The sequence below is a fragment of the Mesorhizobium sp. L103C119B0 genome (genome assembly GCF_000502235.1).
Taxonomy (GTDB): domain Bacteria; phylum Pseudomonadota; class Alphaproteobacteria; order Rhizobiales; family Rhizobiaceae; genus Mesorhizobium.
Genome location: NZ_AYXE01000013.1, coordinates 163,916 through 213,872, shown reverse-complemented (window position 1 = coordinate 213,872; position 49,957 = coordinate 163,916). Strand labels below are relative to the sequence as shown.

At 60.1% G+C, this 49,957-nt stretch carries 45 protein-coding genes and 7 pseudogenes; 28 read left to right on the top strand and 24 right to left on the bottom strand.

Annotated features, from left to right (window positions below; translation table 11 throughout):
* The 13 genes and pseudogenes from X728_RS145250 to X728_RS145270 all read left to right on the top strand — a co-directional run.
* On the top strand, positions 1-628 hold a 628-nt coding region (locus X728_RS145250; RefSeq protein ID WP_023832352.1), incomplete at its 5' end, for a cbb3-type cytochrome c oxidase subunit I.
* Positions 629-639: 11 nt separating this feature from the next.
* Positions 640-1,242, top strand: a pseudogene (ccoO, locus tag X728_RS0135720) (cytochrome-c oxidase, cbb3-type subunit II); the annotation flags it as partial.
* Between the two features lie 5 nt (positions 1,243-1,247).
* Positions 1,248-1,532 (top strand): annotated as a pseudogene (locus tag X728_RS0135715) (cbb3-type cytochrome c oxidase subunit II); the annotation flags it as partial.
* A gap of 11 nt (positions 1,533-1,543) precedes the next feature.
* A complete protein-coding gene (locus X728_RS0135710; protein WP_023707015.1) occupies positions 1,544-1,693 on the top strand; it encodes a CcoQ/FixQ family Cbb3-type cytochrome c oxidase assembly chaperone in 150 nt (49 codons plus the stop codon).
* Positions 1,694-1,695: 2 nt separating this feature from the next.
* A pseudogene (ccoP, locus tag X728_RS01000000166985) lies at positions 1,696-2,635 on the top strand (cytochrome-c oxidase, cbb3-type subunit III).
* A gap of 128 nt (positions 2,636-2,763) precedes the next feature.
* Positions 2,764-4,491 (top strand): annotated as a pseudogene (locus X728_RS01000000166980) (4Fe-4S dicluster domain-containing protein).
* Positions 4,488-4,985 carry a FixH family protein gene (locus X728_RS145255; RefSeq protein ID WP_023746199.1) on the top strand — a complete coding sequence of 166 codons (498 nt, stop codon included), beginning with the start codon at positions 4,488-4,490 and terminating at the stop codon, positions 4,983-4,985. The pseudogene X728_RS01000000166980 and the gene X728_RS145255 overlap by 4 nt, the downstream one beginning before the upstream one ends.
* Positions 4,982-6,529: pseudogene (locus X728_RS0135695) on the top strand (heavy metal translocating P-type ATPase); the annotation flags it as partial. The gene X728_RS145255 and the pseudogene X728_RS0135695, both read left to right, overlap by 4 nt.
* Positions 6,439-7,563, top strand: a complete 1,125-nt coding sequence (locus tag X728_RS0135690; RefSeq protein ID WP_081732451.1) for an HAD-IC family P-type ATPase — start codon at positions 6,439-6,441, stop codon at positions 7,561-7,563. The pseudogene X728_RS0135695 and the gene X728_RS0135690, both read left to right, overlap by 91 nt.
* Positions 7,560-7,730 carry a cbb3-type cytochrome oxidase assembly protein CcoS gene (gene ccoS / locus X728_RS145260; protein WP_023832351.1) on the top strand — a complete coding sequence of 57 codons (171 nt, stop codon included), beginning with the start codon at positions 7,560-7,562 and terminating at the stop codon, positions 7,728-7,730. Before X728_RS0135690 ends, ccoS begins: the two co-directional genes overlap by 4 nt.
* Before the next feature lie 66 nt (positions 7,731-7,796).
* Positions 7,797-8,600: a CBS domain-containing protein gene (locus X728_RS0135685; RefSeq protein WP_023832350.1), complete on the top strand. Its 804-nt coding sequence runs from the start codon at positions 7,797-7,799 to the stop codon at positions 8,598-8,600.
* A 326-nt stretch (positions 8,601-8,926) separates the two neighbouring features.
* Positions 8,927-10,033 carry a copper-containing nitrite reductase gene (nirK, locus tag X728_RS145265; protein WP_023832349.1) on the top strand — a complete coding sequence of 369 codons (1,107 nt, stop codon included), beginning with the start codon at positions 8,927-8,929 and terminating at the stop codon, positions 10,031-10,033.
* Between the two features lie 52 nt (positions 10,034-10,085).
* Complete coding sequence (locus X728_RS145270) at positions 10,086-10,955, top strand: SUMF1/EgtB/PvdO family nonheme iron enzyme (RefSeq protein ID WP_023832348.1); 870 nt, start codon at positions 10,086-10,088, stop codon at positions 10,953-10,955.
* Between the two features lie 71 nt (positions 10,956-11,026).
* Here X728_RS145270 and X728_RS145275 read toward each other — a convergent pair whose 3' ends face one another.
* From X728_RS145275 to X728_RS145285, 3 genes are all read right to left on the bottom strand, one after another.
* Entirely contained in the window at positions 11,027-11,524 is a 498-nt protein-coding gene (locus X728_RS145275; RefSeq protein WP_023832347.1) for a cytochrome b, read from the bottom strand.
* Between the two features lie 189 nt (positions 11,525-11,713).
* Positions 11,714-12,895: an NnrS family protein gene (locus X728_RS145280; RefSeq protein WP_023832346.1), complete on the bottom strand. Its 1,182-nt coding sequence runs from the start codon at positions 12,893-12,895 to the stop codon at positions 11,714-11,716.
* Between the two features lie 103 nt (positions 12,896-12,998).
* Positions 12,999-13,436, bottom strand: a complete 438-nt coding sequence (locus X728_RS145285) for a pseudoazurin (protein ID WP_023832345.1) — start codon at positions 13,434-13,436, stop codon at positions 12,999-13,001.
* Between the two features lie 149 nt (positions 13,437-13,585).
* Here X728_RS145285 and X728_RS145290 point away from each other — a divergent pair, with 149 nt between their 5' ends.
* Entirely contained in the window at positions 13,586-14,350 is a 765-nt protein-coding gene (locus X728_RS145290) for a Crp/Fnr family transcriptional regulator (RefSeq protein ID WP_023832344.1), read from the top strand.
* Here X728_RS145290 and X728_RS1000000169275 read toward each other — a convergent pair.
* Positions 14,290-14,457, bottom strand: coding sequence for a hypothetical protein (locus tag X728_RS1000000169275; RefSeq protein WP_348625639.1), 168 nt, complete (start codon positions 14,455-14,457; stop codon positions 14,290-14,292). The two genes, X728_RS145290 and X728_RS1000000169275, sit on opposite strands and share 61 nt — an antisense overlap.
* Positions 14,458-14,653: 196 nt before the next feature.
* Between X728_RS1000000169275 and X728_RS01000000166975 the strand changes: the two genes are divergently transcribed.
* Entirely contained in the window at positions 14,654-15,676 is a 1,023-nt protein-coding gene (locus X728_RS01000000166975) for a CBS domain-containing protein (protein ID WP_348625638.1), read from the top strand.
* A gap of 453 nt (positions 15,677-16,129) precedes the next feature.
* On the opposite strand, the gene X728_RS145300 is transcribed toward X728_RS01000000166975, so the two are convergent.
* Both X728_RS145300 and X728_RS145305 read right to left on the bottom strand, forming a co-directional pair.
* A complete protein-coding gene (locus X728_RS145300) occupies positions 16,130-16,399 on the bottom strand; it encodes a DUF6455 family protein (protein WP_023832341.1) in 270 nt (89 codons plus the stop codon).
* Positions 16,400-16,752: 353 nt separating this feature from the next.
* Positions 16,753-17,565, bottom strand: a complete 813-nt coding sequence (locus X728_RS145305; protein WP_023832340.1) for a universal stress protein — start codon at positions 17,563-17,565, stop codon at positions 16,753-16,755.
* A gap of 199 nt (positions 17,566-17,764) precedes the next feature.
* Here X728_RS145305 and X728_RS145310 point away from each other — a divergent pair, with 199 nt between their 5' ends.
* Both X728_RS145310 and fixJ read left to right on the top strand, forming a co-directional pair.
* Positions 17,765-19,318, top strand: coding sequence for a PAS domain S-box protein (locus X728_RS145310; protein WP_023832339.1), 1,554 nt, complete (start codon positions 17,765-17,767; stop codon positions 19,316-19,318).
* Complete coding sequence (fixJ, locus tag X728_RS145315; RefSeq protein WP_023832338.1) at positions 19,308-19,922, top strand: response regulator FixJ; 615 nt, start codon at positions 19,308-19,310, stop codon at positions 19,920-19,922. Before X728_RS145310 ends, fixJ begins: the two co-directional genes overlap by 11 nt.
* Here fixJ and X728_RS08510 read toward each other — a convergent pair.
* Positions 19,919-20,191, bottom strand: coding sequence for a hypothetical protein (locus X728_RS08510; protein ID WP_023673739.1), 273 nt, complete (start codon positions 20,189-20,191; stop codon positions 19,919-19,921). The genes fixJ and X728_RS08510 overlap by 4 nt on opposite strands.
* Positions 20,192-20,326: 135 nt before the next feature.
* On the opposite strand from X728_RS08510, the gene X728_RS145320 reads away from it, so the two are divergent.
* The 3 genes from X728_RS145320 to X728_RS145330 all read left to right on the top strand — a co-directional run bounded on the left by X728_RS145320 (position 20,327) and on the right by X728_RS145330 (position 22,690).
* Positions 20,327-20,773 carry a pyridoxamine 5'-phosphate oxidase family protein gene (locus X728_RS145320; protein WP_023832335.1) on the top strand — a complete coding sequence of 149 codons (447 nt, stop codon included), beginning with the start codon at positions 20,327-20,329 and terminating at the stop codon, positions 20,771-20,773.
* A 148-nt stretch (positions 20,774-20,921) separates the two neighbouring features.
* On the top strand, positions 20,922-21,569 hold the full coding sequence (locus X728_RS145325) for a helix-turn-helix domain-containing protein (RefSeq protein WP_023832334.1): 648 nt from the start codon (positions 20,922-20,924) through the stop codon (positions 21,567-21,569).
* 836 nt (positions 21,570-22,405) lie between these two features.
* Positions 22,406-22,690 carry an Hpt domain-containing protein gene (locus X728_RS145330; RefSeq protein ID WP_023832333.1) on the top strand — a complete coding sequence of 95 codons (285 nt, stop codon included), beginning with the start codon at positions 22,406-22,408 and terminating at the stop codon, positions 22,688-22,690.
* 15 nt (positions 22,691-22,705) lie between these two features.
* Here X728_RS145330 and X728_RS145335 read toward each other — a convergent pair whose 3' ends face one another.
* The 7 genes from X728_RS145335 to X728_RS1000000167925 form a co-directional block, all read right to left on the bottom strand.
* The gene (locus tag X728_RS145335) at positions 22,706-24,130 is read right to left on the bottom strand and encodes a glycosyltransferase family 2 protein (protein WP_023825194.1); all 1,425 of its coding nucleotides are present in this window, start codon (positions 24,128-24,130) and stop codon (positions 22,706-22,708) included.
* Positions 24,130-25,167, bottom strand: coding sequence for a HEAT repeat domain-containing protein (locus X728_RS145340; protein ID WP_023832332.1), 1,038 nt, complete (start codon positions 25,165-25,167; stop codon positions 24,130-24,132). The genes X728_RS145335 and X728_RS145340 overlap by 1 nt, the downstream gene beginning before the upstream one ends.
* A 2-nt stretch (positions 25,168-25,169) precedes the next feature.
* Positions 25,170-26,912, bottom strand: coding sequence for a YaiO family outer membrane beta-barrel protein (locus X728_RS145345; protein WP_023832331.1), 1,743 nt, complete (start codon positions 26,910-26,912; stop codon positions 25,170-25,172).
* Complete coding sequence (locus X728_RS145350) at positions 26,912-27,304, bottom strand: response regulator (protein WP_023832330.1); 393 nt, start codon at positions 27,302-27,304, stop codon at positions 26,912-26,914. The genes X728_RS145345 and X728_RS145350 overlap by 1 nt, the downstream gene beginning before the upstream one ends.
* 256 nt (positions 27,305-27,560) lie before the next feature.
* A complete protein-coding gene (locus X728_RS145355) occupies positions 27,561-27,938 on the bottom strand; it encodes a response regulator (protein WP_023832329.1) in 378 nt (125 codons plus the stop codon).
* Positions 27,939-27,943: 5 nt separating this feature from the next.
* A complete protein-coding gene (locus X728_RS145360) occupies positions 27,944-30,379 on the bottom strand; it encodes an ATP-binding protein (RefSeq protein ID WP_023832328.1) in 2,436 nt (811 codons plus the stop codon).
* 517 nt (positions 30,380-30,896) lie between these two features.
* Positions 30,897-33,473 carry an autotransporter outer membrane beta-barrel domain-containing protein gene (locus X728_RS1000000167925; RefSeq protein ID WP_023832327.1) on the bottom strand — a complete coding sequence of 859 codons (2,577 nt, stop codon included), beginning with the start codon at positions 33,471-33,473 and terminating at the stop codon, positions 30,897-30,899.
* Positions 33,474-33,626: 153 nt separating this feature from the next.
* On the opposite strand from X728_RS1000000167925, the gene X728_RS1000000170455 reads away from it, so the two are divergent.
* Positions 33,627-33,875 (top strand): hypothetical protein, encoded by a 249-nt coding sequence (locus X728_RS1000000170455; RefSeq protein WP_155924010.1) that lies wholly within the window; start codon positions 33,627-33,629, stop codon positions 33,873-33,875.
* 663 nt (positions 33,876-34,538) lie between these two features.
* On the opposite strand, the gene X728_RS145365 is transcribed toward X728_RS1000000170455, so the two are convergent.
* From X728_RS145365 to X728_RS145380, 5 genes are all read right to left on the bottom strand, one after another.
* Positions 34,539-35,792 (bottom strand): sodium:proton antiporter, encoded by a 1,254-nt coding sequence (locus X728_RS145365; RefSeq protein ID WP_023832326.1) that lies wholly within the window; start codon positions 35,790-35,792, stop codon positions 34,539-34,541.
* Between the two features lie 1,290 nt (positions 35,793-37,082).
* Positions 37,083-37,304, bottom strand: coding sequence for a DUF768 domain-containing protein (locus X728_RS145370; protein WP_023737055.1), 222 nt, complete (start codon positions 37,302-37,304; stop codon positions 37,083-37,085).
* A 452-nt stretch (positions 37,305-37,756) separates the two neighbouring features.
* Complete coding sequence (locus tag X728_RS08575; RefSeq protein ID WP_023832324.1) at positions 37,757-37,948, bottom strand: hypothetical protein; 192 nt, start codon at positions 37,946-37,948, stop codon at positions 37,757-37,759.
* A 132-nt stretch (positions 37,949-38,080) separates the two neighbouring features.
* Positions 38,081-38,239, bottom strand: a complete 159-nt coding sequence (locus X728_RS145375; RefSeq protein WP_023737296.1) for a hypothetical protein — start codon at positions 38,237-38,239, stop codon at positions 38,081-38,083.
* 1,993 nt (positions 38,240-40,232) lie between these two features.
* Entirely contained in the window at positions 40,233-41,045 is an 813-nt protein-coding gene (locus X728_RS145380; RefSeq protein WP_023832322.1) for a Crp/Fnr family transcriptional regulator, read from the bottom strand.
* Positions 41,046-41,919: 874 nt separating this feature from the next.
* Between X728_RS145380 and X728_RS145390 the strand changes: the two genes are divergently transcribed.
* Positions 41,920-42,192, top strand: a complete 273-nt coding sequence (locus tag X728_RS145390) for a hypothetical protein (protein ID WP_023832320.1) — start codon at positions 41,920-41,922, stop codon at positions 42,190-42,192.
* A gap of 529 nt (positions 42,193-42,721) precedes the next feature.
* Here the strand turns inward: X728_RS145390 and X728_RS145395 are convergent.
* Positions 42,722-43,069, bottom strand: a complete 348-nt coding sequence (locus tag X728_RS145395) for a hypothetical protein (RefSeq protein WP_023824713.1) — start codon at positions 43,067-43,069, stop codon at positions 42,722-42,724.
* Between the two features lie 739 nt (positions 43,070-43,808).
* Positions 43,809-44,054 carry a hypothetical protein gene (locus X728_RS145400; protein ID WP_023832318.1) on the bottom strand — a complete coding sequence of 82 codons (246 nt, stop codon included), beginning with the start codon at positions 44,052-44,054 and terminating at the stop codon, positions 43,809-43,811.
* 822 nt (positions 44,055-44,876) lie between these two features.
* On the opposite strand from X728_RS145400, the gene X728_RS1000000171735 reads away from it, so the two are divergent.
* The gene (locus X728_RS1000000171735; RefSeq protein WP_245266182.1) at positions 44,877-45,131 is read left to right on the top strand and encodes a nuclear transport factor 2 family protein; all 255 of its coding nucleotides are present in this window, start codon (positions 44,877-44,879) and stop codon (positions 45,129-45,131) included.
* Positions 45,128-45,238, top strand: a complete 111-nt coding sequence (locus X728_RS1000000171730) for a nuclear transport factor 2 family protein (RefSeq protein ID WP_245266181.1) — start codon at positions 45,128-45,130, stop codon at positions 45,236-45,238. The genes X728_RS1000000171735 and X728_RS1000000171730 overlap by 4 nt, the downstream gene beginning before the upstream one ends.
* A 67-nt stretch (positions 45,239-45,305) precedes the next feature.
* On the opposite strand, the gene X728_RS145405 is transcribed toward X728_RS1000000171730, so the two are convergent.
* Complete coding sequence (locus tag X728_RS145405) at positions 45,306-45,515, bottom strand: DUF3072 domain-containing protein (protein ID WP_023834287.1); 210 nt, start codon at positions 45,513-45,515, stop codon at positions 45,306-45,308.
* A gap of 241 nt (positions 45,516-45,756) precedes the next feature.
* Between X728_RS145405 and X728_RS01000000166965 the strand changes: the two are divergent.
* A pseudogene (locus tag X728_RS01000000166965) lies at positions 45,757-46,750 on the top strand (NADP-dependent oxidoreductase).
* 172 nt (positions 46,751-46,922) lie between these two features.
* On the opposite strand, the gene X728_RS145410 reads toward X728_RS01000000166965, so the two are convergent.
* Positions 46,923-47,237, bottom strand: coding sequence for a VOC family protein (locus X728_RS145410; RefSeq protein WP_245266180.1), 315 nt, complete (start codon positions 47,235-47,237; stop codon positions 46,923-46,925).
* 359 nt (positions 47,238-47,596) lie between these two features.
* Here X728_RS145410 and X728_RS145415 point away from each other — a divergent pair, with 359 nt between their 5' ends.
* From X728_RS145415 to X728_RS1000000169255, 3 genes and pseudogenes are all read left to right on the top strand, one after another.
* Positions 47,597-47,827, top strand: coding sequence for a hypothetical protein (locus X728_RS145415; RefSeq protein ID WP_023832316.1), 231 nt, complete (start codon positions 47,597-47,599; stop codon positions 47,825-47,827).
* Positions 47,827-48,069: a DUF982 domain-containing protein gene (locus tag X728_RS145420; protein WP_023669677.1), complete on the top strand. Its 243-nt coding sequence runs from the start codon at positions 47,827-47,829 to the stop codon at positions 48,067-48,069. The genes X728_RS145415 and X728_RS145420 overlap by 1 nt, the downstream gene beginning before the upstream one ends.
* 192 nt (positions 48,070-48,261) lie before the next feature.
* Positions 48,262-48,545 (top strand): annotated as a pseudogene (locus tag X728_RS1000000169255) (PilZ domain-containing protein).
* A 400-nt stretch (positions 48,546-48,945) separates the two neighbouring features.
* Here X728_RS1000000169255 and X728_RS145425 read toward each other — a convergent pair.
* Complete coding sequence (locus X728_RS145425; protein WP_023832314.1) at positions 48,946-49,755, bottom strand: Crp/Fnr family transcriptional regulator; 810 nt, start codon at positions 49,753-49,755, stop codon at positions 48,946-48,948.
* Positions 49,756-49,957: the final 202 nt, after the last annotated feature.

The following is a 49,957-nucleotide window of genomic DNA, read 5'->3' as shown; positions in this document are numbered from 1 at the left end:
CATGGTGTTCTCGATCATGCTGTGGATGCCGTCATGGGGCGGCATGATCAACGGCCTGATGACGCTGTCGGGCGCCTGGGACAAGCTGCGCACCGATCCCATCATCCGCATGATGGTGATGGCCATCGCCTTCTACGGCATGTCGACCTTCGAAGGCCCGATGATGTCGATCAAGACGGTCAACTCGCTGTCGCATTATACCGACTGGACCATTGGCCACGTCCATTCCGGCGCACTCGGCTGGGTCGGCATGATCTCGTTTGGCGCAATCTACTTCATGGTGCCGAGACTCTGGAACCGTGAACGCCTCTATTCGCTCAGGCTCGTCACCTGGCATTTCTGGCTGGCGACGCTCGGCATCGTCGTCTACGCCGCGGTGATGTGGGTGTCCGGCATCATGCAGGGCCTGATGTGGCGCGAATACGACGAGCAGGGCTTCCTGGTCTACTCCTTCGCCGAAACCGTGGCCGCTATGCACCCTTATTACATCATGCGCGCCATCGGTGGGGCCATGTACCTCTCCGGCACCCTGATCATGGCCTGGAACATCGCCATGACCATCCTCGGCTACCGGCGCGAGCAGGATCCGATGCCGCGCTCCACCCCCGCCCTCCAGCTTGCGCGATGATGAGACAGAAAATGAGGTTGATGAACAGACACGCGGTCATCGAGAAGAACGCTACACTTCTCCTCCTCGGGTCGCTGCTGGTCGTGACAATCGGCGGCATCGTCGAGATCGCGCCGCTCTTCTATCTCGATAATACGATCGAGAAGGTGGAAGGCATGCGCCCCTACTCGCCGCTCGAACTTGCCGGGCGAAACATCTATGTCCGCGAGGGCTGCTACCTCTGCCACAGCCAGATGATCAGGCCGTTCCGTGACGAGGTCGAGCGCTACGGCCACTACAGCCTGGCGGCCGAGTCGATATACGACCACCCCTTCCAGTGGGGATCGAAGCGCACCGGACCGGATCTCGCCCGCGTTGGCGACCGGTATTCCAACCTGTGGCACGTGGATCACCTGACAGATCCACGGTCCGTGGTGCCGGAATCGATCATGCCGAGCTATGCCTTCCTGAAGGACAAGCCGATCGCGGTGAAGGACTTCTCGACGCATCTGGTCGCCAACAGGCGCGTCGGCGTCCCCTACTCCGACGACATGATCGCTAACGCCAATGCCGATTTGATGGCGCAGGCTGATCCCAACGCCGACACATCCGGCCTCGAGGCCCGCTACCCCAAGGNAAGCCGATCGCGGTGAAGGACTTCTCGACGCATCTGGTCGCCAACAGGCGCGTCGGCGTCCCTTATTCCGACGACATGATCGCCAACGCCAATGCCGATTTGATGGCGCAGGCTGATCCCAACGCCGACACATCCGGCCTCGAGGCCCGCTACCCCAAGGCCAAGATCGGCGACTTCGACGGCAACCCGCAGCAAGTCACCGAAATGGACGCGCTGGTTTCTTATCTCCAGATGCTGGGCACGCTGGTCGATTTCAAGAACTACGATGAGACCGCCGGCTACCGCTGAGGACAATGGCCATGACGTACAATTTCATGCGGGAAATTGCCGACAGCTGGGGCCTACTTGCCATGGCTCTTTTCTTCATCGGATCTGTTGCCTTTGCAGTTCGTCCCGGAAGCCGCAGGCAAGCCGGCGAAGCAGCTCAAATTCCTCTGAAGGAGGACTGATCATGAGCAGCGATCACATCGACGAGGTTTCCGGCATCTCAACCACCGGTCATGAGTGGGACGGCATCCGGGAGCTCAACAACCCGCTTCCGCGCTGGTGGGTCTGGACGTTCTACATCACCATAGTCTGGGCGATCGGCTACACCATCGCCTATCCGGCATGGCCTCTGCTACACACGACAACCAAGGGTGTGCTCGGCTATTCCAGTCGCAACGATGTCGGGAACGAGTTATCCAAGGCTGAAGCAGCCAAGGGCAAATATGTCGCCGCGATAGAAGCGAAAAGTGTTTCGGAGATCGCGGCGGACGACACGCTGCGCGAATTCGCCGTCGCCGCCGGCGGTGCCGCGTTCAAGCTCAATTGCGTGCAGTGCCATGGTTCCGGCGCCCAGGGCTCCAAGGGCTTCCCCAACCTTANGTGCCGCGTTCAAGCTCAATTGCGTGCAGTGCCATGGTTCCGGCGCCCAGGGCTCCAAGGGCTTCCCCAACCTTAACGACGACGACTGGCTGTGGGGCGGCAAGGCGGACCAGATTCAGCAGACGATCACCCATGGCATTCGCTTCGCCTCCGATCCGGATACGCGCCTGTCGGAAATGCCCGCCTTTGCCGACATCATCACCGCCGACCAGATCAAACAGGTCAGCGCCTACGTCGCCAGTCTGTCGGGGGCCGTCGTCAATCAAGCATTGGTCGCGCCGGGCGCAAAGGTCTTTGCCGAAAACTGCGTGGCCTGTCATGGCGACAATGCAAAAGGCAACAAGGAACTCGGCGCTCCAGATCTGACCGACGCCATCTGGCTCTACGGGTCAGGCGAAGCGGCCATCGCCGCCCAGGTAACCGCACCGAAACACGGCGTGATGCCGGCCTGGGGCGCGCGCCTCGGCGAGATCAAGGTCAAGGAACTGGCGGTCTACATCCATTCGCTTGGCGGCGGAGAATAGGAAAGCAGCCTATTCTCGTCCTCCCCCTCCCGCCAAGCGACGAGGCCCGGCGCAAGCCGGGCCTCGGCATCATCCAGAACCGATGAGTCGGCTTCCGGCGAAATCGTCGCTGGTGACTGGAGCTTCTCGTGCTCGATAACACGCAAATAGAACGGATCGAACCCACGACGTTCAACTCCGCCAAGGTGCGCCAGCCAATGTATGCCGCGCGCAGGAAGATCTTCCCGAAGCGGGCCTCGGGCAGCTTTCGCCGATTCAAATGGATCGTGATGGCGATCACGCTCGGCATCTACTATCTGACGCCGTGGCTGCGCTGGGACCGCGGTCCGTTTGCCCCCGACCAGGCGGTGCTGCTCGATGTCGCCAACCGGCGCTTCTATTTCTTCTTCATCGAGATATGGCCCCAGGAATTCTACTATGTCGCCGGCCTTCTGGTCATGGCCGGCGTCGGTCTTTTCCTGATCACATCGACTGTTGGCCGTGCCTGGTGTGGCTACACATGCCCACAGACCGTATGGGTCGATCTGTTCCTGGTCGTCGAGCGCGCGATCGAGGGCGACCGCAACGCACGCATCAAGCTCGATGCCGGTCCTTGGACCACTCGTAAGCTTGTGCTGCGGGCATCGAAACACGTCATCTGGCTGGTCATAGNGATGCCGGTCCTTGGACCACTCGTAAGCTTGTGCTGCGGGCATCGAAACACGTCATCTGGCTGGTCATAGCCGCAGCGACTGGTGGCGCATGGATCTTCTATTTCGCCGATGCGCCGACGCTGCTCGGCGAACTCTTCACCGGCACGGCAGCGCCTGTCGCCTACATCACCGTCGCGGTCCTGACGGCGACGACCTACACGTTTGGCGGGCTGATGCGCGAACAGGTCTGCACCTATATGTGCCCATGGCCGCGCATCCAGGCAGCCATGCTCGACGAGAGCTCGCTCACCGTCACCTACAATGACTGGCGCGGCGAACCGCGCACGCGTCACGCCAAGAAGGTTCTTGCCGCAGGGCATCCCGNTGCTCGACGAGAGCTCGCTCACCGTCACCTACAATGACTGGCGCGGCGAACCGCGCACGCGTCACGCCAAGAAGGTTCTTGCCGCAGGGCATCCCGTCGGCGATTGCGTCGACTGCAATGCCTGTGTCGCCGTCTGTCCGATGGGGATCGACATACGCGACGGTCAGCAACTCGAATGCATCACCTGCGCGCTCTGCATCGATGCCTGTGACGGCGTCATGGACAAGCTCGGCAAAGCGCGAGGACTGATCTCCTACGCGACGCTCTCCGACTACAACGCCAACATGATGCTGGCCACCGCCGGCGGCGCCAGCTCGGTCGATCCATCACTGGTCAGGACGGATGACGGCCTGTTTTCGGACAGGGTGGCGCATTTCCATATCCGAAAGATCTTCCGGCCACGCACCTATGTCTACATGGCCATGTGGTCGCTGATCGGCCTGGGTCTGCTCTTTTCGCTGCTCACGCGCGACCGGCTCGAGATCAACGTCTTGCACGACCGCAATCCGCAATTCGTGACGCTGTCGGACGGCTCAATCCGCAATGGCTACACCGTCAAGCTTTTGAATATGATCCCCGAGCCAAGAACGATCGTCGTCGCCCTTGGGGGTTTGCCGGGCGCAGAAATGAGCATCGTTGGCGTCGACCTGCCGGCCGCCCGCTCGTTCGCGGTCCAAGTTGAACCGGACCGGCTGAAGATGCTGAAAATTTTCGTGCGCCTGCCTGCAGATCAGATCCACAACGAAGCGCAGACCTTCACATTCCGGGTCGAAGACAAGGTGAGCTTCGAGTCCAACGAATATACAGCCACCTTCAACGCGCCGGAGATCGCCAGATGAGCGCCACCACGCGAAAGCCACGCGAATTCACCGGCAGGCACATGCTGGCCATCATCCTTGCCTTTTTCGGCGTGGTCATCGCGGTCAACCTGACGATGGCGACGCTTGCCAGCACAAGCTGGACCGGCCTTGTCGTCGAAAACACCTATGTGGCCAGCCAGCAATTCAACAAGAAAGCCGAGGAAGGGCGCGCGCAAGCAGCCCTCGGCTGGACCGGCAAGCTGACCATTGCATGGGGCGAAGTCCGCTATGGCCTCACCGACGGCGCAGGCAAGCCGGTTCCCTTGCATGGCGTGAAGGTGCTGTTTCGCCATCCCGCCTACGAGAAGGAGGACGAGTCCGTCACGCTCGCCCCCGCCTCGGGCCAGGAGTTTACAGCACAGCACATGCCAAGGGACGGTGTGTGGATCGTCGAAATCGACGCCGATGCCGGCCTGGCCAGACCGTATCGCGACGTGCGCAGGATCATGATCTCCCATGGAGCGCTGCAATGAGCTGTTGTGCACCCGGTGCTGAAATGGCGTTGGATCTCCACACCGACACATCCGTCCTGCCGTCCAGCCAGGAAATCAGGCTGGCCAGCCGATCGCTTGGCGATGATCTCCATCAAACCGATCTGTCGGTACCGACGGTTCATTGCGGCGCCTGCATCCAGACCATCGAAACGGCGTTGGGAAAACTCGATCACGTCGAGGCCGCTCGCGTCAACCTGTCAACCAAGCGGGTCTCGGTCCGCTGGCGCGGGGATGAAGTCCCGCCTTTTGTCACTGTGCTCGGGCGCCTGGGCTACCAGGCGCATCTGTTCGAAGCCGACACCGATGCGAAGGACAAGACGCTTTCTGAGCTCATCCGCGCCGTCGCCGTCGCCGGTTTCGCGGCGGGCAACATCATGCTGCTTTCGGTATCGGTCTGGTCCGGCGCCGAAGGCGCGACCCGCGACCTGTTCCACTGGGTCTCGGCGTTGATCGCGATTCCTGCGCTGGCTTTCGCCGGCGGCATCTTCTTCAAGTCAGCCTGGAATGCGCTGCGTCACGGCCGCATGAACATGGATGTGCCGATCGCCGTCGGCGTGTCGCTGGCCTACGCCATGAGCCTCTATGAGACGATCACCCATGGCGACCACGCCTATTTCGACGCGTCGGTATCGCTGCTGTTCTTTCTCCTGATCGGTCGCACGCTCGATCACGTGATGCGGGAACGCGCCCGCACCGCCGTCAAAGGCCTGTCACAGCTCGCGGCGCGTGGCGCCATGGTGCTGCGCGGCGATGGCGCTCGGGACTATCTGCCGGTGGCCGAGATCGAACCGGGCATGCTGTTGTTGATCGCCGCCGGCGAAAGAATCCCTGTCGATGGCAAAATTGTGCGCGGGACATCGGACGTCGACTGCTCCCTGGTCTCCGGCGAGAGCACGCCCAGTTGCGTGGCGCCGGAAGACACCGTGCAGGCCGGCGTCCTCAACCTTACCGGTCCGCTGACGATAGAGGCCACAGCCGCCGCGAAGGATTCGTTCCTGGCGGAAATGGTTCGGTTGATGGAGGCCGCCGAAGGTGGTCGCGCCCGGTATCGCCGTATCGCCGACCGCGTGTCGGCACTCTACGCGCCCGTGGTTCATCTCACCGCCTTGGCAACCTTCCTGGGCTGGATGGCGGTGACTGGCGACTGGCACCGGGCGATGACGATCGCAATCGCTGTTCTCATCATCACATGCCCGTGCGCGCTTGGCCTCGCCGTTCCAATCGTTCAGGTGGTGGCCTCGCGGCGCCTGTTCGAAAACGGCATCATGGTCAAGGACGGCTCGGCCATGGAGCGCCTGGCGACGATCGATACAGCCGTGTTCGACAAGACCGGGACGCTCACGCTTGGGAAGCCACGGCTCGTCAACGCAGCTTCGATTGATCCCGCCATGCTGGTAATCGCTGCCGACTTGGCCGCGCATTCGCGTCATCCATATTCAAAGGCCATTGCCAGCTTTTCCGTCAGCAGCAGCCAGCACAAATTCGACGCGGTGACCGAGCACCCGGGTTTCGGGATNCAATCGCTGTTCTCATCATCACATGCCCGTGCGCGCTTGGCCTCGCCGTTCCAATCGTTCAGGTGGTGGCCGCGCGGCGCCTGTTCGAAAACGGCATCATGGTCAAGGACGGCTCGGCCATGGAGCGCCTAGCGACGATCGATACAGCCGTGTTCGACAAGACCGGGACGCTCACGCTTGGGAAGCCACGGCTCGTCAACGCAGCTTCGATTGATCCCGCCATGCTGGCAATCGCTGCCGACTTGGCCGCGCATTCGCGTCATCCATATTCAACGGCCATTGCCAGCTTTTCCGTCAGCAGCAGCCAGCACAAATTCGACGCGGTGACCGAGCACCCGGGTTTCGGGATCGAAGCCACAGCCGCCGGTAGCATCTGGCGGCTGGGTAGACGCGGATGGGCTGGCTGGAAGGCTCGAACCGGCGGCGAAGGCAAACATGGCTACGGCGGAACAGTCCTGACGAAAAACGGCATGATTGTCGCATCCTTCGTTTTCGAGGATGCGCTGCGCCTCGACACCAGGGCAGCGATCGATCAACTGCGCAACGCTGGTATGTGCGTGGAAATGCTGTCGGGCGATACCGCGAANCCGTCCGGCAAGGTTGAACGCATCGAGAGCCTGGCGAGAGACGGGCACAAGGTTCTGATGGTTGGCGACGGGCTCAACGACACACCAGCGCTGAGCGCCGCGCACGTCTCGATCGCACCCGCCACGGCCGCCGACATTGGCCGCAATGCAGCCGACTTCGTTTTTCTGCGCGAAAGCCTCTTGGCGATCCCGCTGGCGCTGGACGTGTCGCGAAAGGCGGGAAGCCTGATCCGACAGAACATAACAATTGCTATCGTTTACAATGCTGTGGCCGTGCCGATCGCCATTCTGGGTCATGTTACGCCTCTGATCGCGGCGGTCGCGATGTCTGCCTCGTCATTGCTTGTGATTGGAAATGCGATGCGTCTGCAAGGCTTCCCAACGGGTGCGTCGTCCGAAACTGCGCGGCAGGACAGGCCCGCGCGGGCCGGCGCCTTGGCCCGATCCTCATGACGACGCTCGCCTATCTCATTCCGGTGGCGCTGTTCCTTGGCGCACTCGGCCTGTCCGGCTTCCTGTGGGCATTGAGAAGCGGCCAATACGACGATCTCGATGGCGCGGCGGAGCGCATTCTTATCGACCGCGACGACGGCGCGGAGAATCCTCTTCGTTCCAAGTGACTTAGATCAAAGCGCCGCGCGTCGGGATGCCCCATCGTCGTCCGGCGTAAGATCAGGAGGGTGAGGATGCAAGCCGAAGCCATCATGACGAAGTCAGTTATCACGACGGATGCGAACGCGACGATCGCCGAAGCGGCCGAGCTCATGCTTTCAAACAAAGTCAGCTGCCTCCCGGTAACGGACAGCGACGGTGCCCTGGTTGGAATTGTAAGCAAAAGCGACTTCTTGCGCCGAGAAGAACTTGGGACCCAGCGTGTGCGTCCGCGCTGGCTGGAGTTTGATCTTGGCCCGGGCACAGTCGCCAATGACTATGCGCGCTCGAACGGACGGATCATNCGAGAAGAACTTGGGACCCAGCGTGTGCGTCCGCGCTGGCTGGAGTTTGATCTTGGCCCGGGCACAGTCGCCGAAGACTATGCGCGCTCGAACGGACGGATCATCCATGAGGTGATGACCACAGCCGTCATTTCGGCGTCTCCAGGCTCCTCAATTGCACAGATTGTCAACTTGATGATGCAACACCGCATCAACAATGTGCCGATTGTCGATCGGGACAGGGTCGTCGGCATCATCACGCGAACTGATTTGCTGCCTGTCCTGATCCGCGCCATGCCGAAACAGGGCACCACGCCACCCGATGACGACCTGATCCGCAAGGCCGTACTTGCCGAGCTGCAGGGACAATCGTGGGGCGGCGGTGACTTGATTGATGTAAGGGTCAGCGACGGCGTCGTCGAACTGACCGGGGCGATTGTCGACGAGCGTCAACGGAAAGCCGCGATCGTTGCGGCGGAGAACGTTGCCGGCGTCGGACAAGTCAAGGACAGCCTCTTCCTCCGTACAGATCCGCTCTCCGTGATGGTTTCATAGCTGCGAAAAAAGCGGGGACGCCAAGCAGCGTCCCTTTGGGTTCTGCTCCCTTCCCACATCACTTGGACAAGAGGCTGTCGGCGAGTTCCTCCAGCGTATAGCGCCCGTTATGGTTGGCGAGCACGCCGTCGGCAGCGAAGACGCCCGTCCATCGCCAAGCTGAAACCGAGCGTGACTTGCTCGACCATTCTTGACGCACAAGATTGCCGCAGTCGAGGCTGTTTGTTGCTCCAACTAACACTCACCAATTTGCGCCAGCGCAAAGAAAATCTGCGTCAGGTGAGTTAGCTTCTGCTCATCCGCAACGGTTGAGATAGGAGATTGATATGATCACGCGACGCGAAGCCCTCTTCGGAGCAGCGATTGGCGCTGCCGCCGTGGCGGCACTGCCCGCACTGTCGGCAACGGTGACGAAAGCCGACATTCGAGGACTTCCCCGCGACAAGGTCAAGCTCGTTGCACCGCCTTTTGTGCATCCGCACGACCAGATCGCTCAAGGCGGTCCGAAGGTCGTCGAATTCACCATGACGATCGAGGAGAAACCGATGGTCATCGACGCCGACGGGACGCAGCTCAATGCAATGACTTATAACGGCTCGATCCCGGGCCCGCTGATGGTCGTCCACCAGGACGATTATGTCGAGCTGACGCTCATCAATCCCGACACCAACTCGCTAGCCCACAACATCGATTTTCACGCAGCGACGGGTGCGCTGGGCGGCGGCGCCCTCACCTTGATCAATCCCGGCGAACAGGTGACGCTGCGCTTCAAGGCAACCCGAACGGGAACTTTCGTCTATCACTGTGCTCCCGGCGGACCGATGATCCCGTGGCATGTCGTCTCCGGCATGAATGGCGCCATCATGGTGCTGCCGCGCGACGGGCTCAGGAACGACAAGGGCGAGCCGGTCAAATACGACAAGATCTTCTATATCGGCGAGAGCGACTTCTATATTCCGCGCGATGAGAAGGGCAATTACAAGAGCTATGAATCGGCAGGCGACGGCTACGACGACATCGTCAAGGTCATGCGCGGGCTGATCCCGACGCATGTGGTGTTCAACGGCACGGCCGGTTCGCTGACCGGCGACAACGCCATGAAGGCGAAGGTCGGCGAGACCGTGTTGATCGTCCATTCGCAGGCCAACCGCGATACGCGGCCGCATCTGATCGGTGGTCACGGCGACTATGTCTGGGAACAGGGCAAATTCGCCAACCCGCCGGCCAAGGATCTGGAAACCTGGTTCATCCGCGGCGGCTCGGCGGGGTCGGCGCTCTATACGTTCCTGCAGCCCGGCGTCTACGCCTACGTCAATCACAATCTCATCGAGGCCGTGGAACTCGGGGCGACCGCTCACTTCATGGTCGAGGGCGAGTGGAATGATGATTTGATGACGCAGGTCGAGGCGCCTAAACCCATCGCCACCAACTAACGGCACTCCAAATTGCCCGGACAGCGTCGCTGTCCGGGCACGGACAACAGACATGTCTCCTTACATCCTGAAAGTTTTCGCGGTCTCCATGGCGGCCACTTCTGTGCCGGTGGGCCTGTCGATAAAGGCAGCCAGTTGGGACCGGCAGCCTCACGCCGTAGCTGCCACGAGGACCTTGCTGTCCGCCTCCATCACCTATCCGATACCCGGCGAGTTCCTGAAGGACGGCCACCCGCAGGCCAATCCCCGTCATAAACACCAGCTCGACCAACCGCTCGAAATCATGACCTATCAGGTCAGTGCGCAAGACTATGCTGACTGCGTTGCTGCGGGCAACTGCCAGCCGGCACAGGAGGCGCGCACGATCCCCGCCAGCGCTCCTGTGACCGGCGTCAGCTATCTCGATGCCAACGCATACGCCCGGTGGTATTCGACAGCGACCGGCGACCAATGGCGGCTGCCATCCGACGAGGAATGGGCATTTGCCGCGGCGGAACGGTTCGCAGGCGAGTTCGAGGGTGTCGAAAACGACGCCAACAACCCCGCCAGACGTTGGCTCACCAGCTACAAGGCCGAGGTGGACCTCAATCGCAAACCGGACCCGCTCCCCAAGAGCCGTGGCTCTTTTGGCTTCAATTCCCTGGGCCTCGCCGACTTTTCCGGCAACGTGTGGGAGTGGACTTCGACCTGTTATGTCCGCACCATGCTGGCTGCGGATGGACGCGGCGTTGCGAGTTCGGTCGACAATTGCGGCGTCCACGTCCTTGAAGGGCTTCACCGAGCCTACATGTCGAACTTCGTCAGCGACGGAAAAAGCGGCGGCTGTGCCGTCGGAACGCCTCCCGACAACCTGGGGTTCAGGCTGGTCCGGGACTCGTCGGGCTGGGCGAACGATGTTCTCACCCATTTGGGCGTAATCTGACGGGAAACTCCCGTCAGATTCTGGCAACCCGATGTGCCTGCCGTTGGCGGCGATTTGTTGACAGGCAAGACCTATCGGCGGGGCGACAGCATCCGCCTAAGTGTGCCATCGCGAAGCCAGTACTGATGGAACAGTGCCGCGAAGGCATGGACGGAAATCAGGACCATAAATACTGGCTTGTTGAGCGAATGGATGTCGCCCCATGGGTCACCAACGTAGAAGGCGAGAAGTCCCACAATGGGCGTTGCGAGCAAGAGCAGATAGAAAAGGCCGTGCGAGATCCGCGCGGCGCCCTGCATCCAGCCAGTGCCGCCTTCCGCAGGCATGGGAGCACCCGTTACCAAGCCCATTATCAGCCGGACCGTGACGAGGGCCAGGATCGAAACCCCAACCCAGTAGTGGGTAGTGCCCAATGTCTGGTCGGCTGGGGAGACGAGGGTTCCATCTTCGGTCGCGTCAACCACGTTCGTCATGCTCTCGCCAAAGAACAGCTGGAATAACACCAGCACTGCTATGATCCAATGAAGCGCAATCTGATAAGCTGAATATCCAAATCTGGTTTCCGCCATTTTGATTCCTCTTGCAATTCGAACAGCCTCGCAGTCGCGATACCGAATAACGAGGGAACCTTGGCGTTATTCGGCTCAAATGCTCCCGGAATTGAGGCCGAAAGCTTAAAGATTTGTAAGGCGCCATGCGATGCGCAGCCGTAAGGGAATGGCGGCGCCATCCCGCCTTCGCTTGGCATGGAGTAGCCGTCAAACGGCATGAGCCTTCGGCGTCGTCAATGCCACGCCGTAGGTCAGAAGGAAGCCGGCGAATGCCAGTACCCATGCAGCACCGGCGAGATGGATGATGGCCTCGTCGGGGACGAAAACCCCAAGGACGCGCGACAAGGCTGCGACCAGAATAGCTGCAAAGATAAAAGTTGTTGGCCGTCCAGCCCGCAATTGCCGGCCGGTATGTCCGAGCGTCGCCCGAGCCATTACGGCGAGCGTCATCGACCCGATCGCGCCGGGGCCTAACGCGTGGAGCCCAGCTGCAACCGGCACGATGCCAGGAAAAAAGAACGACGCCGAAAGCAGAGCAAGACCGAGCGGTACGAAGGCATAAGCCGCGTGAAGGATGAGCACGAGCGGATCCCGCAAGGTGCGCTCACCGGCCCATCGCGACAGACGCCATGCCTGGCCGATTGCGGCGACGGCCATGAGCGCTCCTGAGGCGCTGTTGCCGGGGGCGAACGTCCATGCTCCGAGCGCGATGGCTGAGATGGCTATCGAGGCGACGTCAAAACGGTCGAACGGCGCAGGCAGCCTGCCAGGATTCTCGCGGACGAGCCAGTTGCGGGTGAAACTTGGAATGATGCGCCCTCCGATCAGTGAAATGAGCATGATCGCAGCGGCCATGCCGAGCCTTCGGCTGATATCGGATGTACCGTGAAGGTGGGCCTCGATGTGGAACGCGCCGTTGGCGCCGGCCAGGACGGCGAGCGGCAGCAGCACCTTGAGATTGCGCCAGTTCCGTCCCGCGACGATTTCGCGTGCCGCCGCAGCACTGACCGCAAGCAGAAAGGAACCATCGATCACCGCTGCTGCTCGCCAGCCAATATCGGCCGAAAAGAAGACAGCGGCACGACCGGCGAGCCACAGGACAACCAGCGCCAGCAGCGGCAGGCCTTGCACCGGCAGCCGGCCGGTCCAGTTCGGGATAGCGGTCAGCAAGAACCCGGTAACGATCGCCGGCAGATAGCCGAACAACATTTCATGGATGTGCCAGTCGACCGGGACAAACGCACTATGGGAATCGAGTTCGCCGGCATAGATCGGCAGCCAAAGCAGAACGGAAAGCGCAGCATACAGCGACCCGAGCAAGAAGAAGGGCCTGAACCCATAGGAAAGAAGTGCGGGCCCGGCGTAGGCCCGCAGGCGTGGGATTCCCATGATTTGTATCTCCGAGTGAACAGGGCCGGATGAACCGCCGCCCTCGGTCCGTCCGGCCCGTGCCCGCCCTTTAATGCGTCAGGCATCCCTGTATCGATTGATCTCAGTTGGCGGGAACCTGGGTGAACAGGTCGGCGAACACCGTTTTTGCTTTCCCGGGATGCTTGACCGCCTTGGCGGTATCGAGATTGACCGGCATCCCGACAATGATCAGCGCGACCATCCCCATGCCGTAATGGGGCGCGCATTTGACGCCGTAGACACCCTCCGTTGTCAGCGTGACGGTAATTTCCTCGCTGGGCTTTCCCTTGAAAGGCTCAGCGCCATCGGGAAGCATGCCCTTGATCGACTCGGCGTCGTGGGTCTTGTCGGTCGGCACGAACTTGACGGTGTCGCCGGGCGCCGCCTTGACGAAGGCTGGCTGGAACACCATGGCGCCTTTTTCGCCCTTGTTGAGCATTTGCACCACGTGCTCTTCCGCGCTGGCACCGCCGGCGAGCGCGAGGATCGAGATTGCGGCAGCGAGGATGGAGAGTTTCATCGGTTTGTCCTTGTTTCGTCTTCCCGGCGTTGCGCCGTTCCATGCCATTTAGCCTGATGCGGCCCAGGACAATTTGCGCTGGCGCAAACTCGGGATAAGAAGGTCTTCCGCAAGACTGATGCGGAACCGTAGTGCTTTGAGGGATCCGCTTGGCTGCGCTGGACCGATCGCTGATTTCGCCGCTGCCGCTCTTTCAGGGGCTGGCGCCGGACGAGCAGAGCGAGATCCTGCGAGATGCACGATCGTCTCGTTATGCCAAAGACTCAACGATCTTCGCGCAGGAAGCCGAAGCCCATTCCTTCTTCGTGCTGATCGCCGGGCACATACGGGTGGTCCGCACCACGCCGGACGGACAGCAGGTCATCGCCAGATACATCAGCGAAGGCGAGATCTTTGGCGTCGCCGCAGCCCTTGGCCGGACGACCTATCCCGCAAGTGCCGTCGCGGCTGTCGACTGCGTGGTGCTGGCCTGGCCCAACGCCCTGTGGCCTGATCTGTACCGACGCTTCCCCGTGTTTGGGGCAGCCACCTACAGGACGGTTGGAAGCAGATTGCAGGAGACGCAGACGCGGGTGGTGGAGATGTCCACTGAACAGGTGGAGCAGCGAGTTGCGCATGCGCTGCTGCGACTGGTGAACCAGACCGGCCGAAAAACTGACAGCGGCATCGAAATCGATTTCCCGATTTCCAGGCAGCACATTGCCGAGATGACGGGGACGACGCTGCACACCGTCAGCCGGCTGCTCAGCAAATGGGAAGAGAACGGAATAATTGTCAGCGGGCGCCAGAGAGTCACGGTCAAAGATGCGCATCGCCTTGTGGTTCTGGCCGAGACCGGGAAAAGGACTGACCGTCATCGTTCTCCTCGAATGGCCAATTCGAGCTCGACCAGAAAGTCGCCCTCATCCACTTGATGTTCCCGGCATGCCTCGGTCACCGTATGGAAAGTGCCTATGGGACAGCCGACGCAGAGCATCTTGTGTCTCAGCACCACAGCGACCGTTGCCGGCCATTTCCTCATGATTTCGTCGACGACCATATCGGGGTTGATCGAGCTGCACTGGTTCATGATGACGTCTCTGCGATTCGCGAAGCTCTCTTCATAAATCCGGCTTGGACTGCCTTCGTTGCGCTTACGCAATCTAGAAATGATTCAGATCAAGGCACAGCTCGCGCGGCCTAGATATGGATAGGAGTAACCATCTGAGGAGGTTGGCATGCAAGCCGAAGCCATTATGAGCAAGCCGGTCGTCGGCATAGACCCGACCGCATCGATCGCCGAAGCTGCCGGGTTGATGCTCACCAAAAAGATTAGTGGCTTTCCGGTCATTCGCGGCGACGGCACCCTGGTCGGGATCGTCAGCGAGGGCGATTTCCTGCGTCGCGGGGAACTGGGCACACAGCGCCAGCGCTCACGCTGGCTGGAGTTTCTGGTCAGCCCCGGAAAGGCCGCCGATGAATATGTCCACGCCAATGGGCGTCGGGTTGAGGAGGTGATGTCACAAGATGTCGTCACGGCATTCCCCACCGCATCGCTCGACGAGGTCGTCGAGCTCATGACGCGTCACCATGTCAAACGCATCCCTGTCATTGATGCCGGGAAAGTCGTCGGCATCATCACCCGCTCTGATCTTCTGCGGGCCTTGATTAGCGCCCTTCCGGATGCAGCCGCTGCACCCATCGATGACGAACAGATCCGGCAGAACATCATGGCCGAGCTAGGGACACAGAAATGGGCTGGCAAGGACATGGTCAACGTGACGGTGAACAATGGCATGGTGAAACTGGGCGGCGCCATCTTCGACGAACGCGCGCGCCGGGCAGCCATTGTTGCGGCCGAAACGTCGCCGGCGTCAAAGCTGTCGAGGACGGTCTCTTTTGCGCCGATCCCGTGTCCGTCCTCCTTGTTTCCTAGCGGTGGCCCGACCACCACCGAGTTAGTATCACGGGCCGCCGTACCAGCGGGCTTTCAACGCCGCATCCACGACAGACTCGGTTTTCGCGCAGGGCTTCGCCGCTCTCAGATCGCGACCAGAGGTATCAATGGCCGAAGGAGCAACAGCGCGAATGCAACAAGCGCCGCGCCCGCAACTCGCTCTGCCATTCTTTTGCTTCCGCTGAAGCGCCGACCTAGCAAAAGCCACACCGATCCGGTGGCAGCCGTCATCACCAGGAACGTGATCCAGAAGATCCCCAGCGCGCGCGGTTCGATATCAATCGGCACGATAGCCAGGCAATAAATAAAGGCCTTCGGGTTCAGGGCACTGGTCACCGCAACAGAAATAGCGTCGCCGTTTCGGGACACGTTCATCCGACCACTCGCCGTCAGACGCAGGCCAAGACACACGAGCCATGCTGCTGCAATTAGTCTAAGTACTTGAATTGCATCCGGCGATACAACGGGACGCAGCGAAAACCAGCATGCGGATGCGATCCCGTATCCGCATGCTTGTGCGGCCAAAAGCTTGACCGCTTTCTCTTGCTTGACCGCTTTCTCTTGCTTGACCGCCCCCGCCATCAAAAGAGCGTTGGTAGGCCCTGGTGCGACAAAGAGCACAAATGCTTCCAGAAACAGTAGATTGTCCAATGTGCATGGTCCCGCGGAAGCAGACTTATCAGTGCAAAAACTTGGTTTGCGTCGGCCCTCGCCAAAACGCGGACCGTACGACCTCGTCGGGCTACCTGCTCGATGCCTAACGTTGCCCGGCCGCATGCTGCAGTCGAGCGATCAAGTCGCTGTTGCGGCAATAGTCTGGCGGGTTCTCGGATTGCTGGTGTTCGTCAAGCCAGGTTGAGCATTCATCCTGGTGCCCGCAGGAACGGCAGCGGTCCACCGCCCGATTGGTGACTGCCTCATGGTCTGCCACGACTTTCAGATGTCTGTCGACCCCGAGCGTCCGCATCATTCGACCCATTAGCGCCGTTCTGGCGTCGACCGAAATCAGGTAATCGAGAAAGGTCATGTTGATCACTCCTGCCTACCGGGCAACCTTGCCGCCGATGGTGGCGGGTGGCGTTGATCTTGATCAACAGGCGGCATCATTGCCAACCCTGGGCCGTGACGGGGAGCATGAAGCCAAACGGAATGGCAGGTGGTCGAAGACGTCCGCTGACCGGCAGGCCGGTTGCTCGGGCTAGGTCTAGATCTGGCCGTTGTTCGCTTCGGAAAACAAATGAACGCAGCCGCTGCGTCGTGGGCACCCCCACCTCCAACATGTTGCTAGCACCGTCGCGGTGTCCCGAGGCTGAGGGTCTCCAGGCGCGCCGCAGGAGGTAACCCGCTCCGGCCGAGACAGGTTGCTGGTCAACTTCTCCTTCAATACGACATGAAACGGCTGATGCCGCGCTCTTCGATGAGCGTGCGAGTGACGCCGCCAAATGCCCATTCCCGCAAGCGGCTATGGCCATAGGCGCCCGAGACGATCAGGTCCGCATGGATCGAGCGCGCGAAACTCAGCAACCGGTCGCCATCAGCCTTGCCGGCGATCAGCTCGGTTCGCGCCTTGATGCCGTGGTGGTCAAGGAAAACGGCGACATCGTCGAGGCTGTCTCGACTGGTTTCGTTGCGGCTGGTGTCTATCGTGGCGACGACAACGTCGCTGGCCTTTTCCAGAAAAGGCAGCGCATCGGCTATCGCACGCCGTGCCTCCCTGGTGTCCTTCCAGGCAACCAGCACGGTTTTTGCGCGGATATGTTCCATATTACCTGCAGTGATCAAGACTGGCCGGCCCGCACCGAGCGTGAGGCTGCCGATATCAACAGCACGAAAGACATTGTCTCCATCGCCGCAGCCGGTGACGATAAGGTCGGCCGCCCTGGCCATAACGCTGAGGAACCGGGTCGGACTGCAGACGGACTGTGCCCATTCGCTTGTAACGGAAACCGGCACCATTCTTTCGAACACAGCACGCAATTCGGCGAGCCGCTTTTCGATCTCAGTTCGTTGGATCTGCATGATCTCACCTTCGTAGACCATCCCTTCGCCTGTCGCGACCAAAGGTGGGACATCGGCTGCCGCCAAGCCAACAAGATGCGCTCCAAATCGCTTGGCAAGTTCGATACCCACCTGAACAATGGGCGCAGGAGCCGCATCGATGGCGAGGTTCACGATGATTGACTTGTAGGCCATTGCGGGTGCCTTTCACTGGAGCGGCGCTATGCGTGATGGGTCGCATGCGCCAGCCCCCGATGCCTTGATGCACGTCAAAGACCCGCCAATTGCGCCCGCCAACTGAATCTCTTGCGGAAACGTGTCTCGATCTGTTTTGCCTGTGCGACGAGAAGTGATAGTTAGCCCGGTAGCACCGTCTCGAACCTGGGAATTTGAGTTGATCAAAGACGAAGCGCTCAGCCTATCGCCCGCTGGGACGACGCTGAAAGCACTCTTGTCGCGGATGTTCGATCAGGCTCCTGGCTTTATCGCGCTCCTGCGCGAGCCGGGTCACGTTTTCGAACTGACCAATGCCGCCTACCAGAGGTTGATCGGCAACAGGCAAGTGATTGGAAAGTCAGTGCGGGAAGCCTTTCCCGAGTTCGAAGGAGATGAGTTTTTCGGACATCTGGACCAGGTCTACACAACCGGCGAGCCATACAGAGGCCAGGGCGTAAAGGTCGGCCTTCGCAACAAGGCCGACGGGCCGCTCGAAGAGCGCATCCTTGATTTCGTCTATCAGCCCATCAAGTCCGACGATGGCCGTATCACCGCGATCTTCATCGAAGGCACGGATGTCAGCGAACTCTCCTTTGCAAACGCAGCCCTTCGGCTGCGTGAGGACCATTTGCGATCGATCCTGGCAACAGTGCCGGATGCAATGGTCGTCATCGATGAGCAAGGCGGGATCCAATCCTTCAGCACAGCCGCCGAAACGTTGTTTGGCTATGAGTCAGGTGAAGTCATTGGCCAAAACGTGAAAATGCTGATGCCTGCGCCCTACCGCGATGAGCATGATGGCTATCTTCTTCGCTACCTGACGACGGGCGAGCGCCGGATCATCGGGCTCGGGCGCACCGTTACCGGGGCACGCAAGGATGGCACGACCTTCCCGATGGAGCTTTCCGTCGGCGAGATGCATCCGGGAACCGGACGCTTCTTTACCGGCTTTTGCCGCGACCTGACCGAACGCCATCGGGCAGAAGCTAGAATCCAGGAGCAGCAGCAGGAGCTTCTCCATATGGCGCGGTTTACAGCACTTGGGGAAATGGCCTCGACCCTTGCTCACGAGATCAATCAGCCGCTGACGGCCATCACCAACTATTTGAAGGGCAGTCGTCGGCTGCTCGAGAAAAGCACCGAAGAGAATGCGCCCATCCTGCGGGATGCCGTGGAAAAGGCCGCTGAGCAGGCGCTGCGGGCTGGAAACGTCATTCGCCATCTAAGAGACTTCGTTGCAAGAGGCGAAAGCGAGCGTCAGGTCGAACGGCTGCCGGCGCTCATCGAAGAGGCCTCGTCGCTGGCCCTGGTCGGGGCAAGGGAGATAAATGTCCTTGTCAGCTACAAGCTCGATCCTGCTGCCGAACTGGTGTTAACCGATCGCATCCAGATCCAGCAGGTTCTGCTGAACCTAATGCGCAATGCTGTCGAAGCCATGCAAGACGCGCCGCGACGCGAACTGCTGGTCACGACTATTGCGCGCGCCGACGGGATGGCGGAGGTGAGCGTCATCGACACCGGGGCCGGTCTCGCGCCGGAGGTTTCGGCCCAACTGTTCCAGCCATTCGTCACCACGAAAAAGCAGGGCATGGGCGTCGGCCTGTCTATTTGCCGCACCATAGTTGAATCGCATGGCGGTCACATATGGGCCGAGGCAATGCCGGCCGGCGGGACCGCTTTCAGGTTTACATTGCGCATCGTCGACAAGGATGAGGTCACCAATGGCCGCTAATGATCTGGTGCACGTGGTCGACGATGACCTGGACGTCCGCAAGTCGCTTGGATTTCTGTTGGGCACGGCAGACTTTGCGGTCCGCCTGCATGATTCCGCCACGGCCTTCCTGTCGACGGCGTCTGGCAGTCCCGAGGGCTGCATCGTCACCGATGTGCGCATGCCGGGCATAGACGGCATCGAGTTTCTGCGCCAGCTCAGAGCAGGCGGGCATAGAATTCCGGTCATCGTCATGACGGGCCATGCGGATGTGGCGCTAGCCGTTCAGGCAATGAAGGAAGGCGCTTGCGATTTCATCGAGAAGCCATTCGACGATGAAATGTTGATCGAGGCGATCCGCTCAGCGCTGGCCAACCGCAACCAGGTCAATGCATCCCACCCTCAGTCCGCGGATATTCGCGGGCGTCTGTCGACGTTGACAGATCGTGAGCGCCAGGTGCTGGACGGGCTTGTGTCGGGTTTGCCGAACAAGACGATCGCCTATGACCTTGGAATCAGCCCACGCACTGTTGAGATCCATCGCGCCAATGTCATGAGCAAGATGGGCGCCGGCAGTCTGTCACATCTTGTGCGCATGGCGTTGATCGTTGAAATTAAGCCCTAGGGATGGTCTCCAAAGGGATTGCCGTCGCGAGTTGGCACCCGGTGAGGCTCCCAGTCGCGCCAGTGGGTCGGACGGATGTCGACCCATGCGCCGGTGGCGACGTTCCTCCAGCCGTCCCGCTCCTTCCTGCAGGGAAACACGAGCGCATGCTCACCGTCCTCGTCGAAGACGGCCAGTTTGAGGTTGCGCCCAAACGGAGCGGTGAGGATTGGTTTCCACATCTCCTCATGATCCGCAGAAGCGCCAGCTCGCGCCTTGATCTGAATCATTTTCCGCAATTGCCGAATGCGCGAATGTGCGCTTTGCCGCCGTGAGCTGGGGCGAAAGCACCCGCATGGTCATGGTTCAACGCGGCAAGGCAAACAACACCTTGCGCTGGCTGTGAGAAATAGGAGATGGCTCCGATGATGGTCCGAACACTTTCTGCCTTAGAATGTACGAGATTGCTGACGGCCAATCGAGTTGGCCGCCTCGCATGCGCAAAGAATGGGCAGCCCTACATCGTGCCCCTGTACTACGCGCATGCGGACAATCACCTCTATGTATTTTCCATGCCGGGCAAGAAGATCGAGTGGATGCGAGGCAATCCGCTGGTATCCGTCCAGGTCGATGAGCGCGGCCAAGGGCGAGGATGGCGAAGCGTTGTTGTCGGTGGCCGCTATGAGGAACTGCCGGACCGGGTTGGCCACAAGCGCGAGCGCGATCATGCATGGTCGGTGTTAAGCAAACACGCTGACTGGTGGGAGCCCGGCGCCCTCAAGCCGGTCACGCCTCCGGTGTCGGACAGCGCGCCCCACGTTTTCTTCCGTATCTTGATCGAGCAGGTGTCGGGCCGCGAAGCAAGTGAATAGGTGTTTTCTACTGCGGCGGCCTGCGAAAGCGATGGCTGGACGGTGTAGGAGCAGCGGTTCTAGGTAGTTTCCCGTAGGGACATAACCGAATTTCGGCGCCGGCCGATTCGCGCGATAGCTGTGTCACGGATCAACCGGGAAAACAGCCATGTACGCCTACACCGCCCCCAGAATTTCGCTGCCGTCACGGTTTACCCTGCCCAACCTGCCTGAGGCTTTCGAGCCCGCACCGCTGCAACCACTCAGCTTCTATTCCGCAGGTGCGGAAATCTACGCCCAGGGCGAGAAGGCCGGAGCCTTCTACCAGGTGGAGTTCGGCGCTGTCCGCGTCTATCGCCTGCTTGCTGACGGCCGCCGGCAGATCAGTGCCTTTCACCTATCCGGAGAGACATTCGGCTTCGAAGCCGACACGACGCACCATTTCTTTGCTGAAGCCATCAACTCCACCGGTGTCCGCGTCTTCCGCCTCACTGCTGGAGCGGACATGCCCCATAAGTTGCTGCCCCTAGCGCTCCAGGGGTTGACCAGAGCCCAGGAACACCTGTTGGTCCTCGGTCGCCAGAGCGCCATCGAACGCGTCGCCGCGTTCCTGGTTGACATGGCCGAACGGCAAGGGGGGTTGCGGCAGGTCGAACTTCCGATGTCGCGCATGGACATCGGCGACTATCTCGGCCTCACCATCGAGACGGTATCGCGGATATTCACCCGGCTGAAGGAGAAAGGCGTCATCCGCTTGGCTAGTCTGCGATGCGTGGAAATCGTCAGGCACAACGCGCTTCACAACATGAGCGAGTGAGTGACAACATGCTTCGGGCAGGCAAACTGCTGCCTGCCCCTCGGCATCACCGGCGATCAACCGAGGGCGACTGCGGACCGGATGATTCTCCTCGGCGGTGGCGGTTCGAGTCCACGTTGTAGGTCTCTTAGAAAAAGGTGAAGAAGCAAATAAATGCAGGTGAATTTTGGTGGGCGCGAAGGGCGTCTATTGATTTTTCTGGACCAAAAATCAGACATATTCCCGTATTGTTCCGTATGGCCCAGCGACCGATAGCCGGCCGCGCACAGAACTTTTCATGAGACTGGCGACCAGACAGCGTCGATCACGCCACCGCCTGCTCCTCGCATCCTGTCACTCTTCTCTGAACGCCCGATCGATCTGGTGAGCTAGTGCTATCGTAGCCGCCAAAACCAGCATTCCAAGTGCCAGCAGTCCGCGCATTGTGCAAGGCGCATATTAGCTTATGGTCATACAAGCTGCCCTGGGCACATCTGTTGCATCCAAGGCGGACGGCGCGGCCCAGGGCGGGAAAGGCGTAAGAGCTACTGGCTTCGTTAGTAGGGACACCGGTCCAGTTTGACTTTTGAAGAGCGTCGATTACCGAGGCGCCGAGCGGCTCGCGCGTAACCGCCTGTTGCTCGTTGGGACAGCAGGTAAGCGCAAAGGCGGCTTGTTCGCGGGAGTGTCCGCTTCGGATGCAAATATGGTTTGCTCAATGACCGACTTGAGGCGCGAAGTTGCCGTTTGTTTGGGCACGGCCCACTGTAGTCCGCTCTGACGTGCCGAGCAGTTCGTTTCACTCCACCGAATTTTCTGCTTGAATACCTCTGAGACCTGGTCGTGGAGCGCCCATTTTGGAAGATCCCTTCGCCCCCCTACGGCAACGCTTCCTGGCCCGGTGCGCCGCTCAACTAGCGGAGTTGAAGGCGGCGCGTCACACAGCCCTTTTGAAGGGCTCCAACGACTCGCTGATTGGGACGGCGCACTCGCTCGCTGGAGCCGCGGGAACCTTCGGGTTTGCGGAGATCAGCGTGCAGGCATCGGCACTGGAAACATTGCTGATCGAGCAGGCGGATGACGGAGCCGTGCATGCCGCCCTCGATGCGCTTATAACCGAAATCGAGCGGACGCTGCGGTGATCCAACTGGCTGGAGTCACTTCTTGGGGCCAGTCAGGCCGGTCCTGGTCATCTCGCCCCAGCTTTGGTCTGCGCGCAGATATTGCCACCATCCCTTCACGCGCCAGAGATTGTTGAGCTGGCGGTAACCGAAATTCTCGATCACAGCCACGGCCGTGAGCAAGGCGAGATCCCGCGCGCGCGGAAAACGTTGAAGCTCGGCCTCTTCGAGGACCAGCGAACACACGCTCACGCAAACCCCGTAGGTGAAAACCAGCGACGTGAATGCCAAGAGATATTCGGTCGAAAGGATGCCGAGCAGCCAGAAGGTCGGGATCAGCACATAGCCCAGCACCTCCGATATCGGCCCCAGCACATCGACAATCAGTATGTGGCCAAACCCAAGGAAGCCAACGCGCCCATAGCGGGGGTTGAAGAGCATGGAGCGGTAACGGAAGAAGCATTCGAGTGCACCGCGCTGCCAGCGCGTACGCTGCCTTGCCAGAACGCGAAGTGACTCCGGCGCTTCGGTCCAGCACACCGGCTCAGGAATGAACTGGATGCTGTATCTTCGCTTGGTGTCCATCATGTGGCGATGCAGCTTGATAACGAGGTCCAAATCTTCACCCATGGACCCACTGGTGAAGCCGCCAACCGCCACAACTTCCGTGCGGCGAAACAGACCAAAGGCGCCGGACACCAGCATCAGCGAGTTGATGCGGCTCCACGCAAGCCGCGCCATGAGAAAGGCCCGCAAATATTCCACCACCTGCAGCAGCGGCAATAGCCGGCGCGGCAGCCGGACCTCGCGCACCCTACCACCTTCGATCCTGGAGCCGTTGGCAATCCGAATCGTGCCGCCCACGGCGATGGTGCGCTCTGGATCGTCGATGAAGGGCTGCGCGGCACGCATCAGCGCATCGGGCTCGAGGATGGAATCGCCGTCAATCACGCAAAACAGCGGCGCGCGGCAGACATTGATACCGGCATTCTGGGCATCGGCCTTGCCGCCATTTTCCTTGTCGACCACGAACAGCCGTTCGGTAATCAACGAGGAATAGAGCCCGCGAATCGGCTTGTGGGCGAGGGCGTCCTCATAAGGCCGGTGGAATTTCACCAGCTTGAAGCCTTCGATAAGGCGCTGCAGGGTCTGATCCTTGGAGCCGTCATTGATAACGATGACCTCGAAATTCGGATATTCGAGGGCCAGCATCGAGTGCACGCTCTCGACGACGTTAACTTCCTCATTGTAGGCGGGCACCAGCAGCGCGATCGGCGGCGCGACGTCGCCGTAACGGTGCCACAGCAGCGCCGATCGCGCGACCGGCGGGCGCTTGGACAGCGCGTAGGCGGCAATGATGAGTTGCAGGAGGTATACCGCCGTCTGCGCCAGCCCTGCCCCAATGATGAACCAGGACAGGATGGAGGCACCCAGGACGATCTCTTGGCTCCAGTCGAACATCACGCGGCCGGCCCCTCGGCAAGGATCAGTGAGGCCGTGCGCTGGCGGCGCGAGACCTCGCTGGCGGCGATCTCGCGCAGCACCCGTTCTCCCTGCTGGCCGAGCGACCGCAATGCGTTAGCGGCGGCATAGCGCACGATCCATGCCTCGTCGTCCATCAGCTGAGCGAGCGGCGCGGCGAGTTCAAACAGGCCGAGGCGGCCCGCTGCATCGGCAGCGTCGGCACGCACATCCCAGCCGCCATTTTCCATCGCCTTGGCCAGGATGGCCGGCGCATTGGCATGTCCCGTCAGGCCGAGTGCCCGCAATGCGGCTGCTGCGACCTCCGGTGATGGATCGCCAGCCGCGCGAGCAAAGAACTCACCAAACCGGAAGCCGCCGTTGCGAGCAAGCGCATCGATTGCCGCCGCCCTGATAAAAGGCACTGCGTCCTCACGGCTGCCGTAATCCTCAAGCTCGTCGAACCGCTTTGACGGAAAGCGCCTGAAAAGCTCGATCACGCGCCGCGAGCGCTGGCCCGCCACGCCGATCTTGCGTAGCGTTATGACCAGCGGCGGCAGGGCGCCAATATCGCACAGCGCAATGGCGACGGCGATCCTGACCTCGCGCGAGCGGTCGCGATCGAGCGCCGAAAGCAGGTTTGCCACCGCGTCCTCCGAACGCAGCGCGGCCAGCATCTCGGCCGCGTGAATGCGTTCGGCCCCGTTGCCCTTTTCAAGCTGGGTGCCGACAAGGGTCGGCAGGCCACATTCGTTGAAGGCTGAAAGCAGCTCGTCGTGCTCCTCGCCGCGCAGCAGCGAGATAAACTCGAAGCCGGCATCGATCCCCACCCTTGCCGGCACCGCAAGCAGCGCTGTCTTCAATGCCTCGCGATCGCGATTTTCGGTGAAGGCGATCAGCGCCGTTAGAAGAAGGCGCCGCTGATCGGCGCCCGCCGTCCCCCGGCGCTCGTGCAGCACCCGGCGCCCGATCAGCAGAAGCATGATCACCAGGGAAAGGGCACTGAGCAGGATGGAGAGGTACCAGACGTACAACATGATCAGAACCGCGCGGTCAGGCCGAGCCCGAATGTGGTTAGATCGAATGTCGGGCGCTGCTCATGGGCGAGGCTACTGCGCAGCGTCAGCGGGTCGGAAACTTCCCAGGAGAAGCCCCCAAAGACGGTACGCGTAGGCACCAGCGTGCCGTCAGAGATTTCGGGGGCATCCCCAAAACCACCAAAAACATTGACGCTAGGGGTAACTGCAAGATCGACTCGCAGGACATAACCATCGGCGCGCGTGCCAATGTCGTCGGCTGCGTGGACCCAACGTGCCGAAAGCCCGAGCTGGCCGCCCAGGACATAGGCCTGCACCCAGGGCGAGATGGTGGTGATCTCGGTGTTGGCAAAATTGTCATAACGGGTATCGACGTTAAGCGAGAACGGGCCAAACGCTTTGGCGGGCGCGAGGATCTGCCATGAAGCGCCGGCTCCGATCGAGTAGCGCGCAAGGAAATCGGCATCCGGCGTCGCAGCCACCAGCGCATGCGCTGAAACAGTGGGCGAGAAAGCCTGGTCGATGCGGCCCTCGATCTGGAAGTCGGTGTGGCCGAAGCGGGTCGCCACCCGGGTGCGGCCCGAAATGGTCGTTTGCGCGCTGAGCCGATATGCTAGGCCAGCCGAACTGTCGGTCCAGCCACCAAGCCCCTCGGTGAGATCGCTCACTTCGCTGCCCAGATCGAGCCGCCATTTGCGTGGCGGCGGCGCGGCGAGCCTCTGCTCGACATCGCGCGAGCCGGGTTCGAGGGCAAGCGCCTGGTGGTAGGCGTCTCGCGCGCCAGCATCGTCGCCACGCGCTCGGCGCAGATCACCGATCCCCACAAGCGCCTCAGCGTTGCGCGGATCGACCGCCAACACCCGCAGAAACGATTGCTCGGCCCGCGTGTAATCCTGCTCCAGCATGGAAATCCGCGCATCGAGAGCGATCAGTTCGGTATTGTCACGTTCAGCGCCAAGCACATCATCGATCATTGTGCGGGCGCCCCGCACGTCGTTCTGCCAGATCGCCAGACGGACCTTGCCTAAACGGGCGTCGAGAAGTCCGGGCCTGATGGCCAGCGCCCGGTCGAAGAAATTCCCGGCTTCGTCAAATTTCTGTTGGGATCCAGCCACGAGACCCATGGCGACCAGGATGTCAGTGTTTTTCGGCGCCAGCCGCAGCGCTCGGCGATAGGCGTTCTGCGCCTCGGGCAATTGTCCCGCCGCCCGCGATCTCTGGCCCTTCTCCATCAGGCCGGCGACGGGATCCGGCCGCGGCGGACGCAGCCTCTTCCTCGCGGTCGCAGGCTTCGCTTTGCTGCTGCCGGCTTGCTGGGCCTTGTGGATGCTGGCGACAAGCGTACTCGCATCGGCATTGTCGGGCTGGGCACGCGAGACCTTTTCGGCCAGCGGCAGGGCAGCGTCCAGATTGCCCGACCGGAACTCGACCTGAGCCATGCCGAAGCTGGCATCCAGATATTCCGGCGCAAGCGCAAGCGCATTGGAAAACACTTCACGCGCCGCCGGCAGATTGTTGCGGCCAAGTTCGGTGAAGCCAAGTTGCACCAGGGCGTCGGCATTGTCCGGCTTGAGCGCCAGCACCCGCCTAAGCAGCTGCGCCGCCTCGTCGAAATGCTGGGCCTGTCTGGCCTTGACGCCGGAGGCGTACAGTTCCTCGACCGTCTGGGCCAGCGTCGCGGCGGGCGCTGCCGCAACCGCCAGGAAGACGCATGCTGCAACCATGGCGCACCGGCCGCGCCTCATCAGCGCTTCCCGCTATTCCGCGCCAATAGACGCGCAAGCCGGGCCAGGAGTTCCTCGGGAATGAAGGGTTTCACTAGGTAGTCGTCGGCCCCCTTCTCAAGGGCCGAGACGATGTCTTTTTCGCCCTTGCGGGCGGTCAGCATGACCACCGGGATTTCCGAGAAAGCCGGGTCGCTCCTTATGCGGGCAAGAACCTCCAGGCCGTCGGCCTTAGGCATCATCGCGTCGAGCACGATGATATCGGGCGCCTCATGCTCCGCCTTCAAGAGCGCTTCCGCCCCGTCTACTGCTTTGATGACCTCGTATCCCTTTGCCCTGAGCCTGAATTCCATCAGTTCGATCAAGAGGGGATCGTCATCGCAAATCAGAACTCTTGCCTTCGCTCCGTTCAACAGCCTTGCTCCGGTTCCGTCGCCCCCCGGAGTGATCAATCCATGAACCACATCCGCCAACGCGGCTCATCAGAGAAATATTGTTCTCAACTCTCATCGCCGTACGCCGATGCCAGGCGATTATAGACCACCTGATTCGCTACGCCTGCACCTCGGCAAAATCAGTAGATGAATAAGGAGACATGGTATAGGAGCCGTGAACGGCGGCGCTCAGTCTGCAGCCAGACTGCGCTCGGTGCCCAAGCCAAACGTCGGCTCAGGCGCGCGGTCGAAGCAATCTTTTGACTTCACCGGCAAGCGCCAGCGGGTCGAACGGCTTGGCGATGACCCCTACCGCCCCCATCGCCAGATAGCGTTCGACCTCATGCGTCTGGGTGCGCGCGGTGATGAACACCACGGGTATCGAAGCCGTCGCCCCAGACTCGGCCAGGCGCCGCAGCGTCTCTGGTCCGTCCATGTCCGGCATCATTACGTCGAGCAGAATAAGGTCGGGTCGCCATTCGGCGGCATCGGCGAGCGCCTGCACGCCGGACGGGCAGGACAGCACCTCGAACTCCGGCTCGAGTTCCAGCGACATCTGGGCGATTTCGCGGATATCGTCCTCGTCATCCACATAGAGAATCCTTGCGGGCATGAGCGTCACTCCTTGGCGTGCGCGGCAGGTTGGGTGCGGGACGAAACCAACATGCTCCTGACCAGCTTTGCCACATCGATTTCCGACGCCCTGGTCTTGGTCAGGATGGCCTGCACGCGATCCCCCAGTTTCTGGTCTAGCTCCGCCGCCGAAAACACGATGACCCCAGTCTCGAGCGGCAGATCGGCCAGCAGGTCCAACCCCGATCCGTCGGGGAGTGCAATATCCAGGATCACCAGATCGAAGCGATGCCGGCCGATCGCCTCCCGGGCGTCCTTGAGCGTCTTCGCAGAAGTGATCGAGACACCCGAACCCAACCCCTCCGACATCACCGCAAGCACGCCCTCGTCGTCCTCGACATGCAGAATCTTCGGCCTCTGCTCGGTCCTGCCAGCAAGGATCTTGGCAAGGGCGGCGTGAAGCCGCTTTGAATCCACCGGCTTCTCCAGCCAGTCGACAATACCGACGGCGCTGCCGTTCAGCGATCCCCTGGCCTCATCGGCAACGGCGGAGATGACGATGACCGCAATGTCGGAATTGACCGGCGATGCCCTAATGTCGTGGAAGAGCTTGATACCGGATTCCCCCGCCAGCTTGATGTCGAGGGTCAAGGCCACGTATTCGCGGGACCTCAGAAGCGCCGTTGCCGTGGCGATATCGGGTGCGATGTCGCTGGAAAAGCCCTCCGCATCCAAGAGTGCCGCAATCACGGCGGCGACGTCGGTCTCGTCTTCACAGATCAGAACCCGTAGGCGGCCATCGGGCTTCCGCGTCAGGTGCGGTGGCGGATACGGCCTTGGGTGGTGCCTGCGTGCTTCTGCAAGGTCGAGGTGGAACGAGGTTCCCTTGCCTTCCTCGGTTTCGAAGGATATGGCTCCGCCCAGTTTTTCGGTAATGGCCTTGACGATGCTCAACCCCAGGCCGGTGCCGCCTATCTTACGGGTGCTGGAAGCGTCCGCCTGCTCGAATTTTCCGAATATACGGCCGCGGAAAGCCTCCGGGATGCCAGTGCCCTGATCCATGACGGAAATACGCAGCATGTCGCCGTCACGACGCTGGAATTTCACCGTGACGGTGCCATCAGCATGCGAGAACTTGATCGCGTTCGACAGAAGGTTCGCCATCACCTGATGCAGGCGATCCGGATCGATGTTGGCCTCAGCGCGTGGGGCATCGTCGATCAGAACGATCTTGATCCGGCTGTCAGCCATGTAGTTGGAGCTGGCGGCAATGGCCTGCTCTAGCACCTGACGGACAGACATCTGCTTGATCTTGAAGGTGATCACGCCCGATTCGATCTTCTCGATATCCAGAATGTCGTTGATGAGGAGAACCAGCCTTTCGCTATTGGTGTGGGCGATGTTGACGAGATTCGCGGCCTTCGGCGGCAGTTCGCCGGCAACACCGGCCGCGATCAGGCCAAGCGAGCCGCGGATGGAGGTCAACGGGGTGCGCAATTCGTGGCTGACCGTGGAAATGAAATCGTTCTTGAGCTGGGCGGTGCGCTTCTGCTCGGTGATGTCGCGATTGTAGGTGATGACGCCAACGATGTTGCCCGCCTCGTCGCGGAAGGGGGCCTTGAGCGTGTAGAGCCAACCTTGCCGGCCGTCCGGGAAAAGCGCCGGCTGGTCGATCCGCAACGTCTGCCCGGCCTCCAGCGCGCCCATCTCATCCTGCCGGAAGCGCTCGGCTACATCCCTGGGGTAGAAATCGAAATCCGTCTTGCCGATCAGATCGTCGACCGAAGCGGCGCGAACCATTTCGGCGGTGGCGGGGTTGGCGGCGATGAAGCGGCCGTCGATATCCTTTATATTCAGGCAATCCGGCAGTTCGCGAACCATGGCCCGGTAGGTCATGTTGGACATCAAGAGCTCCCGCCGGCGCTGCTGTCGGTCGAGCAGGACGCCGATGATGATTGTGCTTAGGAAGCGGAACACGAGGGACGGGAACGTGCTCTGCTGCACAAGACCGGTGAGGGCTTGCGCTGGGATGACCAGGAGCGTGATAAGCCCGGCGAGAGCGACCGTTACGCTAAGACCGAATATGTCGTACATGGTGCGCGATCGGGCCGCGACGATGTGGTGCCACGCGATGCCGACGATTGCGGTGATGAGGATACCCATGACACCAGCACCTGCACCCTGCCCGCCGAGATGGGCGCGATAGACAATGGAGCCGGCCGTGGCGATGAGCATTGCCGGCCATCCGCCGAAGAACGCGGCCGCAGCAATGAAGGCGGCGCGCAGATCGACGACGAAGCCGGAGACGGACAGGGCCGTCGCCATGGAGATGACCGCGCCAACGCACATGACCAAGCCGAGAAGCAGCGACTGCATCCGCCGCGAGAGACGCCCGGTGAAATCCGCCACAAGGTCCCAGGCGACCACGAGAATGGAGACCAGGGCAAGGTTGGCGAGGAGTGAATGCCAGATGTCGGTCATCACTTCGGCTCCTTTTCCCGACAAATACCGGCAAAACCTATCCGAGACCTAAAGAAACTATAGACGGTCGGTGGCACTGCAACCCGGCGATCAGGGCAGCACCTTGATTGCTCGCGCTTCTCAAGCATCAGGTCAGTCAGAAGGCGTCAAGGGCGATGACGTGCGCAGACTTCCCTACTGCATTGTTCTGCTCTGACTGCTGCCGGACAGAGGCGAAGTTCCATTATGGCCGACATGACGCGCGCATAGCGGACGTTCGCGTAAGGCCGAACATAGCTACCAGCTTATCGCCAATGTCACATCGAGGTTTAGGCTTCGGCCTCATCATGTCACAACGAGCGATGGCGGGCCCAAATGTTACACTGGACCGCGCCGGATAAGTTACGTCGCCTGGGGGGATACTCTGAAGTGCGACTGCATGCCCGGTTGTGTGCTCGGATACGGGCAGCTTCGCGTTTTGCAACTATAGAAGCCGGCGCTCTAGAACGTCGCGTTCGGCTATTAAGTGCCGAGCAACTCACCACTTGACCCTCAACCCCAGTGAGCCGGTCAGCACGTGACTATCACCGAAATTTTTGAGACCTGTCCGGGCGACGGCTTCGCCGAACACCGAGAACCTGTCGTCGGCCCAGTTGATCGTGCCGCCGACGCCGAGACCACCCCAGAGCTGCTCGTCCCGGCTTGAGAGCTTGGTGCCGGCCAGGTCGACAGAGGAGCCATCCTCAAAGTCGTAATAGAGGTTTGCGACGCCATAGAGATTAGTGTGGCCGGCGCGGCCCGTGCGGTCCTGCCACTGCGTCTGGTGGTCGAGCGAGAGGCCGAGGCGGCCGAGCAGGCTGTCGTTGGTGCCGGGGGTAACCCTCGCGCCAAAGGCGTCGGTGAAGGCGTCGAGATCGACCGACGACCAGGCAAGCTGCGCTTGCGGCGTCAGCGACCAATTGGGATCGAGCATCATGCGTTTGCCCGCTTCGACACCGAGCGCGTAGCCGACGCCGTTGTTGCCGTCGACGAGCCGCTGTCCGGCGGTCGCCGAGTCCAGATTGCTGTCGTACCAGACCACCTGCGCCTGGCCGTCAAGGTAGAAGCCTTCCGCGCCGTACCAGGTCAACGAGCCGGAAACGCCATAGCCGGTCGTATCGATGGACCCGCTGCCGAACACCGACGAGATGTCGGCGGATACCGTGCCATACTGGAAGGCGACGCCGCCGATGAGCTGACCGGCCGCGCTATCGGAGACAAGCATGTCGGCGCCGGTCTGCAGCCTCCAGGTCGAGGTATCATACGTCGTTGCGGTGGTGGAGCTTTCAGGATCGTAGGAGCCGCTGGTGCCTTCGATCCTGCCCCACAGCCCGATACCGGCCTCGGCCTTTAAATCGTCGGAGATACCGTCCGCGCCTTGCGCTTCTACGGTCCAGGAGCGGTTGCCAAGCCGCTGCTGCAGGGTGCCGAGGTGGTTGAAGCTCTGCAACACGCCCGCATAGGCCTCGTACACAGGTGCGCCGGCCTGGAAGAGCAGGCTGTTGTCGAGTTCGGAACGGAGATACCAGTCACCATCGCCAGGCGTGCTCACGCCGCCCTGGTAAAGCCTGTAGGCATAGGCGCCCGCGACGACCGCCGCATCGCCTTCGAAGATATAATTGCCATTGAGCGAGAAGCTGCCGTTCGAGATGCCGCCGACGTCGACGATCTTGATGCCTCCGACCGTCTGATCGCCCGAGCCGCCGAAATTGACGACCTGAAGGGTGCCCGCCCCTGACGTGTTGCCGGCGATCACCAGCATGTCTGTCGGCGAACCGTCACCACCGAGCGCAGTGTTGAGAACGACGGTGCCGCCACTGCCGACGTAATCGCCGCTGATGGTGAGCGTGTTGCCGAGACCGCCACCCGCGATGCGCACCGTTCCGGCGTTGCTCAGCCCCGCAATCGTCTGGGACGTGCCGGCAAGATCGAGCGTGGCGCTCGAAGCGACGGAGAACTGCGAGGAGGAACTGAACGCGTTCGCACCGCCCGCGGCAAGCGTGCCGCCGCTGACCGAAGTTCCGCCAGCAAAAGCGGAGTTGTCCGAGGCGAGCACCAGAGTGCCCTCGCCATCCTTGACGAAATTGCCGGCACCCGAGAGCACGCCGGCATAGCTGGCATTGGCGACTTGGTCGAATGCGAAGGAGGCGCCGGCGCCGATCGCGACATCGCCGCCGAAGCGCTCGGCCGCCGAGACGAGGCTACCCTGGTCGACGGTCCAGTCGAGCAGCGAGGTGCCCGATATTGTCAGCGAGCCGGCGCCGCCCTTCACCATCGCGCCGGTGCCAGAGATGTCGCCGGCAAAGCTGGCGTCTGCCGCCTGGTCGAACACGACGGTTCCGGCATTGCCGATGTCGCCACGGATCGAAGCCGCATTGCCAACCAGCGTGCCGGCTGTGATCGTCGGGCCACCCGCATAGGTGTTAATGCCCGTCAAAACCAGCGTGCCGCCTCCGGCTTTCGTGAGGCCGCCTGCGCCGGAGACGACATTGCTGAGCGTGAGGGTCGTGCTCGGATCGGTGAGGAACGTTCCGTTGCCGGTCAGGGCGACGCTCCGGTCGCTGGTGATGTCGGCGGTCGTCTGCAGCGTGCCGCCATTGAAGGTCAAGCCGCCCGAAGGGGCTCCCAAATTGCCATCGCTTGAAATCTGCAGGATCCCGCCGGACAACGTCCACGGCGTGATGGCAGTCGTCGTCCCCGTCAGTGTCCAGGTGCTGCTTCCTGTTTTTTCATAGAGTCCGAAGCCGTCATATTTGGCGCCAGCGCCGATCTGCGACACATCGAAACTGGCGTTGGCATCGCCGCCCAATTTGAAACTATCGGCATTGCTGAATGCAACCACATTGCCAGTGATGTTCGAGCCTGCCTGGATCTCCATGGAATTGACGCCACCGGTGAACTGGATGGCTTTGCCGGCTATCGGGGTCCCACCACCTGCGCCGACGGCGCCACCTGTAATCGTGCCGGCATTGATGACGGCGATGTTGGCGCCCTTGATCCCCGAGCCACCATCGCCTGCCGTTCCAGCCTGACCACCGCCCCCGCCAATGATCGTAGCCCCCGTCTCGTTGATCACGGTTCCACCCGAAAGTAGAAGAACACCAGCTCCGCCGTCGCCACCGCCGCCGAGAATGGTTCTTCCGCCGGTGCCCCCGAGCAGATTCCCGCTGTTATGGACTGTCCCGCCAGAGGTTAGGACGATGGCAGCTGCGCCGCCGCCGCCGCCTGCTTGGACCCCAATTGTGAGGAGACTCGTGCCGCCGGTAACGCTGCCGCCCGCCTCTACAACGACATTTGCGGACGAAAATATGCCGACGCCGCCACCGCCGCTGCCGCTGTTGCCACCGTTCCCGCCTCGACCGCCAGTACCACCAAGCACAGATCCTGTACCAGCGACCGTTACGTCGGCCGTGGCACTGACGCCGACACCACCGCCGCCACCACCGCCGCTCCTGACGACGCCGTTCGTGCCAGGTGAGCCTAAAGCGCCAGCCCCGCCGCTGATGCTGGTTGAAATCGTCCCGTCTATGGAGATGACCAGACCCGTAGCACCAGTCGCACCGGCAATGCCATTTGGGTTGTTGGCTGTGGTGCTTCCCGATCCCGACCCTCCGGGCGCACCGTTGCCCGTCGTAAGGTCAATGCCGCCACCGCCGCCGCCGGCGGTCGCGCCGTTGGGAACATTCTGGCCTGTGGCGCCCGCTAGTGCACCGTCCACACCCCCCTGTCCAGCACTCACGCCTGTGCCGTTGCCGCCATCGGCCCAAGCCGGCGCGGCGCTCAGCGCAAAGGTGACCGTAAGCATCGCGAAGGCGGAGTGAAGCGACACGCCTTGCTGCAAGCGCGCGAGATGCAAAACCCAAATCCCATCGCGCGCCAAAATCCGCTCCGCCATCCCTAAGCTCCCTGATTCCTGAGTGCGCCGAAGGCAGCATGAAAGCTATTCGCCTGCAAGACGTTTATAGCGATGAGAGCTACCAAGGAGCTAATAGAATCAAGTGTTGTACGTTCGAATGACCGAAAATTAACTTACATTAGAATGTTCTTATCAAAGAAGAAACTTACGCAATCACCATTTCGAACCTCCTAGCCCTGAGCGATACCGAAGTGAACTCTAGGGCTGCGCGGGCGATGCGGGCGCCTACTTGCCGACTACGGTGCGCCGGGCGACATGTCCAAGGGTTGATCCCTGCACGATCACGCTGAAAAGGACGACCGCGTATGTGGCCGAAAGTATTATCGGCTTCGCGGGTCCGTCGGGTATCGCCAGAGACAGCGCGATGGAAATCCCGCCTCGTATGCCCGCCCAGGTGAGAAACACAATGTTGAAGCCAGACATCAGCCGGTTTATCCCTGGGACCAGCACCGGCGCGCCAACGGCGAGAAACCGCGCGACTATAACGATTGGGATCGCTGTTGCAGCCACGTTCAACGCTGCCGGATCGAACCGCACGATCAGCACCTCAAGGCCGATCAGCAGAAACAACAGTGAATTCAAGACCTCGTCGATCAGGGTCCAAAGGCCGAACACATATGTCTGAGTGCGGTCGCTCATCGCGTCGCGGGGGCCGCGATAACCAATAAGCAGCCCCGCCGCCACCACCGCCAGCGCTCCATTGACGTGGATGCGCCCGGCGAGGGCGTATGTAGCGGTAACCAGCGCGAGCGTAATAAGCACTTCGATAGGATAGTCATCGATAAGGCGCATCGCCCGATAAGCCACGTAGCCCATGCCTAAGCCCAGCACGATACCGCCGCCGGCCTCGACTACCAGAAGCTCCGCGATACCAGAAACGCTCATGTGGGCGCTCGGCTCTCCTATGGCGAATGCCAGAACGATCGTGAAAACCACGATCCCCACGCCATCGTTGAACAAGGACTCTCCCTGCATCTCGACCTCAAGCAAAGCAGGCACCTGAACGTTTTTCAGCGTGCTCATCACTGCCACCGGATCAGTTGGGCTGATAAGGGCACCGAAAACCAGTGCCCATGATAGCGGCAATGGTTGTCCGACCAGAGAGGCTGCCAGCCAGAACAACAAACCGACGATGAAGGTCGACGCAATCGTGGCAAAGGTCGCAAGCACGATCACTGGGACCGCCCGGCTGACCAGCTTGCGGAAGTCCACCTGCAGAGCACCTGCAAAGAGCAAAAACGCCAGCATGCCGTTCATCACGACCGCATTGAAGTCGATCTGTGACAATGCGGATGTAAGCGGTTCAAATAGATGCCTATCCGGCATCGAGGCATCAACACAGACCAGGATCAGCGAAGCCGCAACACTCATGATCAGCAAACCGATCGTGTGCGGCAAAGGCAGGAATTTGTGATTGATCCATCCTAAAGCGGCTGACAACGTCAGAAGCACTGCGGACATTTCGAACATAGACAGCAGCCTTCATCCCCCTTCCCTAGCATCGGATCACTCGGCGTCAACATTTTGCGGCATCTTCAGTTCCGCCTGAATGTGGCGAAGAACGCCAATGGCCGTGTGCAACCCCGGCGTGGGCGACGTGGAAATCCAACGCCTATTAGGCTGTCCGCGAGAGCATCTTGAGTTCCATCTCTGGATATGCAGGCAAGCGGTGGATCGCAAGAATTCAAAAACGGACCGTCGCGATGGTTGATGGCATCGATCGCGCCGATTCCGAACTGCGTGGCGACACCCGCATTCGGCTCCTCGAGAATACATCGTCTTAGAGGCTTGAAACGGGATGGTCGCGAAGAGTAGTGGGGTTCTTCGGTGGCATTTGGCTTGCCCTCTGGCCTTTCGCGAGGCCTGCGCTGGGATCAGGCCTGCAAAATAGATTCATTGGCAGCCGCTTCCGGACGGGTGCAATGCGGATCATGCTGGGCACGGTTGGGCGGGAGCGGAACTCTTCCCAGCTTGGCCCGGCTGCTTTTCTCCCCCGATGTTGGGTAGCCGGGCCGACGCCCTCCTGAGCTCAGCTGTGTAGACGCGGCGGCTGACAGGCGAGCCGGTCCGCCTTTGGCTGGTTCATCCTTGACCGTTTCTTGCTACGATGCGAAGAAACCGCTCACCCTTAAGAATGGCCGATCTCTACAAACGGGAAAGAGAACGACGACGGCCCGATATCGCTCTCGGCCACGGATTTGGGGACACTCTGCCGGGTGTTTACGTCGGCCTGAAAAGCCGAAACGCCAACAGGAATTGGGCCGGCATCCTCTCCACCCTTCCGCCATGTCGTCGCGATAACGTTGACGAAGGCGCTTCAGCAGTTCGCGATGCCGCAATCTTCCGCCAGTTTACCGATTCACCACGCGCCCCCTACCGTTTCGGTCCGCAGCGAGATTAGCGCAGACCAACGGAGTGCCTTTGCGTCCGCCCCCCACCTACAGTCCGCCTACAGGGTTCCGGGCCGACAATACGGGCCACCCGATCTTCTGTGTTGTTCTGTCATCGCAATGAAGGACGACATCTTCGAGCACCCGTAGCACACCTGTCGCATGGAAAAAGCTGTAGGCGTTTATAGGTGCCCGGGGAATCCGCCGTTTGTTTGCGTTGTGGAGCGGGACAAAGCAAGTTACCTCACTCAGGCTGACTACCGTGAGGCGGGGCACAAGCCCGACTTCCACGCGTTGCCGTGGGAAGCTGAATACAGGGCTGCCAAACAAAGGAAGACCTGTTCTATCGCTGTATCTCGCCCTTAGCAGCGTGACATGGTCAGTTTGCCAGGTGGTCGTTGCGACGGACGATCGCATTGAGGACCGCTTCGTAGGCGCTGCCGCTATCTTCCTCGATCTCTGTGGTTTTGATGCCGAGCGCTTTAGCATCGGCGAAAAGCTCTTGGGTCAGCTCGGCAACGGAGATTATACCGGAACCGACGGTATTGGGGACCTTGTTCGAAATCCACTTCTGCAGAAAGTTTGCGCCGCGCGTGCTCATGAGCAGATAAGCGCGCTGCGTTTATTAGGTTCCGGTCATCTAAGCTCTTACGCGATCACACCATAACCACCTCATGACAAATCAGCGATGTGTGTGGCGCGGCGGGCCTGTTCCGCTTGTGGCCGGCGCCTACCCACCCGGGTTCCCCAACCATGGCGTCGGCCATTTTCGTTCTCNGTCCGCGGCGGGCCTGTTCCGCTTGTGGCCGGCGCCTACCCACCCGGGTTCCCCAACCATGGCGTCGGCCATTTTCGTTCTCCCAGCGATTGTAGGAATTGCTATCGCCTATGTGTTGGCCTTGGTTGGCGCGATCGGGTTAGATCGCCTCCTTCTTTGGTTTTAGCGGATTACCAGCATATGTCGGCAATGCAGGAGATCGGCAATTTCTTGTTCAAGCACATCCATCGGCCATCACCGTCGCGGCTCTGAGGTTACCCAGCCGCAGGAGGGTCCTAAAGCCGCACAACCTTGTCGAGATGCAGGCGTATCCGCTGGCCTTCCGCGAAGGACAGCGCGAACGATTCCAGGGCGAATGAGCGTGTAATCTCCTGGTCAGTTTCAATGATGCGGACGACCCATTCGCCACTGGCTCCGACCACTTCTAGGCAAGGCGCGTCCTTGCACATTGGCACCACGTTGCCCATCACATCCACCCTACGAAAAGCAATGGTAAGTCGACTTAAGACCGTCGTAGCCGGTAGATCAATAACAGTTGCTTGTTCGGACCGGACGAACCATCCTGGATGGGCAATACGACGGGGCTAATGCCACTTCAGTCAGGCGAACCCTCCGGGGAACCTACCGTGAGATAGCCTCTGCTTCAGGTCGTCGGCATTCAGGATGGCGGCCAGCTCTTCGGCATACTCCATGTCGGGAAGGTCGACAGATGCGTGGCCCGCTACAATAGCCGGGAGCCCGGTGAACACGTCGAACACCGTCCACGTCCGATCCGGTTCTCGCCTTACATCGTACCGCAGAGTTGTCATGAGGAGATCATATAGTCACCCCTTAGGGGTTGGGAATATTTGGTCCACGGAGGCTCGCGATGCGGAGCGCTGATTTTGCCGCTTTGAAGATTGCCGATCTCGTCGACCGAGATCAATCTGAGATCGAACTCTATGGATGGAAGCGGCGAACGCCATAGCGCACTGCGCTTTGGAGGCTCATTTCGACGGTCGACCAGATGACTACCGCTTTTGGTGCGATTTCTTTCACCAACTGAGAAGACCAGACTGACGGAACTTTGCGCAGCATCGTGTTCGGTCGAGCATGACTAGAATAGCCGACCTTGGACCGCCTATCCCCGGCAAGCCACACCAACCGCAGGACGGGGACNCGGTCGAGCATGACTAGAATAGCCGACCTTGGACCGCCTATCCCCGGCAAGCCACACCAACCGCAGGACGGGGACGATCGATCTCACGCATGCCCGATCTGCGGTCAGCAGGTCGAAACGCGATTTCCGCCAGGTGATGTGGCACGAGCAACCAGATCACGATCCGCTTGAACTGGATCAGTGAGGCAGGAAGAACTTGGCAGCCTTCAGGGCCACGTCACAGTAGGAAGGAAAGCGCGGGCCGGACCCTTTGCCGCCGGTCGGCAGCGGTAAGGCATCCTCACCGAGCGCTGCGGTGGACCAACTTTTCCATTTACTCGTTGTTCCTAAACAAAGGAAAAGCCCGCCGACCGAGGCCAGCGGNGCTGCGGTGGACCAACTTTTCCATTTACTCGTTGTTCCTAAACAAAGGAAAAGCCCGCCGACCGAGGCCAGCGGGCTTGTGTTGCAGGGCACTCGTTGGTTATAGGGGCTCAGGCGGCAAGACAATAACACTAGGTAACCCTCCCGCCGTCACCGCGCTGAGACGCCCACGTTTGGTCAGTACCGGCTTCCTGTATTCTTTCTTCACTGCAGTCCCTCTCTAGTGGGAATTCGGCAAAACGCCTTGGGCCTAAAGGTTCTCACTCATCGGTGCAGGTTGATGGCGTGCACACAGCCGTTACGGCCGAGAGCTTCTCGCGCTTCTTCAATTCAGGCTTCTGATAAGGCTTCTTCATGCAGGATCCCCACGTTTGTCCCTCAACGCGAAAAATGCAGTGAGGCCGCCACGATTGTCAACCAGAGGCGCCGAGGTCGCGATAACTCACGTTTAGGTGTTGCTCTTGCGCAATACCTAAAGCGGCAAACGAAAGAAGTCGCTCGGTTTTCAATAGCTAGGCGCTCTTGCCCATGGAACAAACAGACTCAGCGCGAGTTTGAATGCGACGATGAGCAAAGATTACGCAATAGAATCATCCCTTTGTANGTTTAGGTGTTGCTCTTGCGCAATACCTAAAGCGGCAAACGAAAGAAGTCGCTCGGTTTTCAATAGCTAGGCGCTCTTGCCTATGGAACAAACAGACTCAGCGCGAGTTTGAATGCGACGATGAGCAAAGATTACGCAATAGAATCATCCCTTTGTATCGAAATGGCACGGTCGCTCCGATCATGTCTGGCGGAAGAGCGAGCGCTCATGCATCATTTCCGGGAGGAACTCACCTCGGTACGGAGTGACAGTGTTTACTCCCGCCAGGAACGCATCAGATCCGAACAGCAAAAGCCCCTGCCGTGGGGCTAGGGCTTGATGGGATGGCCCGCGCCTGCTTCCGAGGCTGCGCGGGCCGACCATGACGAGTGAGGGACGCATCTTGGTCACCGGCACGGACCGCTGAAGAACGAGCCGATTGTGGCCAAACAGCCTCAGAGCGGGAATGTTCCCGCCTTACGCAAAAACACCCGTGGCTCAGCCGGCGGGCTCTGTTTCAGGGGCACTGTGCACGGGCGCGGCGTCTGCCGTCAATGCAGTTTGCCGACTAGCCGAGCGTATTCGGCTTCAGCCCTGCCATATGACCCATCAGCCAGCGCAATTAGACGCGCGCGATCAAGAATGACTACCTCTCCTCGCNGGCTTCAGCCCTGCCATATGACCCATCAGCCAGCGCAATTAGACGCGCGCGATCAAGAATGACTACCTCTCCTCGCGTTGAGCGTATCAGACCTTGGCCCTCCAAGGTTTGCAGCGCTATGGTGACGCCGGGCCGCCTGACACCGAGCATAACTGACAAGAACTCGTGCGTAATCGCAAAGCTGTTCCCGTCGACGCGATCATCGCACATCACCAGCCATCTTGAGAGCCTGTCGACGATGTTCATCCGGGCATTGCTGAGCGCGGTGAAGCTTGCCTGGAGGTGAAAGTAGTGAACGTAGCGGAGCAGAAAACTTCGCAGGGTNGCATTGCTGAGCGCGGTGAAGCTTGCCTGGAGGTGAAAGTAGTGAACGTAGCGGAGCAGAAAACTTCGCAGGGTGGGGCTTGTCAAAAGCGCCTTGGTGAAGAGGCCCGCGTCGATAACAAAGGCTCGGGCCTCTAATTGGACGTAACAATCGTGCGTTGATCGGTCATCGCCCATGACGAGCGCTGAGCCGGTCATGCCCTCACAACCAATGATTCCGATCTCAGCTTCGATACCAGGCCGCAGCTCGCCCACCACTGACCCGAGACCGCTCTCGAAGAAGTACACGGTGCTGATTGGTGACCCCGCCACTTCGAGATGCGTCTTCAGCCCAAGGGAGACGCTTTCGAAATGAGGTTGCAGCAATGCCAAGTCTGCCGAGCACATTCGAAGCAGCAGCGAATTGCGATAGATCGAATTTTGGCCGGTGTCGCGTTGCGCGGCAGTGTGAGTTTGTGAACTGGAGGCTGTCATAGCTCCCTCTCCCTATTGGGGGCGGAAGCATGTTGATCGCTCACAGCCGACGGACGCCCTTGGAGTTGCCGTCGATGGCACACTCTATGCCTGCGGACCGCGGATGTCCCATTCTTAATTTAATTGCATTGATCGGCCCGAGCCAACCTTTGGCGCGCCCGCGCTAAGACGGCGTTCAGATGCTCCAGGAATTCGTCATCACTTTTCGTTGACAAACCGCGTTGTCGAACGCGAGTGACAATGCGCTCCTGGAGTGAAACCGCTGTCTCATAGTGGTCCACGATCAGCTGATATGAAGCGTTCACTGGGTCGGATTCAAAGAGCTGAGCCATCGTGGCAATGTAGTTCCAAGATGATGAGAGTCGATGCGGCCGCTGCTTTGCGTAACAATCGTACAATGTGCTCAAGAATGTGCGGNACCGGATCTAGACGGCCTATCCGGAGGTGGTGTGGAATTCTGCTGACTCAGCAGCACGGATAGAACTCGTGATCCGCCACGCAGCTCGCGCCAGATAGACGAATAGGGCGTAACTAGCGACGCGAGCGCCGCCGCTGCGATGCAGTGGGCGCAATGCGCCGAGGCCCATCAAGTTCCACCGGGTCACCTCGGCAGTGGCCGCCTCACCCCGGTCATGTCGTCGCTGAGGATTTCACCGCGTCTTCAGCCTTGGCAAAACGCTGCACCAGCTTGTCGGTCTTGGCGTACATCTTCGATCGNGTTGCGTCTCGCTGAACGCCCTCCATGGACGCCCCTTCATCGTTGGGCCACCAGGGTCTTTCTTGTTGTCTGATTAGCCGCCTTCGCGCGTGAGCACCTTGGCAGGCGCTTTCTTTTCGCGCGAAATTGCCACCGTTTTAAAGCGGGAGGGTCGGGATGCAGGTTTTCGATGAGATCGAGGCGCTGCTGGATGCGGGTGAAGCCTCGACGGCACTTAAGGAAGTGCGGGCGCTGGTGCATCAATTTGGGCGCGGGTCCAGTGTCTTGGCGGGCGCGATCGACGACCTCATTATCGACCTGTCGACGCTATCGTTCGTCGCCGATGCTTACGGAGACCGTATCGCAGAGGCGGCGAGCATGCTGGCTCGAAAAAGACTATTGAAGATCAAGTTGCTCGCACCTCGTCAGGACGTGGAAGCGGTCAGCTAGAGATTGGTGGTCGCTACCAGAAACGTGTCGACCTGCTCGGTGCTCCGAGCGCATCGAAACCTCTCGCCATCATCGGTTCCGTACGGACGAAAGAGCCTCCTGACCTTGCAACCAGATGAAGGTTGGACTTGCGGCAGAAGACCAGCCGCAAGCAGTTGGAGCTTGAATTTCCGACACACTCTCAGGAATCGTTGCCGGGATCGCATTCCATTGGTCGTCGGCCCAGATCTGGCGCGCGTCGCTTAAGGTGCCGCTCGAATATGGCCAGCTTCTCTTCGTAGCCGATCCGCACTCTGGAACTGCAGCTACCGCAGTTGAAACTGGCAATCGTTTTCAGCCAGCCGGCTTCGGCCATTTGCGCGAAAGAATCGGACCTAAGTCTAAATGGTGAGCGGCCCTGAAAACTATGGCCTTGCGATCGGCCTTTGCGTCGGAATTGAATGGCAATAGCGAGGGTGATCGAAGGCGGCCCCGGTGTGAGGCTGGCAAGTGGGCCAACACGGCGGCGGTAAGGCGGAGCCTGTGGCGATCAAATAACCGGTTCGCCTAGAATCTCCTTCACCCAGCTGATAGTTCTCAGCCCGTATGCCATGCCGGCGCAGTCGGCAAACCAGTCGAAGACACTCATGTCACGCTCTGTGACGCATTGAAGGATTTCGATCGCTGCGCCCGTTAAAGCAAGTAAAACCGCCAGCCGGACCACCTGTTGGGGCCAGCCGAGGCTACCCAGAGCCGACAAGGTGGCGAACGCGGCGGCGTGGTTGAGCTTGTCGTGATGAGACGTAAAGGCCAATCCGAGGGCGTGCAGCAAGTGGTCTGGCAATAGCGCGAGCAGCAGGACGACTGCCAACGTGGAGAGAAAGGCAGCCCTTGCCATGCTCTGAAAAAAGCTGCACTGCGGCAATCTATTCGTAGCACTCCCGGTTCCTAGTTCTCGCTTCCCATACTGGTGCACGAGGCAGGGCTCCAACCTGGATCTGAGCTACGAGCGCGAACATGCCTAACAGGCCTACTAATGTCACCAGTAAGTCCCACAAAACAGCCTATGTCACTCTGGATGGTTCCATAGGGCGCTGCGAATGTCGCCCTCCATTGTGATGAGGCCGAGGGTTTCCTGCCGAAAGGCGCGGCGGAATAGACGGGCCGTTGGTACGGCTTGCGCCCAGGTGCGATGCGTATCATGCCGGGCACGGCTGGGCGGGAGCGGACTCCGTCCAGCCTTGGCCCACCCTGATGTTGGGCAGCCCGGCCGACGCCCTTCTGAATTCAATTTCGTCGGCGTCGCGGCTAACAGACGAAACCGTTGCTAGCCTGGTTCATCCCTGCCTTGGTGATCTCGCCTTTACAAATTCCAATCCTGGACGCTAACGCAGCAGCGGCCACTCGCTGCTGTCCAATCAACAAGCTCCAAACATCAGGTCGCGTTTATATACAAAAAGCCGGCCACCTTTCGGCAGCCGGCCAGTGCAAACAAGGAAGGGAACGTTGCACTGATGGGGCAGTGCACCGTCCGAAGCGTTTCCAGGCGACAATGTTCCACCGATGAGAGAACAAAGAACGCTCAACCGCCAGCGCAGATTCCCCTTAGCCGCGTGTGTGTTGCCGTCGGCTAGTCTCTAAAAGCCTTTAACCAGCCACGGATTGGTGTCATATCCGAGGCGCGGCTTTTCCGGCGTTCCACCGGCCGGCAATTTGGCGGTTCCGGTCGGCCTGCAGTCCAGCTCGAGCACCTGCTTCTTAGCCGACTGCTTCGTAGAGCAAAGGTCCGTGGCGTCACTCACCACCACCTTCTTCTCCTTGGCAACAGCGACACCAGTCCCAGCGATCACGATCGCCGCACAAAACGCAGCAACTCTCATCATACTTCCCCACCGTTGCGCCTCCGCAAAAGGCTGAGCATGACGTTACGGCACTTTTAAATTAGCGCAAGCGAATATTAGCTTGCCTAGTCCCCTTCACATCGGCTCTGGTCGCCTCCCCAACCGTGCGGCACGGTGGATAAAGACAATCTAGCTGCCTCGTTCTCTACACGCGGAAAGCCTGCTCATAAGCACTATAAGTGTAGCCTGCTATTATCCGCTCCAGAATGGATACCGATACGACCGCTATTCCGGCTGTCAGCAACGACCGAGACACTTCTGCTGCTCGCGAAAACGTCGAAGCGGGGCGTTGTAGTGAAACTGCCTCTTCTGGTCGGACAGCGCTTCGAAGAGCTGGCTACTTTGATTTGCCGGCTGGGGCTTTCGCTGCAGAAGGGAAGGCATCACTGCAGCACTGCTGGCCTCTCCCCCACATGAAGGCTTGCGCGCATCGCTAGGCCACGGTGCCGGCAAAGTTGTACTCGACCGGCAAGGGAGTTGGTTACTCGTACTCCGGACGCTTGCATTCGATCAAAGCAGCCGCAACGCAAGGCCCTCGTTGTTGAACAGAACGAGGCGGTTGAAACAGTGAACTCGCTTCAAAACCACAGGGCGCTGACTCGTTTCGGAAGTAGGGAGCTTGCGACACACTCTCAACTCGACTTGATTTTCTGGCGGCCTTTGGCGCGAGGCGTCGTCAGAAGTAACCGCGAAAGCAACAAAGGAAACGAACCCAACTGGTCCGAAAAACCGTTTGCCTGTCGTCAGCAAGGATCGGTCCCTCCATGCTCTGACCGCTGCAAACACTGGCGTGGAGAAGCCTCGATGTCACAGACCGATGAAAGTCTTATTACCGCTACCATCGAAGGCTACGTTTTGGCCATGTCCACCGGTGCCGAAGAAGGGCTGCGGGCAGCCTTCCACCCACGCGCATCAATCATCGGTAATTTCCAGGGCGCGGTCGAATGGCTAAGTGTCGATGCCTATGTCGGCGAGGTGATGGTTGCGGGCTTGCCGCCGAACACCAGCCCCAACTGGACAGTCGCATCGCTCGATTTACGGGCGATGCAGCCACTGTGAAGGTTGAGGACGAACTTGGAACCACAAGGTTCACCGACTATCTTTCCCTGCTCAAGATCGCAGGAGAATGGAAGATCGTTAGCAAACTCTACCACCTTCACCATTAGGACCGTCCAGATCACAGGCCAAATACCGCGAAGCTGGCGATCTCCTGTCGTAGGTCTCCCAGCGCCTTTAGAGCTTGAGCTCAGTCCTTAGCGCGTCGATTCGCTTCGAGGCCTCGGCTTTGCTTAGATCTTCAGCGTAGCTTCTGTCGTCGCCCGCCTGCTCACATAATGTTTTCAAGTAGGAAGCTTGCGACGGAGTCATTGGCTCGTCACCCGTCGTCCATTCGTCAGGATCCTTGCTGATAGTTTCGCTTTTGGCTCGGGGTGAAGTTTGCATGACGCTCTCCATGTTGGGAACGGCACAACGTATTTGATCTTCTTTTGTTCCACATGCTTGAAGTGTGTGAGATTGCGGGCAAGGTGTTCACGACTGCAAGTTTACCCGTGCTGGAAGAATCCGACGAGATTGCTTAGTTTCCGCTCGCGGTAACCAACGATGAACCGACGCCAACTCTGCGCGAGACATCGAAAGATCCTCCGCGCCCGCAATTTACCCCAACGGTGAGGAGACAATCCCCATGAAAGCAATCGTAGCGACAGACCAGACTGCAGGAACGGCCGGGATGAAGTTGGTGGAGCTGCCCGAGCCTCAGGCGGCAATTAACGACGTGGTCGTACAGGTTCATGCGGCAGGATTCGTCAACACCGAACTGGAGTGGCCCTCGACGTGGGCCGACCGAGCCTTCCGTGACCGGACCTCTCCAATTCTCGGCCACGAAATGGCTGGTGTTGTCACTGCGCTCGGCTACGGCACCACGGGGCTTTCTATAGGTCAGCGGGTGTTCGGCCTCGCGGACTGGCATCGCGACGGCACCCTCGCCGAGTATGTTGCCATGGAGGCCCGTAACCTCGCCCCGCTGCCCGGCGATGTCGACTTTGCGGTGGGCGCTAGCCTGCCGATCTCCGGCCTAACCGCATGGCAGGGGCTGTTCCAGCATGGCCGCATCCGGGCCGGGCAGAGCGTTCTCGCGCATGGCGCTGCCGGTGCCGTCGGTTCGATGGTGGCGCAGCTTGCAAGGGAGGCNGGCCGGGCAGAGCGTTCTCGCGCATGGCGCTGCCGGTGCCGTCGGTTCGATGGTGGCGCAGCTTGCAAGGGAGGCCGGAGCCTATGTGATCGGCACCGGGCGGGCCGCCGACCGCCAGAAAGCGCTCGACTTCGGTGCAAATGAATTCCTCGACCTCGCAAAAGACACCCTTGAAGATGTAGGCAGCGTCGATCTGGTCTTCGATGTCATCGGCGGCGATATCCAGAGGCGATCCACAACGCTCGTCCGGGCCGGAGGTATCCTTGTCACAGTCGTTGGGCCAACGGACATTCGACCTGCCGATGGCGTGACCGTTGACTTCGTCGTGGAGGCTGATCGCCCCCAGCTTTCTGAGATAGTGCAGCGGATCCGGGATGGACGACTGCGGACGAACATCGGAAAGGTTTCGAGCTTGGATGATGCCGTCGGCACCTTCATCTCAACCGACCGACGCGCAGGAAAGACGGTTGTCCGCGTTCGTCCGTGAGAACTTGGGAGAGGAGGCGGGTCCTCTCTCCTTATGGCCGCGTCGGCATCTGACACGGTGAGGTGCAAATCAGCGCCTGGCGCGGGATGTAGTCATTGTAGCCGGGCGAGGAATTGGGGGCGTCCATCGTAACCCGATGAGCTGGTTTGCCAAACAGAGGAGGTCGAATCCTTCACGTGTTGAAAGGCCGCGATTGGGGCTCTGCAAGAGTGATACGATTGCCGTCAGGGTTTGCGATCTGGGCAATCTTTCCGTAATCACCCTCCGATTCACGTGTGAGCATCACGCCACTTTCTTCAAGCGCCCTCCGGGCTTTGTCCATTTTGGGGACCACAACAGCATTTTCCTTATCATGGAAGATTTGCAAGTTCGCGCCTGCGACGTTGCGCCATTGGATCAACCCGTCCATGGGACGATCATCAGGCCTCCGCTCGAAAAGCCGGGTATAGAACTCCTCCGCTTTGTCGATCCTTGCCGTGGCGAGCACGGCGTAAACTCCTTGGGTTTGCATTCACATCCTTCGTGCAAATTGACTCCGCCAATAAATGGGCAAGGGTGGGTTCCGTTCCGAAATGCGGTGTTTGCGGCAACCTGCTTTGTACGTTTCCGGCTCTTGCCTTTTTCGGAGAGTGACCCACAGAATAGCTGATTGAGGTTCTATCTCTCTGGGAGGATGGGATGGACATTCAAGCACCTGTTCGGCCTACACAGCGAACGGCCAAGGAGCTGGTCCGCGAGGTCCTGTTGGGNGCTCTTCCGATCTTTTGTACGTTTCCGGCTCTTGCCTTTTTCGGAGAGTGACCCACAGAATAGCTGATTGAGGTTCTATCTCTCTGGGAGGATGGGATGGACATTCAAGCACCTGTTCGGCCTGCACAGCGAACGGCCAAGGAGCTGGTCCGCGAGGTCCTGTTGGGTTCTCAACCGGGCAATATAATTTCCGTGAAGGCGACCATTGCAGCGGTGCGCGAGCGCGGCCATGATCTTCGTGAGACTGACTGCCAGTTGGTCGAAATGATCGTCAAATCAGCCTCCGTTTGGGGACTGTTCATCGCCTTCGACGTCCGAGAAGCGTGATGCCCCACCGTTGGTTCAACCCTCCGGTTTATGTGAAGACCGAGCGCCCGGGGCTTCGCCTCGGTGTCAACCGCGTTGATGCCGCCGCCGAGGAGCTTCTAAAGTGGTCCAATCGTGGCCCCAAGTGGCGGCTGGCGGCCGAGGCTTGCCTATCTGCGATGGATGGCAAAATGCCGGGTAACGACTTCCGGCTGCTGTTCGAAGCCGCGGCTGATGAAGAGGAGATGCTGCTGCCGGATTAACAACGCTATACGCAACGGGACCACTCGGGTCTGTTTTCGCGTTGGCGGTCGGCGAATTCACCAGCGCAACGGATATCTATGCCGTCCGTCTCCGTCAAGTTTCAAAGTGAGACACCACCGAGCGACGACCTAGATGGACAGCTGTTCGCCCGTGGGCGTAGGATAGGGTCGGGGGTGACCGATGGAGGTCACATGGTTGATGAAGAGCATCGCCGCGAACGAAGGCAGCGGGGTGCTGAAAGGCGCCTCAATCATCGGCGGAATCACAAACTCCGAGATCAGTTGCACCATTCGGAACCAAAACAGTGGCGGAGCTGAACTCAAAATCCCGGTGGAATCGCGTGTCCCCGAGCGGTTCGTGCTTTACGTGCCGACCGACGGCGTTGCCTACCAAGCAGTTCTGCGGTGGCGCAGGAACGCCGAATCGGGGTTCAATTTATAGGAACGTGCCAAAGCCGCATCTCCACTATGGCTAAGCCTATGTCCGGGACGCACAGACTCGGGAATTTGGACATTCTCCGGCGCTCCACACGTGTTCCATGGCAGTCATACTTTAGAGGTTACCCCCCGGCGAACTTCGCTTCAGGTCGACATGGTCAGAAGGCTGAAGATCACGGGAATATTCCTCGTCCAGATAGTTAGCCAGACGCCCACGCGCTGCGGGGGTACCCAGTGAAGACGTCAAACACCGTCCAGCTTTCGGCGGGTTCCTTCCTCAGGTCGTAGCTTTGGGAAGCCATGCCGTCACTAGGTAAGTCTGCGGTGGTCCAGTTCTCAAGCAGTGATCGACATTCCTGTTGGAATGCGGGTTCTACAGCAGATTCGGTCAAGGATCGCGAGGGGTTGGCTCAATGCATCATGAGCGACCCAGCATTCTCAGAAACCGGCACCCGTCTGCGCAGCCCTATGATGCAGATAGGTAGAGTCAAAATCTGCGGCGCGAACGAGCCCTGCCCAGTCGGGCGCATGAAAACGCGAGCCAAGGGTAGATATCAGACCGTCGCGTCGAAGGTCCTGGAGCACTCGGTTCACGTGCACGGTGGAGAGGCCAACTGCGTCGCCAAGTGCAGCCTGCGTTATGGGGAGATAGGCCACATGATCTTCAATGCGACCTACCGAGCGAAGGCGGACAATAAGTTCGCAAAGAATGTGAGCCATACGAGAGTAGGCGTCGCGCCTTCCGACGTTGGTGACCCACTCTCGATAGATCGCCGCGTCGATCACAGTGGAGCGCCAAAACACTCTCGTTATCGAAGAGTGCTGTTCGCAAATGGCGCGAAGATCGTCGTGCCGCATGAAGCCCACTCGAGAGGGCATCAGAGGGGTGAAAGTGCAATCCATGACCGACAAATGCAAACCATGCAGGTCGGGAATGTCGCCNAGAGGGGTGAAAGTGCAATCCATGACCGACAAATGCAAACCATGCAGGTCGGGAATGTCGCCCGGAACAAAAAAGGAGGAGATCTGACGCTTGCCCTCCCCGGTTAGTTTGGTCGACCCTATCAAGCCCTCAAGAACGACGAATGAAAGGGTCGGCTTTTCGCCCTCGCGCAAAATGTCTTCATTGGCCTTATATTTCTTCTCCTGAATCGAGATGTTCCCCAAGATCGCAATGTCTGATTCTGCGAGTTCCGAGATGGCTTGGAGCTTGCGGATCAAGATGTTGAAAGACGGACCATGTGCCATCAAAAACCTGTTCGGGTTTGCTCCCAACTTTTAGTTGGCGCTAATGTTCCCGCTGCCCAGAGGAGACGACGGCCAATGGTCAGTGCGTCTACTATGCAGGCGGGGCTGGGGTTCAGCTGTCCTCAATCCTTTTCGCCTGCCGCACCATGTTCGAAACGGCCGGAATGACAACCTGCTTTCCACCGTATTAACAAACGCTATT

What these genes read in the sequence shown, in the direction of transcription:
- X728_RS0135710 (WP_023707015.1), top strand. Translation starts at nt 1,544, where the DNA reads ATGACGTACAATTTCATGCGGGAAATTGCCGACAGCTGGGGCCTACTT.
- X728_RS145255 (WP_023746199.1), top strand. Translation starts at nt 4,488, where the DNA reads ATGAGCGCCACCACGCGAAAGCCACGCGAATTCACCGGCAGGCACATG.
- ccoS (WP_023832351.1), top strand. Translation starts at nt 7,560, where the DNA reads ATGACGACGCTCGCCTATCTCATTCCGGTGGCGCTGTTCCTTGGCGCA.
- nirK (WP_023832349.1), top strand. Translation starts at nt 8,927, where the DNA reads ATGATCACGCGACGCGAAGCCCTCTTCGGAGCAGCGATTGGCGCTGCC.
- X728_RS145270 (WP_023832348.1), top strand. Translation starts at nt 10,086, where the DNA reads ATGTCTCCTTACATCCTGAAAGTTTTCGCGGTCTCCATGGCGGCCACT.
- X728_RS145275 (WP_023832347.1), bottom strand. Translation starts at nt 11,524, where the DNA reads ATGGCGGAAACCAGATTTGGATATTCAGCTTATCAGATTGCGCTTCAT.
- X728_RS145280 (WP_023832346.1), bottom strand. Translation starts at nt 12,895, where the DNA reads ATGGGAATCCCACGCCTGCGGGCCTACGCCGGGCCCGCACTTCTTTCC.
- X728_RS145285 (WP_023832345.1), bottom strand. Translation starts at nt 13,436, where the DNA reads ATGAAACTCTCCATCCTCGCTGCCGCAATCTCGATCCTCGCGCTCGCC.
- X728_RS1000000169275 (WP_348625639.1), bottom strand. Translation starts at nt 14,457, where the DNA reads ATGAGGAAATGGCCGGCAACGGTCGCTGTGGTGCTGAGACACAAGATG.
- X728_RS01000000166975 (WP_348625638.1), top strand. Translation starts at nt 14,654, where the DNA reads ATGCAAGCCGAAGCCATTATGAGCAAGCCGGTCGTCGGCATAGACCCG.
- X728_RS145300 (WP_023832341.1), bottom strand. Translation starts at nt 16,399, where the DNA reads ATGACCTTTCTCGATTACCTGATTTCGGTCGACGCCAGAACGGCGCTA.
- X728_RS145305 (WP_023832340.1), bottom strand. Translation starts at nt 17,565, where the DNA reads ATGGCCTACAAGTCAATCATCGTGAACCTCGCCATCGATGCGGCTCCT.
- fixJ (WP_023832338.1), top strand. Translation starts at nt 19,308, where the DNA reads ATGGCCGCTAATGATCTGGTGCACGTGGTCGACGATGACCTGGACGTC.
- X728_RS08510 (WP_023673739.1), bottom strand. Translation starts at nt 20,191, where the DNA reads ATGATTCAGATCAAGGCGCGAGCTGGCGCTTCTGCGGATCATGAGGAG.
- X728_RS145320 (WP_023832335.1), top strand. Translation starts at nt 20,327, where the DNA reads ATGATGGTCCGAACACTTTCTGCCTTAGAATGTACGAGATTGCTGACG.
- X728_RS145325 (WP_023832334.1), top strand. Translation starts at nt 20,922, where the DNA reads ATGTACGCCTACACCGCCCCCAGAATTTCGCTGCCGTCACGGTTTACC.
- X728_RS145335 (WP_023825194.1), bottom strand. Translation starts at nt 24,130, where the DNA reads ATGTTCGACTGGAGCCAAGAGATCGTCCTGGGTGCCTCCATCCTGTCC.
- X728_RS145340 (WP_023832332.1), bottom strand. Translation starts at nt 25,167, where the DNA reads ATGTTGTACGTCTGGTACCTCTCCATCCTGCTCAGTGCCCTTTCCCTG.
- X728_RS145345 (WP_023832331.1), bottom strand. Translation starts at nt 26,912, where the DNA reads ATGAGGCGCGGCCGGTGCGCCATGGTTGCAGCATGCGTCTTCCTGGCG.
- X728_RS145355 (WP_023832329.1), bottom strand. Translation starts at nt 27,938, where the DNA reads ATGCCCGCAAGGATTCTCTATGTGGATGACGAGGACGATATCCGCGAA.
- X728_RS145360 (WP_023832328.1), bottom strand. Translation starts at nt 30,379, where the DNA reads ATGACCGACATCTGGCATTCACTCCTCGCCAACCTTGCCCTGGTCTCC.
- X728_RS145370 (WP_023737055.1), bottom strand. Translation starts at nt 37,304, where the DNA reads ATGAGCACGCGCGGCGCAAACTTTCTGCAGAAGTGGATTTCGAACAAG.
- X728_RS08575 (WP_023832324.1), bottom strand. Translation starts at nt 37,948, where the DNA reads ATGGGCAACGTGGTGCCAATGTGCAAGGACGCGCCTTGCCTAGAAGTG.
- X728_RS145390 (WP_023832320.1), top strand. Translation starts at nt 41,920, where the DNA reads ATGCAGGTTTTCGATGAGATCGAGGCGCTGCTGGATGCGGGTGAAGCC.
- X728_RS145395 (WP_023824713.1), bottom strand. Translation starts at nt 43,069, where the DNA reads ATGGCAAGGGCTGCCTTTCTCTCCACGTTGGCAGTCGTCCTGCTGCTC.
- X728_RS145400 (WP_023832318.1), bottom strand. Translation starts at nt 44,054, where the DNA reads ATGATGAGAGTTGCTGCGTTTTGTGCGGCGATCGTGATCGCTGGGACT.
- X728_RS1000000171735 (WP_245266182.1), top strand. Translation starts at nt 44,877, where the DNA reads ATGTCACAGACCGATGAAAGTCTTATTACCGCTACCATCGAAGGCTAC.
- X728_RS145405 (WP_023834287.1), bottom strand. Translation starts at nt 45,515, where the DNA reads ATGCAAACTTCACCCCGAGCCAAAAGCGAAACTATCAGCAAGGATCCT.
- X728_RS145415 (WP_023832316.1), top strand. Translation starts at nt 47,597, where the DNA reads ATGGACATTCAAGCACCTGTTCGGCCTGCACAGCGAACGGCCAAGGAG.
- X728_RS145420 (WP_023669677.1), top strand. Translation starts at nt 47,827, where the DNA reads ATGCCCCACCGTTGGTTCAACCCTCCGGTTTATGTGAAGACCGAGCGC.